Raw genomic sequence first — 54,707 nt, 5'->3', positions numbered from 1 at the left:
CAAGAACCGCGCCAAGAAGGCGGCGCAGCGGGCCGAGGCCACGGAGCGGGAGCCGGTCCCGGCGGCGGACTGAGCACGGACCGTACGCGTACGGAGCGGAGGGCGGCACCCGGGAACGGGAGCCGCCCTCCTTCGCGTGCAAGCCCGTACGGCTTACTCCTCGAAGGCCTCGGCGTGGCCCTTGGCGAGCAGCAGGTACATCTCGGCGTTCAGCTGGATGCCCGCCTTCTCCTCCTCGGTCAGCGGGCGGCGCACCTTGGCGGGGACGCCGGCGACCAGGGAGCCCGGCGGGACCTCCATGCCCTGCGGGACGAGTGCCTGGGCGGCGACGAGCGAGCCAGCGCCGATCCGGGCCCCGTTGAGCACCGTCGCGCCCATGCCGACGAGGACGTCGTCCTCGATGACGCAGCCGTGCACGGTCGCGTTGTGGCCGACGGTCACCCGGTCGCCGATGGAGACGGGGAAGCCGGGGTCGACGTGGACGGTGCAGTTGTCCTGGATGTTGGAGTCCTCGCCGATCGCGATCGGACCGCAGTCCGCCCGCAGCACCGCGTGGTACCAGACGCTGGCGCGGGCGCCGAGCGTGACCTCGCCGAGCACCACGGAGGTCGGGGCGGTGAAGGCGGTCGGGTCGATCCGCGGCTCCTTGCCGCCCACTGCCTTGATCAACGCCTCTGTCATGGTTCGCTCCTGATGGTCGGATCCTGGGATCGTCAGCCGTCGTGCCACGCCCGGGGGTGCCCCCGGGCGCAGCCTATGCCGTGCCCATGACGGACATCACAGCGCACCGCACTGATCAGGCACGACGGCGCCGACTACGGTGGCCGGGTGCCCAGGAACAGAAACACGTTCTCATCCCTCGCCGCCTGGCGGCGCCGGGTCCTCGCCCGTGCCGTGCAGGGCGGCTGGCGCTGGGTGCAGCAGGCCGGCTCCGTCACCGCCGAGCACCCGGGGAAGCTGCGGTTCCGCCGCCTCGGCGCGGGCACCCGGCTCGCCTTCCCGCAGGGCACGGTCTTCGGCGAGCCGTGGATCGAGATCGGCGAGTGCTGCATCATCGCCGAGCAGGTCACGCTGACGGCGGGGATGCTGCCGGACCTCGACCTCGGCACGGACACGATCCTGACCCTCGGCGACGGCGTCGTCCTCGGCCGGGGCAGCCACGTCATCGCCGACGCGAAGGTGACGATCGGCTCGGACACGTACTGCGGCCCGTACGTCTACATCACCTCGACCAACCACAGTTACGACGACCCCGACGAACCCGTCGGCCGCCAGTGGCCCCGCTCCGAACCGGTCTCCATCGGCCCCGGCTGCTGGCTGGGCACGGGCGCGGTGGTCCTCCCCGGCGCCCGCCTCGGCCGGAACGTGGTCGTCGCGGCGGGCGCGGTGGTGCGTGGCGAGGTGCCGGACCACTCGGTGGTGGCGGGCGCCCCGGCGAAGGTCGTCCGCAGCTGGACCCCGGAGACCGGCTGGCAGCCCCCGCTCCGCACCCCCGCCCCCGTCCCGATCCCGGAACACGTCACCCCGGAGCAGCTGGCGGCGCTCGCGGTGTGGGAGGCGCAGCGGGCGGGCAGCTCGGAGTCCGTCCCGTCGTGACCCGGGCGGCCGGCCCGTGCCACGGCCGTCCCGTGGCGCGGTCAGCCCGTCGCGAGGAGGACCGTGCCCACCAGGGCCAGGCCCGCGCCCGCCGCCTGGACGGCGCGGAGGCGCTCCTTGAGGACGCCGCGCGCGGCCAGGGCCGTGACGACCGGGTAGAGGCTGGCGAGGACGGCGGCGACCGTGACCGGGCCCTGCTGGGCGGCGATCGCGTACGTGCCGTTGGCGGCGACGTCCGCGAGGCCCACGAAGGCGAGGGCCGGGAGCGCGGCGCGGACGACCGGGGGGCCGTCCTCGGGGAGCGCGCGGCCGCCGCGCCGCACCGAGGCGTACAGGGCTCCGCCGCCCACCAGGACATTGGTGACGCGCTGCACGAACAGGGCGAGGAACAGGCCCGTGACGGTCGTGGACGCCTCGGCGATGAGCGTCATCACCGAGCCGAACCCGAAGGCCGCGACCAGGGTCAGGAGGACCGCCTGGCGCTGGACCGGCGCCCCGCGCAGCTCCGGTCCGCCCGCCAGCACCACGCCGAGGACCGCCACCGCGATCCCGGTGAACTGGAGCAGTCCCGGCCGGTCGCCGACGAGGAGGCCGACGGAGACGGGGACGACGACCCCGAGGGAGCCGAGTGGGGAGACGACGCCCATCGGACCGAGCGCGAGCGCCTTGTAGAAGGCGAGCATGGCGGCCGGGCCGACGACGCCCGCGCCGACCGCGTACCAGAGCTGGGGCCCCGCCTCGGTCCAGGCGCCCGTCGCGAGGACGATCGTGCCGAGCACGAGGACCGCGAGGGTCTGGGAGACCACCACGACGGTGAGGGCTGGGATCCGCCGGGTGAGGAGCCCGCCCCCGAAGTCGGCGAGGCCCCACAGAAGGCTGGTGGCCAGGGCGAACAGGGCGGTCATGGATCCTCGCAGGGGCGTGCGGCAGTACAGTGCAGTGAACCATCGGGTGCACCCCACCGTAGTTCAGTTCATTGAACTCTGTCATCCAGAATATTGGACGGAATGTGTCGGACCTCGACCAGCTCACGCAGTCGCTCGCCCGGAACCTGAAGCGCTGGCGCAAGGAGCGGGGATTCACCCTGGACGCCCTCGCCGCACGGGCGGGCGTCAGCCGCGGAATGATCATCCAGATCGAGCAGGCCCGGACCAACCCCAGCGTCGGCACCACCGTGAAGCTGGCCGACGCCCTCGGCGTCTCCATCACCACCCTCCTCGACTACGAGCAGGGCCCCCAGGTCCGGCTCGTCCCACCCGGCCAGGCCGTCCGCATGTGGTCCACCTCCACCGGCAGCAACACCACCCTCCTGGTCGGCACCGAGGCCCGCGGCCCGCTGGAGCTCTGGTCCTGGACCCTGATGCCGGGCGACGGCAGCGCCTCCGACCCGCACCCGGACGGCACGGTCGAGCTGCTGCACGTCACCGCCGGGACGCTCACCCTGGTCGTGGACGACGCGGAGCACCTGCTGCCCGCCGGCACCTCCGCCGTCTTCGAGGCCAACGTCGCGCACACCTACCGCAACGACGGCGACGAACCGGCCGAGATGACGATGGCCGTCTCCATCCCGCCCGTCCGCTGACGCGGGCCTGCTGACCCGTCCGCCGGCGCCCGCACGCTGAGACGGGCCCCTGTCCGTCCTCCCGCGGTTGTTAGCGTGAGGCCCATGCGCGCACCCATCGGAGACTTCGACGACGCCCGGCCCGCCCCCGACTGCCTCGACCTGCTGACCGGCCCCGTCGCGGCGGCCGTCCGCGCCTGGACGGGCCCCGTCCCGGCCGACCGGCTGCTGTACGTGGACACGGACCCGGCCATCGCCGACACGGCCGTCTTCGTGGAGCACCACGGGCCCGAGCTCCTCGACGCGTCCGCCAACTGCGTGGTCGTCGCGGGCAGGCGCGGCGAGACGACGACCCTCGCCGCGTGCCTCGTGAAGTCGGCGACCCGCGTCGACGTCAACGGCGTCGTCCGCAAGCACCTCGGCGCCCGCAAGGCCTCGTTCGCCCCGATGGACACCGCGACCGGCGAGACCGGCATGGAGTACGGCGGGATCACCCCCATCGGCCTCCCGGCCGACTGGGCCCTCCTCGTCGACGCCGCCGTCGTCGACACCGAGTGGGTCCTCGTCGGCAGCGGCCGTCGCCGCGGCAAGCCCATCGTCCCCGGCAAGGCCTTCGCCCAACTCCCCGGCGCCGTCGTCCTGGAGGGCCTCGGCGTCCCCGCCGGCTGAACCTCCCGGGCGCTCAGCCCAGGCGCGGTATCTCGATCGCGGGGCAGCGGTCCATGACCATGTCGAGGCCCGCCGCGCGCGTACGGGCGAACGCCTCGTCGTCGATCACGTCCAGCTGGAACCAGACCGCCTTGGCGCCGATCGCGACGGCCTCGTCGGCGACGGCGCCCGCCAGCTCGCTGTTCACGAAGACGTCGACGACGTCGACCGGGAACGGGATGTCGGCCAGCGACGCGTACCCCTGCTCCCCGTGCACCGTCTCCGCCTTCGGGTGCACCGGCACGATCCGCTTGCCGAAGCGCTGCAGGACCGCCGCCACCCCGTACGCGGCGCGGGCCCGGTTCGAGGAGAGGCCGACCACCGCCCAGGTGTCGCCCGTGGACGTCAGGATCCGCCGCACCGTCTCCGACGCGGAGTACGCGGCGGGGTCCGTGGTCGTCGTGTCTGCGCTCATCGCTTCTGCTGCCTCTCCTCGGCGCGGCCCGGTCTACGAGAGGAACGAGCCGCGCCGGGCCGTGATTCCCGTACGTCCGGCGAAGCGCCCCTGAGATGTCCCCTACGGGCCGACGGACCGGGCGGGGCCGGACGGCCCGTAGGCTGGTCGGATGCAGGAGCAGTACCGCACATTGGCCCGCGAGGGCGTGCACGAGACCGAGATCAACCGCTCGCGCTTCCTCTGCGCGCTCGCGCCCGTCGCCGACGAGCGGGAGGCGCAGGAGTTCGTCGCCCGGATCCGCAGGGAGCACCCGACCGCCACGCACAACTGCTTCGCGTACGTCCTCGGCGCCGACGCCTCCGTGCAGAAGGCGAGCGACGACGGCGAACCCGGCGGCACCGCCGGCGTCCCCATGCTCCAGATGCTGCTGCGCCGCGAGATGCGGTACGTCGCCGCCGTCGTGACCCGCTACTACGGCGGGGTGAAGCTCGGCGCGGGCGGTCTGATCCGCGCGTACGGAGGGGTGGTCGGCGAGGCGCTCGACGCGCTCGGCACCGTCACCCGGCAGCGCTTCCGGCTCGCCACCGTCACCGTCGACCACCAGCGCGCGGGCAAGCTGGAGAACGACCTGCGGGCCACCGGCCGCGCCGTCCGCGACGTGCGGTACGCCGACGCCGTCACGATCGAGATCGGCCTCCCGGACGCGGACGTCCCCGCCTTCCGCGGCTGGCTCGCCGACGCCACGGCGGGCACGGCCTCCTTCGAACTCGGCGGCGAGGCGTACGGGGACGCGTGACGCGTCACACGTGACGTGCGCACCGGGCCGGCCCCCGTGCGCACACGCGGACCGGCCCCGCCCACCCTCCCGCTCGGGATAGCGTGGTGCGCGCACACGAACGGCAACCAGCGGCGAGGAGCGGGTCACATGCGGGGTGGGACGGCGGCATGAGGCTCCTGCACACCTCGGACTGGCATCTCGGCCGGTCCTTCCACCGCGTCGGCCTCCTCGACGCCCAGGCCGCCTTCCTCGACCACCTCGTGGCGACCGTCCACGCGCACGACGTCGACGCCGTCCTCGTCGCCGGGGACGTCTACGACCGGGCCGTGCCCCCGCTGCCCGCCGTCGAGCTCTTCGACGCCGCGCTGCACCGCCTCGCCGAGGCCGGGGTGCCCACCGTCATGATCTCCGGCAACCACGACTCGGCCCGCCGGCTCGGCGTCGGCGCCGGACTCATCGAGCGGGCCGGCATCCACCTCCGTACCGACCCCGACGGCATCGGCACCCCCGTCGTCCTCTCCGACGCCCACGGCGAGGTCGCCCTCTACGGCCTTCCCTACCTCGAACCCGCGCTCGTCCGCGAGCGCCTCGGCGCCGAGAGGACCGGCCACGAGGCCGTCCTCGCCGCCGCCATGGACCGGGTCCGCGCCGACCTCGCCCGGCGGCCCGCCGGCACCCGCTCCGTCGTCCTCGCCCACGCCTTCGTCGCGGGCGGCGCGCCCAGCGACAGCGAGCGGGACATCACCGTCGGCGGCGTCGCCGCCGTCCCCACCGGCGTCTTCGACGGCGTCGACTACGTCGCCCTCGGCCACCTCCACGGCAGCCAGACCCTCACCCCGCGCGTCCGCTACTCCGGCTCCCCCCTCGCGTACTCCTTCTCCGAGACCGACCACCGCAAGACGATGTGGCTGATCGACCTCGGCGCGGACGGGGAGATCACCGGCGACGTGCGCCTCGACTGCCCCGTCCCGCGCCCCCTCGCCCGCATCCGGGGACGCCTCGACGACCTCCTCGCCGACCCGGCGCTCACCCCGCACGAGCAGTCCTGGGTGGAGGCCACCCTCACCGACCCCGTGCGGCCCGCCGAGCCCATGGCCCGGCTCACCGCACGCTTCCCGGGCACCCTCAACCTGGTCTTCGACCCCGAGCGGACCGGGGACGACCCCGGTGCCTCCTATGCCCAGCGGCTGCGGGACCGCAGCGACCAGCAGATCGCGGAGGACTTCGTGGCCCACGTACGCGGCGGCGCCGCCCTCGACGGCGCCGAACGGGCCGTCCTGTACGGCGCCTTCGACGACGTCCGCGTCGACACGGCCGAGCGCGAGGTGGGCCGGTGAGGCTGCACCGCCTGGAGATCACCGCGTTCGGGCCGTTCGGCGCCACGCAGAAGGTCGACTTCGACGCCCTGTCCGCCGCCGGGCTCTTCCTCCTCCACGGGCCGACCGGCGCCGGCAAGACCTCCGTCCTCGACGCCGTCTGCTTCGCCCTGTACGGAAGCGTGCCCGGCGTCCGCCAGAACCCGGGCACCTCCCTGCGCAGCGACCACGCCCCCGCCGGCACGTACACCGAGGTCCTCCTCGAACTGACCGTGGGCGACCGGCGGTTGGAGATCACCCGCCGCCCCGCCCAGCAGCGGCCCAAGAAACGCGGCGGCGGCTTCACCACCGAGAAGGCCCAGACCTGGCTGCGCGAGTACGACCCCACCACCGGCGAGTGGGCCGGCCTCAGCCGCTCCCACCAGGAGATCGGGGAGGAGATCACCCAGCTCGTCGGCATGAGCCGCGAGCAGTTCTGCCAGGTCGTCCTCCTCCCGCAGGGCGACTTCGCCGCGTTCCTGCGCGCCGACGCCGAGAAGCGGGCCAGGCTCCTCGGCCGCCTCTTCGACACCCGCCGCTTCGCCGCCGTCGAGGAACGCCTCGCCGAACTGCGCAAGGCCGCCAGGGAGCAGGTCGAGGACGGGGACGCCCGGCTGCTCGCCCTCGCCCACCGCATGACCCAGGCCGCCGGCGGCCTCGCCGCCGCCCGCACGCCCGTCGAGGGCAGGCCCGGCGACCCCGGGCTCGCCGAGGCCGTCCTCACCTGGGCCGCCGTCGCCCGCACCGAGGCCCGCGAGGCCCTCGACATCGCGGGCGTGCGCCTCGCCGCCGCCGAGGAGGGGCAGGCCGCCGCGCGCGCCGCCCTCGACGCCGAGAACGACCTCGCCGCCCGGCAGGCCCGGCACGCCGACGCCCTCCGGCGCCGCGAGCGGCTCACCGAGCAGGCCCCCGAGCGCGAGCGCCACCAGGAGTCCCTGGACCGGAGCCTCAGGGCGGACCGGGTGGCCCCCGCGCTCGGACTGCGCCGGGACGCCGACCGCGAGCACGCCGCCGCGCACACCGCCCGGGAACGGGCCCGCGCCCAGCTGCCCCCCGACCTCGCCGAGGCCGGCGCCGAACAGCTCTCCGCCCTCGAACACCGGCTGCGCGAGGAACTCGGCGGACTCGACGCGGCCCGCCGCGCCGAGCGCCGCGCGGCCGCCGTCACCGAGGAGCGCGCCGTACTCGCCCGGGAGGCGCGCGCCGACGAGGACGCCCTCCGGGACGCGGCCGACTGGCTCGCCGGCTGGGAACCGCGCCGCGCGGCCCTCGCCGAGCGCGTCGAGGCCGCCCGCGACGCCGCCGCCCGCGCCGAGCACCTCGCCGGTCGCCTGGAGCCCGCCCGCCGCCGGCTCGCCGCGGCCCGCCGCCGCGACGCGCTCGCCGAGGGCACCAGGGCGGCCGAGGCACGGCTCGCCGAGGCCCGCGAGCGGCGCAACAGCGCCCACGAGAGCTGGCTCGACGTCAAGTCCCGCCGCCTGGAGGGCATCGCCGCCGAACTCGCCGTCACCCTCGCCCCGGGCGACCCCTGCCAGGTCTGCGGCTCCACCGCCCACCCGGCCCCCGCCCGCACCACCGCCGACCACGTCGACCGCGCGACGGAGGACGCCGCCTACGCCTCCTACACCCGCGCCGAGGAGACCCGCACGGCCGCCGATCGCGACCTCGCCGTCACCCGCGAGGCCTGGTCCGCCGCGCGCGAGGAGGTTCAGGCAGGGCCCGGTTCCCCGGAGCCCACCGTCGCCGAACTCGCCGACGAAGCAGACGGGTTGGCCCGCCTCCACGCCGAGGCGCATGCCCTCGCCGGGCAGACCCACAGCGCGCGGGAGGCGCTCGCGCGGGCCGAGCGGGAGCACGAGGAGCGGGTCGCCGCGCAGCGGGAGGCCGAGCGGCGGGTCGCCGCCCGGACCTCGCGCCGGGAGGCCCTGGAGCGGGAGCAGGCCGCGCTCGACGAGGAACTCGCCCGGGGACGCGGCGCGTTCGCCACCGTGGCCGAACACGCCACCCTCCTGGAGCGGCGCATCGCCCTCCTCGTCGACGCCGCCGGCACCGTACGCGCCGCCGAACTCGCCGCCCAGCGCCTCAAGGAGGCAGACGACCGGCTCGCCGACGCCGCCTACCGGGCGGGCTTCGCCACCCCGGCCGAGGCCGCCGGCGCACTCCTCGACGAGGGCGAACGCCGCGCCCTCCAGCAGCGCGTGGACGCCTGGCAGGCGGAGGCCGCCGCCGTCGCGGACCGGCTCGCCGAGCCCGGCACGGCCGAGGCCGCCGCCCTGCCGCCCGCCGACCCCGCCGGGGCCGGGGCCGCGCACACGGCGGCGGAACGCGCGCTCCGCGAGGCCGACTCCGCCCTGGCCGCCGCCCGCGAGCGGGCCACGGAGCTCGCCGGACTCTCCCGGCAGGCCGCCGCCGAGGTCCGCCGCCTCGGGCCGCTGCGCGAGGAGTACGACCGGGTGGCCCGCCTCGCCGCCCTCACCGCCGGCACCTCCGCCGAGAACGAGCGCCGGATGCGCCTGGAGTCGTACGTCCTCGCCGCCCGCCTCGAACAGGTCGCCGCCGCGGCGAGCGCCCGCCTCCAGCGCATGTCCTCGGGCCGCTACACCCTCGTCCACTCCGACGCCCGCTCCGGCGGCAAGCGGTCCGGGCTCGGCCTGCACGTCGTCGACGCCTGGACCGGCAGCGAGCGCGACACGGCCACGCTCTCCGGCGGGGAGACCTTCTTCGCCTCGCTCGCCCTCGCCCTCGGCCTCGCCGACGTCGTCACCGACGAGGCCGGCGGGGTCCGGCTCGACACCCTCTTCATCGACGAGGGCTTCGGCAGCCTCGACGAGCAGACCCTCGACGAGGTCCTCGACGTCCTCGACTCGCTGCGCGAGCGGGACCGCAGCGTCGGCATCGTCAGCCACGTCGGCGACCTCCGCCGCCGGATCCCGGCCCAGCTGGAGGTCGTCAAGGCACGGCAGGGCTCGGCGGTCCGGCTGCGCACCGGAGGGGACGCGCTCAGCGGCTGAGGGACCGGCGGGGGAGGGGCGAGGAGTAGACGATGCTGGTGGTCACGGCCCCGAGCGTGCCGATCTTCCCGGTGATCCCCTCCAGGTGCTTCATGGAACGGGCGGCGACCTTGAGGACGAAGCAGTCGTCGCCCGTGACGTGGTGGGCTTCGAGGACCTCGGGCGTGGTGTCGAGGAGGTCGTGGAACGGCTTGTAGTTGCCGTGCGGATAGCGCAGTCGCACGAAGGCGAGGATCGGCAGGCCGAGCCGGTCCTGGTCGACGATCGCCGCGTACCCGGTGATCACCCCGGCGTCCTCCAGGCGCCGCACCCGCTCGGTCACCGCGGACGGCGACATCGACACCGTGCGGGCGAGCTCGGCGAAGCTGGCGCGGCCCTCGGACTGGAGGGCTTCGAGGATCCGCCAGTCGGTGGCGTCGGGCGTGTAATCGGTACTCATGGGGGAGAGCTTGCAGCGGGAATCCCCGGTCGATCAAGCGAACGACCGGGGATTCCCGTGGTGAGGGCCCTCAGAGGCGGGAGATCTCGTCCACCAGGTCGTCCAGACCCAGCGGGCCCAGGGAGAGCGCCGCCATGTGCCAGGCCTTCGCGTCGAAGGCCTCGCCGTGCGCGGCCCGCGCGTTGGCGCGGCCGAGCAGCCAGGCGCGCTCGCCCAGCTTGTAGCCGATCGCCTGGCCCGGCATCGACAGGTAGCGGGTCATCTCGCTCTCCACGAACGACGGCGGGCGGCTGCTGTGCAGCTGGAAGAACTCCTGCGCGAGCTCCGGCGTCCACCGCTCGCCCGGGTGGAAGGGGGACTCCGCGGGGATCTCCAGACCGAGGTGCATGCCGATGTCCACGATCACCCGGCACGCGCGCATCATCTGGCCGTCGAGGTAGCCGAGGCGGCGCTCCGCGTCGGGCAGGAAGCCGAGTTCGTCCATGAGGCGCTCCGCGTACAGCGCCCAGCCCTCCGAGTTCGCGCTGACCTTGCCGATGGTCGCCTGGTAGCGCGAGAGCCGGTCCGCGACGTGCACCCACTGCGCGAGCTGGAGGTGGTGGCCGGGCACGCCCTCGTGGTACCAGGTCGACACCAGGTCGTACACCGGGAAGCGGGTCGTGCCGTCCACCGGCAGCCAGGTGCGGCCGGGGCGCGAGAAGTCCTCGGACGGGCCGGTGTAGTACGGGGCCGCGGCGCCGCCCGGCGGGGCGATGCGGGACTCCACCCGCCGTACGCGCTCGGCGAGTTCGAAGTGGTGGCCGTCGAGCGCCTCGATGGCCTCGTCCATGAGGTCCTGGAGCCAGACCCGGACCTCCTCGACGCCCTCGATGTGGGTGCCGTGCTCGTCGAGGTGGGCGAGCGCCTCCCAGGGGCCCGCTCCCGGCAGGATCCGCTCGGCCTCGGTCCGCATCTCGCCGAGGAGCCGGTGGTACTCGGTCCAGCCGTACGCGTACGCCTGGTCGAGGTCCAGGTCGGTGCCGTTGAAGAAGCGGGTCCAGCGCTGGTAGCGCTCGCGGCCCACGGTGTTCGGCGCGTCGGCGACTGCGGGGGCGTACACGTCCCGCATCCAGTCCCGCAGGACCACGACGGCCGCGGTGGCGCCCCGCGCGGCCGCCGCGAGTTCGGCCCTCAGCTCCGCGGGGAGCGTGGCGGGGCCGGCGGCGGCGAACTCCTCGAACCAGCCCGGCCTGCCGCTGTCGCCGCCCGCCCACTCCGTGAGCTGCTCGACGAAGGTGGCGGTGGGACGCGGCCCGGCGAAGAGCTTGCGCTCCAGGCCGAGCGCGAGCGAGGTGCGGTAGCCGTCGAACGCGGCGGGGACCGCGCGCAGCCGGGCGGCGACCGCCGTCCAGTCCTCCTCGGTCCCCGTCGGCATCACGGTGAAGACCATGCGGACGCTGTGCGCGGGCGAGCGCATGTTGCTGACCGCGCAGAGGCTCTCCTCGGCCTCGTAGATGGCGAGTTCCGCCGTCAGCCGCTCCCGCAGCAGCCGGGCGCAGCGCCGCTCGGCGTCGGTGTCCGCGCCCGGGGCCCGCTCGGCCTCGTCGAGTCGGGCGAGGGTGCGGCGGGCGAGGTCGGCCGTCGCCCGCTGCCAGGCGGGCGAGAAGTCCGGCAGCCGTCCGGCGCTCTCCTTGACTCCCAGGAACGTACCGGTGATCGGGTCGAGGGCGATGAGTGCGTCGACGTAGTCGTCGGCGACCTGGCGGGGCAGCAGGCTGCTGGAAGTGTCTGGCATGGGGGTCATCCTGGCGCCTCCGGCGGGCCCGCGTCACCCTCGTCCGGCCTCAGTCGGCTGACAAGGAAGGGCCGGAGGAATACGGCAGGAGGGGGCCGCACTCCCACTGCTGGAAGATCAGCCGGGTCTCGACGCGGGCCACCTCGCGGCGCGAGGTGAACTCGTCGAGGACGAGACGCTGCAGGTCGGCGGGGTCCGCGACGGCCACGTGCACCAGGTAGTCGTCGGGCCCGGTGAGGTGGAACAGCGCCCGGGACTCCGGCAGGGCCCGGATCCGTTCGACGAACGGACCGATCAGTTCACGCCGATGGGGCCGGACCTGGACGAGAAGCAGCGCTTCGAGCCCGCGCCCGAGTTTGGCCGGATCCAGTCGTAGCTGGTGTCCGAGGATCACTCCGGTGCGGCGCAGCCGCGCCACCCGGTCCAGGCAGGTGGAAGGTGCGACTCCGACCTCGGCGGCGAGTTCGCGGTAGGTGGTCCGGGCGTCGTTCTGCAGGAGGCGAAGAATGTGCAGATCGACCGTGTCCAGTACGACGGAATCGGCCATCTGGCGAACGTAGCACGGCGAATTCCCGCTACTTCCCGGTATCCGTTCACAGTGCACGCCATGGACGCCATGGATCGCGGCCTCTCGGTCACCCCGAGGGCCCTCGCCACCGAAGCCGTGCACGCCGGCCGCGAAGACCTCGCCGGACTCGGGCTGCATGCCCCGCCGCTCGACCTGTCCACCACCTACCCCTCGTACGACGCCCGGGCCGAGGCCGCCCGGATCGACGAGTTCGCCACCACGGGCGCCCGGCTCGACGGCCCGCCCGTCTACGCCCGGCTCGACAACCCGACCGTGGCCCGCTTCGAGGAGGCCCTCGCCCGCCTGGAGGGCACCGAGGCCGCCGTCGCCTTCGCCAGCGGCATGGCCGCCCTCACCGCCGTGCTCCTCGCCCGGGCGAGCCGGGGCCTGCGGCACGTCGTCGCGGTCCGCCCGCTGTACGGGTGCAGCGACCACCTCCTGGACACCGGGCTGCTCGGCACCGAGGTGACCTGGACCGACCCGGCGGGCATCGCCGACGCGCTACGGCCCGACACCGGCCTCGTCATGGTCGAGTCGCCCGCCAACCCCACCCTCGCCGAGGCCGACATCCGGGCCGTCGCCCACTCCTGCGGCTCCGTCCCGCTGCTCGTCGACAACACCTTCGCCACGCCGGTGCTCCAGCGCCCCGCCGGGCAGGGCGCCCGCGTCGTGCTGCACAGCGCCACCAAGTACCTGGGCGGCCACGGCGACGTCATGGGCGGGGCCGTCGCCTGCGACGAGGAGTTCGCCCGTACGCTCCGCCAGGTCCGCTTCGCCACCGGCGGGGTGCTCCACCCGCTCGCCGGATACCTGCTGCTCCGCGGTCTCTCCACCCTCCCGGTACGGGTCAGGGCGGCGTCCTCCTCGGCGGCGGAGCTCGTCCGGCGGCTCGCCACCGACCCCCGGATCGCCCGCGTCCACTACCCGCGGATCGGCGGCGCGATGATCGCCTTCGAGGTGTACGGGGACCCGCACGACGTCATCGCCGGGGTGCGCCTGATCACCCCGGCGGTCAGCCTCGGCAGCGTCGACACCCTCATCCAGCACCCGGCCTCCATCAGCCACCGGATCGTGGCCGAGGGAGACCGGCGCTCGGCCGGTGTCAGCGACCGGCTCCTGCGGATGTCGGTCGGCCTGGAGGACGTCGAGGACCTGTGGCGCGACCTGAGCCGGGCGCTCAGCGCTCCGCCCGCCACGCCCCTTCGTGCGGCTGCGCCTGCTGCGTCCGGGCGGCCGGCCGCGGTGCCGGGGCCAGGCGGGCGGTGATCACCAGGGTGCCCTCCTCGATCTGGTAGTCGAGGGGGAGGTTCAGTGCCCGCATCGCGGCCACCATCCCCGTGTTGGAGGACTGCGTCACGGCGTACACGCTGTCGCAGCCGGTCTCCTCGGCCATCGCCACCAGGCGGCCGAGGAGCTCGGAGCCGATGCCGCGCCGCTGCCAGTCGTCCTCGACGAGGAGGGCGACCTCCGTCTCGTCGCCGTCCCACAGCAGGTGGCCGAGGGCGACGAGGCGGCCGGAGGCGGTCTGGACGGCGAGGGTGCGGCCGAAGCGGGGGCTGAGCAGGTGGTCGAGGTAGCGGTCGGCGTCACCGATCGGGCCGTGGTAGCGCAGGCCCAGGGTGCGGGCGGAGCAGCGGTCGTGCATGGCGCGCGCGGCGGCCAGGTCGCGCTGGTCGGCGCGGCGGACGGTGATCTCGTTGCCCTCGGGGAGGGTCAGCACGTCCTGGCTGCGCGGGACGCGCGGGCCGAGCCGGGCGTCGAGCTCGACGAGGGCGCGGGCCCGGGCGAACTCGGTCGGGGTGAAGGGCAGATGGGGCCGCTCGATGATGAGGGTGCCGCCGTGCGGGTCGCGGAGCCGCATCACGGTCCGCTCCAGGACGCCTTCGACCGGGGCCTGTTCGCCGGTCGGGCGGCCGGTGAGCGAGACGGCCGGCACGGAGTGGATCGTGCAGCGGCCCAGCAGCTGGCGCAGCGCGAGCGGCAGTTCGGCCGCGTCGAGCGCGGTACGGGTGGCGAGGCCGAGGACCCGGGTGGGGGTGTCCACCAGGTCGTGCGCGTCGGCCCGCTCGGTCCAGGTGTCGCGGCCGCCGGCGGCCGCCGTCTCGTGGGCGAGGGTCCGCGCGGAGAGGCCGGCGGGAGCGCGCAGCAGGAACTCGTCGACCGTGCCGTCGGCGAGCGGGTGGGTCTGGAGGGTGAGGATGTCCACGCCCAGGCGGGCGAGGGCCGTGCACAGCGCGGCGAGGGTGCCCGGGGTGTCCGCGACGGTGGTCCGCATACGCCACAGCGTCGTCTCGGCGGGAGCCCCGGACTCCTCCTCCCTCCGCTCGGGGGTGGGGTGCCCGCCGGTGTCGTCGGCGGGCGGGGCATGGCTGTGCCGCCGCGCCCACCAGGTGTGGAACGTGGCGGTGGCGACCAGCGCGATCGCCGAGAAGACCAGGAGGTAGGGTCCGTCGGGACCCTTGGCGATGGTCTTGGCGATCGTGTCGGCCACCACCACGGCGGTGAACATGGCGGCGAGCTCGATCAGGTCGTGCCGCCAGTGGTGCGGGCGGCGGGTGCTCTTCGAAGACGTCACATCGGTCATGGCTTCACTGTGACCCAGTGGTGTTGCGTGATCACGAACGCTTTGTGACTGACGGGTTAAAGCGCCGATCTGGTGCCTTAAAGGTCGATTCAGCCCGTTTCTGTCAGAACCTGATCGGCCCCCTGGCGGAGTGCGTCCAGGAGCCGTCTGGCCTGCGCCAGCAGCTGCGAGGAGCCCCGCCCCGAGGCGAGCGCTTCGAGCCCGGCGAGCTCGCCGCCGGCCCCGCACCGCTCCACGCAGTCGGCGGCGACCGCGAGGACCTCGCCGAGCCCGTGGACCGGCTTCGCCGTTGTCGCCTGCTCCAGCAGCCCGGGAAGCATCGCCGCGAGGACCGCCCAGACCGTCCCGTACGCCCCCGTGGCCGCCGCCGTCCGGGCCGCGTCCGCCAGCCGGTTCGGCTTGACCGAGCCCTCCGCGACCAGCCACGCCAGCTCCGAGCCGAGCCCCCGGGCGTCCAGGTCGCCGCGCGAGGCCAGGACGAGCACGGCGTCCACCGCGCGCAGCCGGTCGTCCGCGTCCACACAGCCGAGACCGAACGCCAGCGCCAGCAGGACCGCCCGGCCCACCGGGCCGTCGGCCTCGGCCAGCGCGGTCAGCGGCTCGGTCGCGCCGCGCGCGTCCGCCTCGGCGGATTGCGCGATCGCCGGCAGGAGACAGGCGGCGAGCAGCTCGCGGTCGGCCGGCAGCACCGGGGCCCACTGCGCCCGGCCCTCCTCCCGGTGGGAGCAGCGGCGGGGGGCCGCCTCCAGGGTGCCCCCGAGCCACTGGAAAGCGGGCGGGAACTCCGCCCGCACCGCCGGGTGCTCGCCGAGGTCCACCACGGCCCGGTCGAACGGGTGGTACCTCCGCAGGGCCCTGTCCTCGTCCCGCCGGAGGAACCGCACGGTCGCCCCGACGGGTGCGTCCTCCCGCAGCCAGGCGGCGAGCCGCCGGCCGGCCGGGGTGCCGAGCGCCGCCGCCTCCTCGGCCGCACGCCCCGCCGAAGGGTCGGCCCGCTCCACCCGGAGCAGGGCCTGCGCGAGATCGGCCGGAGCGGGCTCGACGCCCGCCTCCCCGTACTCCCGCAGCCGCTCGACCAGGACCAGCGGATCGATCGCCCCGGTGTGCCGGGTCGGCGCGGCCAGGAGGAACGGCAGCGCGTCCGTGCCGACCAGGGCGGCGGCCTCCCACAGCCGGGCGTCGAGGACCCCCGACAGGGCCTGGTGGAGGCAGATGTCCGAGCCGTGCCCCTTGCCGCGGCGGAAGTCGACGAGCGCCGGGTCCAGCAGGCCGAGCAGCCCCGCGAGCACCACGTGGACGCCATGGGTCTCATGGGCGAAGCAGTGGGCCTCCTGCCCCCACGGGGGCGAGGGGAAGGCCTCCCGGACCGCCTCCGCGACAGCCGCCCGGTCCCGGTGCGCATGCCGCACCAGGCCGTCGAGCGCCCGCTCGAACGCCACGGGGTCCTCCGGGAGCCGCTTCACCACCAGCTCCGCGACCAGCGCCTCGACGGTCGTCGCCGGGGGCGCGACCAGCTGCGCCTCGGGCACCGGCGGCAGGATCTCCTCGTACGGAAGGGCCGCCTCCCGCCCCAGGTCCGCGCCGAACAGCGCCTCGGCGGCCCGCCGGTGCGTCGGGCTCAGCAGCCCGGCGGCCCCGGCCAGCTCGCGCCGCGTCCGCGCGTCCACGTCCGGCAGATGACGGCCGACCAACTTGAGGGCCCGCTCCTGGATCTCGGTGTCCTCGTTCCCGAAGGCCTCCGTCACCACGGGCAGCAGCTCCCCGGCCGCTTCCGGTTCCCGCGCCAGCACCTTGCCGACCAGCGCCAACTGGGCCCGTACGAGCTTCTTCTCGGTACGGAGGAGAACCCCGGCCGTCATCTCGGCCAGCGCGCCGACCGGCAGCGCCCCCGCCGAGGCCGCTTCCACCAGGACGTCCTGGGCGTACCCGGCGGCCGGCGACGGCGCGTCCGCCGCGATCCCGATCCAGTCCGGGATGCGGGCCCGCAGCTCCTCCGCGTCCGGCGCGAGCAGCCGCACCACCTCCAGCGGGAGGCGCAGGCTCCGGATCGGGCCGCCGCGCAGCAGCCGCGAGACGCACACGTCCAGGACCCGCGCCCGGTCCAGGACCCCTTCCCCGACGAGGGTCCGCAGCGCCGAGGGCCAGTGCCCCTCCGGCCGGCGGCCGAGCGGCCGGGTCAGCCGCTCGGGGGCCTCGGCCATCGCGAGCGCGTGCGCCACCAGGACCGGCGTCCGCGGGTCCTCCCGGAGCCGCTCCACGAGCCGGTCGCCGGTGAGGTGCCGGGCCCAGCCGGTGACATAGCCGTCGGTCGGGGGAACGGTGTGCCCGGCGCGGACGATCAGCCCGTGGAGCAGCGGGTAACTGTTCTCCGCCACGGTCCGGCGCCCGGCCAGGCGCCCCGCCAGGTCCGCCGCCCACTCCGGGTCCCGGTCGCCGATCGCCGCGAGGGCCAGGGACTTGTCCTCCTCCCGCACCTGGAGGTCGCGCGCGCCGAGCCAGCTCGCGGCCGCCGCGGGCGTCGGGAGGCAGCCCGCGCCCGCCACGTACAGCGCGCTGCGGATGCGGTCCGGCACGTACGGAGGCGTCGCCCACTTCCCGGCGCGCACCTCGGCGCGCAGCGCCTTCAGCCGGACGAGCGCGAGCTCGCGCGCGGCGGAGTCCAGCGGCTCCAGGAGCGCCGGCACACGACCGGACTCACCGGCACGCACCGCCGCGAGCAGCTTCCCGACGCCGGACTCCTCCTCGCCGCCGTCACCGGCACCGGCCGCCACGTCGTCACCCCTCACGGTCCCCACACCCTTCCCCGCCCCGCTCTCCATGGGAAACGACGTTAGGTCCCGCCACTGACAATCCGCCGGGCCCGCCCTCCCGCCAGGGGTTACTGCCCGACCAGCCCCGGCTGGAGGACCTTGCTGAACAGCACCGTCCCGCCCTCGGCGCGCAGCCGTACCGTCAGCTCTCCGCTCCCGCCGTCGATGTCGACCTCGCCGAAGTACTGCGGGCTCTCCATCGGCGACAGGTTCGCCCGCTCCGGTGCCCGCACGAACACCCGCTCCGGACCGAAGGTCGCGTCCAGGGCGTTCGCCGGGAAGCCGCCCGCCGCCAGCGGGCCGGACACGAACTCCCAGAAGGGGGCGAAGTCCTGGAAGGCCGCGCGCTCCGGCGCGTAGTGCTGCGCCGAGGTGTGGTGGACGTCCGCCGTCAGCCACACCGTGCCGGTGATCCGCCGGTGCTTCACGAACCGCAGCAGCTCCGCGATCTGGAGCTCCCGGCCCAGCGGCGCGCCCGGGTCGCCCTGCGCGATCGCCTCGAAGTTCGCGGGGCCGTCCGTGACGACCAGGCCGATCGGCATGTCGGCCGCGAGCACCTTCCACACCGCCCGGGACGCGGCCAGCTCCCGCTTCAGCCAGGCCAGCTGCTCGGCGCCGAGGATGCCGGTGGTGTCGTCGGCCTGGCGGCCGGGCGAGTTGGCGTTCCGGTACGAGCGCATGTCGAGCACGAACACGTCGAGCAGCGGCCCGTACCGCACCACCCGGTGCACCCGCCGCTCGCGCCCCTCACCGCGCGCGTGGAGCGTGGAGACCGGGAAGTACTCGCCGAACGCGCGCGAGGCCCGGGCCGCGAGGACGTCCACGTCCTTCTCCGTGTAGCGGGCGTCGTCCAGGATCTGCCCCGGGTACCAGTTGTTCCGCACCTCGTGGTCGTCCCACTGCACCACCGACGGCACCTGCGCGTTGAAGGCCCGGACGTTGTGGTCGAGGAGGTTGTAGCGGAAGTTGCCCCGGTACTCGTCGAGGGTCTCGGCGACCTTCGTCTTCTCCGGCGTCGTGACGTTCCGCCAGATCCGCCCGTCCGGCAGGGTCACGCTCGGCTGGATGACCCCGTCGGCGTAGATCGTGTCGCCGCTGCACAGGAAGAAGTCCGGGTCGAGCCGGCGCATCTCCTCGTACGCCCGGAAACCCCCGATGTCCGGGTTGATGCCCCAGCCCTGCCCCGCGACGTCCCCGGACCACAGGAAGCGGACCCCGTCGCGGCGCCGGTCCGGAGCCGTGCGGAAGGTGCCGAGGACCGGCTCGCCCGCCCGGCGCGGATCGTCCGGGTCGACGAGGGTGACCCGGTAGTGGACCTGCTCGCCCGCCGGAAGACCGCGCAGGGCGGTCGTCCCGGTGAAGTCCGTGTCCGCGCCGACCAGCGGCCCGAGGTGCCGGCGCGCATGCCGGAAGGACTCGGTCGCCGAGGTCTCCACGAGCATCCGCGCCGGCCGGTCCGCACGCACCCACACCAGACCGGAGGAGGTCGTGACGTCACCCGCCTGCACGCCCCACTCGGCCCGGGGCCGGCCCGACAGCGCGAACGCCGGGGCGGCGAAGCCGGTGCCGCCGAGGGCGAGCGCCGCCGACGCGGCGAGCGAACCGCGCAGGACGCCGCGGCGGGCGGGGGAGGGGGAAGAGGCGGACGGGGGAAGGGACATGAAGGACCTCCGGGTCGGTCGTTCCGGTCACGGACGGCGTGCCGTCCCATGCCTAGCGACCGGGTGCGGCGCCCACACGAACCCCGCGTGAACAGTCACCCGCGCCCCAACGCCTCTGCCACCAGTCGGATCCCCGTGGCGACGGCCGAAGGCGTCAGGTGCGCGTACCCGATGACGAGCCGTACGTCCCCGTCGGCCGGCCGGGCGGTGCCGTACTCCTCCAGCGGCCGCAGCGCCACCCCGGCCTCCGCGGCCCGCCCGAGGAACCGCTCCGGAGGCCCGAACCGCGCCGGTACGCGCGCGATGACGTGGAGTCCGGCCGCGATGCCGCTCACCCCGGTCCCGGGCAGGTGCTCGGCGAGGGCGGCGAGCAGGGCGTCCCGCCGTTCCCGGTAGGCGCGTTGGCAGCGGCGCAGCTGCCGGTCGTACCCGCCCCGCGTCACGAACTCCGCGAGGACGGCCTGGTCGAGCACGGGATTGCCGAGGTCCATCGTCCGCTTGCGTTCGACGACCTCGCCGAGCAGGGCCTCCGGGACGAGCATCCAGCCGAGCCGCATCCCGGGAGCCAGCGACTTGCTGACGGAACCCGCGTAGGCGACCCGCTCGGGGTCGAGGCCCTGGAGCGCGCCGACGGGGGCGCGGTCGTAGCGGAAGTCGCCGTCGTAGTCGTCCTCCAGGACGTAGCCGTCCACCGCGCGCGCCCAGTCGAGGAGCGCGGCCCGGCGCTCCGCCGACCAGCTGATGCCGGACGGGAACTGGTGCGAGGGCGTGACGACCACTGCCCGCACCCCGGAGGCGGCGAGCGGCCCCGGACGCAGCCCCTCCCCGTCCAGCGGCAGCCACACCGTCTCCATGCCGGTCGAGGCGAACAGGCGACCGTGCTCGGGGCTTCCGGGATCCTCGATCCCGATCCGGCGCATCCCGCGCGCGTGGAGGACGAAACCCATCAGCGTCGATGCCTGCGCCACGCCCGAACAGACCACGAGCCGCTCCGGATCGGCCACCACGCCCCGCCGCCGCGCCAGCATCGCGGCCAGCGCCTCGCGCAGCTCGGGCAGTCCGCGCGGGTCCGGATAGCCGAGCGCCGGGTGGGGGAGCCGCGTCAGCACGGACCGCTGCGCCGCCGCCCACGCGCTCCTCGGGAACAGCGACAGGTCGGGGGTCCCGGGGCGGAAGTCGACCCGGACGCCGGGCGTCCGGCCGGCCGGGTCGGGGGCCCCGCGCACGGCCGCCCTGGCCGCCCCGCCGACCCAGGTCCCCGCGCCCCGGTCGCTGCGCAGGTACCCCTCGGCCGTCAGCTGCTCGTACGCCTCGGTCACCAGGCCCCGCGAGACGCCGAGGTCGGCCGCGAGCGCCCGGGTCGACGGCAGCCGCGTCCCGGCCGCGAGCCGCCCCGAACGCACGGCCTCCCGCAGCGCCTCCTGCAGCGCCCGCCCCCGCCGCCGCGCCGGCGCGGCGGCGGCCGGCAGCAGCAACTCCCAGGCCGCCCGCCCCTGACTCCCCATGCCACATGGCCCTTCTCGCCGTCCCGGCCCGGGAGTTCACCGATCCGTCCCGGTCGGACCCATGATGCCGAGGTCGCCTGCGGCTCAGTGCCGCACCTCCAGGGAAAGGTGGGCGGACAGCGCGCGGAGGAAGTCGGGCGCGTCGAACATCTCGCCGGCCGAGGCGACGCCGGTCGTCCGGGTGCGGCCGGTGAGGACGCGGTGGACGGCCTCCACGGCGAGCGGCGCGGTGACCGCGTAGATGTCCTGCCCGGCGGCGACGGCCCGGCGTTCCGCGTTCCCGGAGCGGACGACGACGTCCACGAGGAAGGTCTGCGCGGACCGGCCGCGCCCGTCGACCGGGGCCGGTGCCGACGGGTCCGGCGCCGACAGGTCCCGGGCCGCGTCGACCGTCATGTACGTGCGCACCTCGGGCACCCGCAGGTGGCTGGGGACGGTCACGACGTCGGCCATCGTGAACTCTCCGATGACGGGCCGGGTGCCCAGGGGAGCCGGGAAGGGCCACTCCAGGACCGGGAGCGCGTCGTCGTGGTACTGGAGGCGGCCGCCGGTGTGGCGGACGTGCCGGCCGCCCCGGCGCTCCCGGGAGACCCTGCCCGCCGCGAGGGTGCCCGCCGTGGGGTGCCAGCTGCTCAGCCCGTACGCGACGTGCACCTCGTCGGCCGTCGTCCAGTCGCCCATCGCGGTGGTGGCGAGGAGGTCGCCGAGGCCGCCGTAGAAGGCCATCGCGGGGACGACGGCCGTGCCGGCCGCGCGGGCCCGGTCCGCGAAGCGGGCGAAGGTGTCGGCGTTGGCCTCGATCTCGGCCGCCACGTCCACGTACGGGATCCCGGCTCGCAGCGCGGCCTCGACGACCGGGGAGCCGGTCAGGGCGAACGGTCCGGCGCAGTTGACGACGGCCGCCGCGCCGGCCAGGGCGCGGTCGAGCGAGCCCGGGTCGTCGACCGACGCCGGGCGGGCGTCGAGCCCCCCATGGGCGGCGGCGAGCGTCCGCAGCCTGCCGGCGTCGCGGCCGGAGGGCACCGGGACGTAGCCCCGTCCGAGGAGTTCCGCCACCACGAAGCGCCCGGTGTGACCGTAGGCGCCGAACACCGCGACCCGCTGACCCGATCCCATGACTTCTCCCGCCATTCCCAGTCGTCGAACCTTCAACTACTGCCATCCTGGCGGTCGTTCCGGACGGCCGCGAGTGTCCGGAACGACCTGCCCCGTACAGTTCCGGACATGGGCACCCTCGCGCTGGCCGTCACCGACGGCATGTTGCACTTCGAACTCTCCCTCGCGTACGAGGTGTTCGCCTCCGCCCCGGACGCGGTGGACGTCCCCTGGTACGACGTCGCCCTCTGCGGGCCGGGCCCCGCGCGGGTCGAGCGGTTCCGCATGGAACCCGACCACGGGCTCGACCGGCTCCCGCACGCGGACACGGTGGTCGTCCCCGGCTGGGCCGACGTCGACGAGGAACCGCCCGCCGAGCTGGTCGACGCGGTCCGCGCGGCCCACGAGGCGGGCGCGCGCGTGGCCTCCCTGTGCACGGGCGCGTTCGTCCTGGCCGCCGCCGGCCTCCTCGACGGCCGCCGCGCCACCACCCACTGGGCGCACACCGAGGCCCTGGCCGCGCGCTACCCGCGCGTGGACGTCGATCCGGACGTGCTCTACGTGGACAACGGCACCGTGCTCACCTCCGCCGGCAAGGCCGCCGCGATGGACCTCTGCCTGCACCTCGTCCGCCTCGACCACGGCTCGGCCGTAGCCAACGCCGTCGCCCGCCGCCTGGTCGTGCCCCCGCACCGGGACGGCGGCCAGGCCCAGTTCGTCACCGCCCCCGTGCCCGCCCGGGACGACCACCCGCTCACCGAACTGCTGCCCTGGGCGGCCGCCCGGCTCGACCAGCCGCTGACCGTGGAGGACCTGGCGCGCCGGGCCCGGATGAGCTCGCGCCACCTGGCCCGCCACTTCCGGGCCGCGACCGGCACCACCCCGCTGCGGTGGCTGCTCACCCAGCGCGTCCGCCGCGCCCAGGAGCTCCTGGAGGCCACCGACGCCAGCGTCGACGCCATCGCGGAGGCCACCGGCATGGGCACCGCCACCACGCTCCGCCGCCACTTCAACCGCACCGTCGGCGTCCCCCCGGACACCTACCGCCGCACCTTCCGCGCCCGGACCCGCCCCGCACCCGGCGAGAAGTGGTCCCCGATGGCGTGAGGAAAGTGGACCCCGACCGGGACCGCCGGGCCTCCTAGCGTCGGAGGCATGAACGCGAACGCCCTGCGCGGGGTCCTCCTGGTGACCCTCGCCTACGCCCTCGTCGGCGCCTCCTTCACCGCCAACAGCCTGCTCGGCGCCTACCCGTACGCGGGCGGGCAGGCGCTCCGCTACGCCGCCGCCTGCCTGCTCCTCCTCCCGCTGCTCGGCCGTGGCGGGCTCGCCCCGCTGCGGCTCCTGACCGCCCGTCACTGGCTCCGGCTCGCCGCTCTCGCTGCCGTCGGCATGGTCGGCTTCAACCTCGCCGTCCTCGCCGCCGAGCGGACCGCCGAGCCCGCCGTCCCCGGCGTCCTGGTCGGCTGCGCCCCGGTCGTCGTCGCCGTCCTCGTCCCGCTGACCGAGGGCCGCAGGCCCGCCCCCGCCGTCCTTTACGGGGCGCTGCTCGTCGCCGCCGGCGCCTTCGCCGTGCAGGGCTGGGGGCGGACGGACCTGGCCGGGATCGGCTGGTCGGTGGCGGCGCTCGCGGGCGAGGTGGGGTTCACCGTCCTCGCCGTCCCCGTGCTGCGGCTGCTCGGACCGAAGCTGCTGACGGCCGCCGTGTGCGGGATCGGCGCGGTCGAGGCGGCGCTCGTCGGCCTGGTCGTGGACGGTGCCGGGTTCGTACGGATGCCGACGGCCGTGGAGACGGGGGCGCTGGTCTGGCAGGCGGCCCTGGCCACGGTCGTCGGATTCGTCCTCTTCTACATGGGCGTCCAGCGCGTCGGAATGGAGCGGGCCACTCTCTATACCGGGGCCATCCCGATCGCCGCCGCCCTGAGCGCCGCACTGGTCGGAGGCGGCGCCTTCGGTCTGCCGCAGGCGGCCGGCAGCCTCCTCGTGGGCGCCGGCGCCGCCCTGGGCACCGGCCTGTTCACACGGAAGCCCCGGCCGGACTCAGCGGCTGCCGTCCAGGATCACGCGCGCGACCAGGGCCGGGTCGTCGTTCATCGGCACGTGCCCGCAGCCGGGCAGCCGCACCAGGCGCGCGCCGGGCAGCATGTGCTTGGCGCGGACGCCCTGACGGCGCAGCAGCAGCCGGTCGCGGCTGCCCCAGGCGACGGTGACGGGCACCGAGGGGACGTCGTCGCGGAAGAGGGCGCCCCGGCCCGCCGCCAGGGTCTGGTGGAAGCCGGTGGCCCCGCGCAGCGCGAGCGTCTCGGCGACGACGGCCTCGGGTGACCGGCGGCCGGGCCGGGCGTAGATGGTGCTGGTGAGCACGGTGCGCCCGGCGGCCGTGCGGGAGAGGCGCTCGATCACCGGCACGGGCAGCGACAGGGCGGCCCCGCGCATGGCCCGCAGCGTCCCGAAGGCGTACCGCCGCTCGCCCTCGGACCAGAAGCCGGCGGGGGAGAGGGCGGTGACCGAGCGCACCCGCTTCTCCCGGCCGAGCTCCAGGGCGAGCAGCCCGCCCAGCGAGTTCCCCGCCACGTGCGGCCGCTCGAAGCCGACGGCCTCGCAGAAGGCGCCGAGCACGGGGACGACGGTGGACAGGTCGTAGGGGACGCCCTCCGGCAGCCCGTCGGAGGAACCGAAACCGGGCAGGTCGACGGCGATCACCTCGCGCTCGGTGGCGAGGACGTCCAGGACGGGCTCCCAGGCCTGCCAGTGGTGCCCGATGCCGTGGAGCAGCAGCAGGGGATCGCCCGCGCCCCGCCGCTCGTACGCCAGGGACGTGCTGCGGGGACCCGCCGGGGTCTCGATCGTGAACGCGATCCGTGCGGGCATTGCGGGCTCCTCGGTTCGTCGTGGACAGCTGCGCGGACACCGGCAGGCGCCACCTTCCCGACGTCCCGTCAGTGAGAAGAATTACCGTTCGGTAGCCAGGAGTTCAAGACAGGGGCAGGAAACTGGACAGGGCCGGTGGCGTGGGCTGGGATGGACGCGTGCCCACCGACATCCCGGCCGTCGCCGACGAAACCGACACCCTCACCGCACTCTTCGTGGAGCACCGCCCGACGCTCCTCGGCGTCGCCTACCGGATGCTCGGCCGCGCCGCCGACGCCGAGGACGTCGTCCAGGAGGCCTGGCTGCGCTGGACCGCCGCGGACCGGGCCGCCGTCCGCGAGCCGCGCGCCTTCCTCGTACGCGTCACCACGCGGCTCGCCATCGACCGGCTCCGCCAGGCGCAGGCCCGCCACGAGTCCTACGTCGGCCCCTGGCTCCCCGAACCCCTCGTCACCGACTTCGGCCCCGCCGCCCCCGACACCGCCGAGCGCGCGGTGCTCGCCGACTCCGTCTCGCTCGCGGTCCTCGTGGTGCTCGAATCCCTCTCCCCGCTGGAGCGGGCCGTGTTCGTGCTCCGCGAGGCCTTCGGCTTCCCGTACGGGGAGATCGCCACCGCCCTCGACCGCTCCGAGGCGGCCGTGCGCCAGCTCGCCGGACGAGCCCGCCGCCACGTCGACGAGGGCAGGCCCCGCTACGACGTCGACCCGGCCGAGCGCCGCGACCTCACCGAGCGCTTCCTGACCGCCGCGGCCGGCGGCGACCTCGGCGAACTCCTCGCGCTCCTCGCCCCGGACGCGCGGCTCGTCGGCGACAGCGGCGGCAAGTCCAAGGCGCCGCTGCGGATCATCGAGAGCGCCGACAAGGTCGGCCGCTTCCTCTTCGCCGTCGCCCGGGACTACGCGGCCGGGTACGAGATCCGCTTCCCGGAGCTCAACGGCGCCCCCGCCGTCCTCGTCCTCGCCGACGGGAAGCCCGACACCGTCGTCCAGATCGAGGCGCGCGACGGACTCGTCCAGTGCGTCCACCTCATCCGCAACCCCGACAAGCTCCGGCACCTCGCCGGCCTCTGACCGCACCGACCCACGCCCCGCCCCCCCACCAGGGAGGCGGGGCCTTTTGCTGCGCGGGGCTCACGGGGGCGCGAACGTCCTGTGAACGATCTAGGTCAGAGGGTCACATTCGGGGGCGTTCGACGGAGGATTGGTCTTGACCAAGGGGGTACCTCGCCTTATGGTCGCAGAGTTAGTGCAGGAACCTTTAATAAACAAGGGCGCGGAAAAAACGCCGCGGGACACGGCGAATGTGCGGAGGATCAGGGTGGGGACCACGCAGCTCACATCGGTACCGGAGCCGAAGTACCAGCACCTCAAGACGGTGATCGGCGAAGCGCTCGACTCGGACTTCGCCGTCGGGGAGATCCTCCCCAACGAGCGCGAGCTCGCGGCCCGCTTCGGCGTCGCCCGCGCCACGCTCCGTCAGGCCCTGGAGCAGCTGGAGCTGGAAGGCCGCCTCCAGCGCCGCCGCGGCGTCGGCACCACGGTCGCCCCGCCGCGCGTCGGCGTCGACGTCTCCACCACCCAGCAGGTCTGGCCCGGCGTCGCCGACGAGGTCTGGCAGCCCCAGGACTCCGCCGCCGACGTGGCCCCGGCCGCCGTCGCCCGCGTCCTGGAGACTGAGGCCGGCGAGCAGGTGCACATCGTCCGCCGCCTCCGGATCAGCCAGGGCCAGCCCGTCGCCGCCGAGCTGCTGTACGTGCCGGCCGGCTCCGTCCCGGGCCTCAGCGCCATCGACGCGCCCGCCGGACCCGCCCGCGCCCGCGCCGTGCTCCGCGAACTCCAGCACCTCGCCCTCGACGGCCAGGACCGCTCCGTGGAGCTCGGCTCCGCCCGCGCCGACGACGCCAAGGAGCTCGACCGGCTGCCGGGCGCGCCCGTCCTCGTCGTGACGACCCGCTACCTCTCGGCCGGGCGCACCGCCGCCGTCTCCGTGGCCACGTACCGCGCCGACACCTGCCGCCTCACCTTCGGCGACTCGGTCGACCTGGTCATGGCCTCGTAACACCGCGCCCCACCGGCACCGGCCCGTCACCCGGGAGGCAACTCCTAGCGGCGGGCCGTCACCGTGCGCTCGACGGCGAACAACTGCTCCTCGACGTGGTCGAGGGCGAGCCGCAGGGCGCCCGTGCCCACCGCGGCCTCGCCGAGGAGGGACAGCACCACGCGCGGCGGCCGCAGACAGAACCGGGCCAGTTCCTCGCGGAGCGGCTGGAGCACCCCGTCGAGACCGGCCGCCCAGCCGCCCACGACCACCAGCTCGGGGTCGATGGCGAGGACCAGCGCCGCCACGTCGTGCACGAGCCGCTGGATGAACCGCTCCACCGCCGCCTGGGCGCGCGCGTCGCCCTCGCGGGCCAGCGCGAAGACCTCCGCGACCGCCTGCTCGTCGAGCGGGTGCAGCGGTTCGTCCGTGGTCGACAGCAGGTGCTCGGGGGTGACGCCCCGGCCGAGCAGGTGCAGGGCGCCGATCTCCCCGGCCGCCCCGCCGAAGCCGCGGTGCAGCCGGCCGCCGATCAGCGAACCGGCGCCGGGGCTGAGCCCGGCCAGCACGAAGACGATGTCGTCGGAGTCGGTCGCCGCACCCTTCCAGTGCTCGGCGACCGCCGCCGCGTTGGCGTCGTTCTCCACGATCACCGGGCAGCGGAAGGAGCGCCGCAGCCGCTCGCCGAGCGCGAGACCCGTCCAGCCGGGCAGCGCCGTGCCGAGGCGCACGGTGCCGTCGGCCTCCACGATGCCGGGCGTGCCGACGCCCACGGCCCGCAGGTTGGACCGGGGGACCCCGGCCCTGCGCAGCACGTCCGCGACGACCGTACGGACCCGGTCCAGGCGCTCGTCCTCGGGCGCCGTCTCCGACACCTCGCGCGACCCGGCGCCGATGATGCGCCCGTCCAGACCGGAGAGCAGGGCGGCCACGCGGTGCGGGCCGATCTCGATGCCGAGCAGATAACCGGCCTCCGCGCGGAAGCGGAACCTCCGCGCCGGACGCCCCTGCCGCCGGGTCTCGCCCTCCTCGGGCGCCGACTCGACGACGAGCCCGCTCTCCATGAGGCCCTCGACGACCCCTTCGACCGTGGGCCGCGACAGACCCGTGATCCGGGTCAGATCCGTGAGCGTGGGCGCGTCGGCGCCGCGCAGGGCATGGAGCACCACCGCGGAGTTGATCCGCCGCAGCAGAGACGGATCCCCGCCGGTCAGCCGCCCCACAGTGTTTCCTCCCAGCTCGTGCGCCTCTCCGGCGGATGGTACTCAATGGCCCCGGACGCGGCGAGTGCCGCCCCCGGAGGGGACCCGTCGGGGGCTCCCCGCCCTAGGGCGCCTCCGCGGCCTCCCGCAGCCGGGCGAACTCCTCGGCCATCGTCGCCGTCGTCCAGTGGGCGTTGAGACCGCTCGGGTTGGGCAGCGCCCAGATCCGGGTGGATCCGATCGTCCGCTCCTGCGGCCCGATCACGGCCTTCGGCTCCCCGAAGGCCGTGCGGTACGCCGTGACGCCGACGACCGCGAGCCAGCGCGGCGCGAGGCGCTCCACCTTCTCGACGAGAAGGCGCCCGCCCTCCACGTACTCCTCGCGGCTCAGCTCGTCGGCCCGCGCGGTCGCCCGCGCCACCACGTTCGTGATCCCGAGCCCGTACGCCAGGAGTTCCTCCTGCTCGTCCGGCCGCAGCTGCCTCGGGGTGAACCCGGACAGGTGCAGCACCGGCCAGAACCTGTTGCCCGGCCGGGCGAAGTGATGGCCCGTCGCCGCCGTCATCAGACCCGGGTTGATCCCGCAGAAGAGCACGGAAAGGCCGCCCGCGACCACGTCGGGGACGACGCGGTCGCGAGCGGCCTCCAGCTCCTGCTGGGTGAACCGGGGGTTCCGGCTCAGAGGATCGCGCCGGGGGTGTAGGCGGCGGCCTCCGGGTGCTGCTTGAGGATCTCCTCGATGCGGGAGACCACGACCGCGACCTGGTCGGCGGCGGCGCCCGTGAAGGACAGCTTGTCGGCCATCAGCTCGTCGAGCTGCGCGCGGTCCAGCGGGATCCGCTCGTCGGCGGCCAGCTTGTCGAGGAGCTCGTTCTCCACGGTGCCCTGCTCGCGCATGGCGAGGGCGGAGGCGACGGCGTTCTCCTTGATGGCCTCGTGGGCGACCTCGCGGCCCACGCCGGCGCGCACCGCGCCCATGAGGACCTTCGTGGTCGCCAGGAAGGGCAGGTAGCGGTCGAGCTCGCGGGCGACGACGGCCGGGAAGGCGCCGAACTCGTCGAGCACCGTGAGGAAGGTCTCCAGGAGGCCGTCGAGCGCGAAGAAGGCGTCCGGCAGCGCGACCCGGCGGACCACGGAGCAGGACACGTCGCCCTCGTTCCACTGGTCGCCCGCCAGCTCGCCGGTCATCGAGGCGTAGCCGCGCAGGATGACCATGAGGCCGTTGACGCGCTCGCAGGAGCGGGTGTTCATCTTGTGCGGCATCGCCGAGGAGCCGACCTGGCCGGGCTTGAAGCCCTCGGTGACCAGCTCGTGGCCCGCCATCAGACGGATCGTCTTGGCGATCGAGGACGGCGCGGCGGCCAGCTGCACCAGCGAGGTGACCACGTCGTAGTCGAGCGAGCGCGGGTAGACCTGGCCGACCGAGGTGAAGGCGTGCGCGAAGCCGAGGTGACCGGCGATCCGCTGCTCCAGGTCGGCGAGCTTGCCGGCGTCGCCGCCGAGCAGGTCCAGCATGTCCTGCGCGGTGCCGACCGGGCCCTTGATGCCGCGCAGCGGGTAGCGGCCGAGCAGCTCCTCCAGGCGGGCGTAGGCCACGAGCAGCTCGTCCGCCGCCGTCGCGAAACGCTTGCCGAGGGTGGTCGCCTGGGCGGCGACGTTGTGCGAGCGGCCGGCCATGACCAGCTCCGCGTACTCGGCGGACAGCTTGCCGAGACGGGCGAGGACGGCGACCGTGCGGTCCCGCATCAGCTCCAGGGAGAGCCGGATCTGCAGCTGCTCGACGTTCTCGGTGAGGTCGCGCGAGGTCATGCCCTTGTGGACGTGCTCGTGGCCGGCGAGGGCGTTGAACTCCTCGATCCGGGCCTTCACGTCGTGCCGGGTGACCTTCTCGCGCTCGGCGATGGAGCCGAGGTCGACCTGGTCGAGAACGCGCTCGTAGTCGGCGATGGCGGCGTCCGGAACCTCGATCCCGAGGTCCTTCTGCGCACGCAGCACGGCGAGCCACAGCTGACGCTCCAGCTTCACCTTCTGCTCGGGGGACCAGAGGACGGCGAGCTCCGCGGAGGCGTAGCGGCCGGCCAGAACGTTGGGGATGCGGGGCTTCGCAGTCACAGCAGTCACGTGGACAGAGTTTACTGGTGGTTTCTGCAGGCCAGCGCCACGGTCCGGTGTGGAGCTTGCTACGAGACCCAGGTCACGTCCGCCCCCTGGTGACCGGCCGGGGGCTCGTACGGCAGCAGCTCCGGGCGCTTGGGAGCGCGGCCGTCGCCCGAGGAGCGGCCGGTCAGACGCCGTCCGATCCACGGGCCCAGGTGCTCCCTGGCGAAGCGGGCGTCCGCGATCCGGCGGCTCGCCCAACCGGGCCGCACGGCCGGGGGCAGCGGCACGCGCCAGTCCTCCTCGGGCGCCAGGCCGAGCGTCTGCCACACGGCCTCGGCGACCCGCCTGTGCCCGTCGGCCGTCAGGTGGAGCCGGTCCACGTCCCACAGCCGGGGGTCGCCGAGCGACGGCGCCCCGTACAGGTCGACGACCAGCGCGCCGTGCCGGGCGGCGAGCGCGTCGACGTGGGCGAACAGCTCCTCCATCCGGGGGCGGAAGCGCTCCATCACCGGGCCGTTGCGGCCGGGGCTGCGCATCAGGACCAGCTGCCCGCAGGAGGGTGTGAGGCGTTCCACTGCCTCGGTGAGCAGGTCCCGCACCCGGACCATGTCGACCTTCGGCCGGAGGGTGTCGTTGAGCCCGCCGACCAGGGTCACCACATCGGCCTCCATCCCTGCGGCCAGGTCGACTTGCTCGTCGACGATCTGGCCGATCAGCTTGCCGCGCACGGCCAGGTTGGCGTAGCGGAAGCCGGGGGAGCGGGCCGCGAGCCGGCCCGCGAGGACGTCGGCCCAGCCCCGGTAGGAACCGTCGGGCTTCAGGTCCGACATACCCTCGGTGAAGCTGTCCCCGACGGCGACGAGACTGTTGTACGTGGCATTGATCTCCATGGCGGAGCGATCATACCGTGCGGTATGCGCGGGGTGCCGTGGAGAACCCGGGAGGGGAAACCCGATGAGCGACACGCTCCTGAGCACGCTGGCCGAGGCGCTGGCGGAGCTGGTGACGGCGGTCGGAACCGCCACCGACGAGGACTTCGACCCGGACACGGCCCTGAAGTGGCTGGAGAGCACCGCGTACACCCTGGGAGAGCTCGGCCCCGCCGACCGCCGCACCCTCGACGGGCTCTTCCGCGAGGCCGCGCTGCGGCAGCCGGCGGGCCCCTGGCAGGACGAGCTGCTCAAGGTCTCCGAGGGCTTCGGCCTCACCGAGGACACCCACGCCGCCACCTGCGACGCCGTCCTGGAGGCCACCCGGCGCTTCGCCGCGACCGTCCGCGACGCCGACCCCGCGACCCCCGTCCCGACCTGTCCCGGCTGGACCCTCGCGGACCTGACCCGGCACCTCGGTGCGGTCCACCGATGGGCCGAGCACCTCGTGCGCACCCGGGCCGCCGTCCGCGTCCGGGTGCGGGACATCCCGCTGGACCTGCCGACGGACCCGGCCGGGTACGCCGAGTGGCTGACCGCCGGTGCCGGAAGCGCGCTCACGGTGCTGCGTACCGCCGCTCCCGGACTCCCGGTCTGGTCGCCGGGGGCGGATCCGCATGCCGGGTACTACCCGCGGCGGCTGCTCGCCGAGGCGGTCGTCCACCTCGCCGACGCGGAGCTCGCGCTCGGGGGCGTCGCCGGGGCGATCGACCCCCGTACGGCCGCCGACGTGATCGACCACTTCCTGACCGACGCGCCGTACATCCCCTGGATCGCCGAACCCCTCGCCCACCTCGACCGCGACGGCGCCGTCCTCCGCCTCACCGCCCGTGACACCGGCGCCGTGTGGACCCTGACGCTCGGCGGGGGCGGGTTCGGCTGGAGCCGCGACGCCGGAGGCGCGGAGCCGACCGCCGGTGTCACGGCGGACGCCGGGGAGCTGCTGCTCCTGCTGCACCGCCGGTACGCCGCCGACGACCCGCGCTTCGCGCACACCGGCGACCGGGGCCTGCTCGACGACTGGCTCGCCGCCACCGCGCTCTGAGACGCCGGAGGGCCCCGGGATCACACCCGGGGCCCTCCGTTCGCAGGGTGTCACGCCCCCGCCGGGCGCCCCACCAGCTCGCGCAGCACGTCCTCCATCGTCACGAGACCGGCCGGCTTGCCGTCCTCGTCGAGCACGGCCGCCAGGTGCGTCCGGCTGCGGCGCATCGCGGTGAGGACGTCGTCGAGCGGCGTCGCCGCCCGGACCCGGGCGATCGGCCGCAGCGCCGACACCGGGAACGGCAGATCGCGCGGCGTGGCGTCCAGGGCGTCCTTGACGTGCAGATAGCCCAGGATGCGGCGCTGGGCGTCCAGCACCGGGAAGCGGGAGAACCCGGTCCGCGCCGCCAGCGCCTCCAGCTCCTCCGGAGTGGTGCCGACCTCCGCGTACACCACCTTCTCCGCCGGCATCACGACGTCCCGCACCGGGCGCCGGCCCAGCTCCAGGGCGTCGTGCAGCCGCTCGGCGGCCCGGTCGTCCAGGAGGCCCGCGTCACCCGCGTCGGTGACCATCCGGGCCAGCTCGTCGTCCGAGAAGGTCGCCGCGACCTCGTCCTTGACCTCCACCCGCAACAGCCTGAGCAGGGTGTTGGCGAAGGCGTTGATCGCGAAGATCACCGGCCGCAGCGCCCGCGCGAGCGTCACCAGGGGCGGCCCGAGGAGCAGCGCGGAGCGCGCCGGCTCGGCGAGCGCGATGTTCTTCGGCACCATCTCGCCGAGCAGCATGTGCAGATACGTCGCCAGGGCCAGCGCGATCGCGAACGAGATCGTGGCGGCCACGCCGTGCGGCACGCCGACCGCGTCGAAGACCGGTTCGAGCAGGTGCTCGATGGCCGGCTCGGCGACGATGCCGAGCACCAGGGTGCAGAGCGTGATGCCGAGCTGCGCCGCCGCGAGCATCGCGGAGACGTGCTCCAGGCCCCAGATGACGCTGCGCGCCCGCCGGTTCCCGGCCTCGGCCAGGGGTTCGATCTGACTGCGGCGGACCGAGATCAGGGCGAACTCGGCGCCGACGAAGAAGGCGTTGACGACCAGCGTCAGCAGACCGATCAACAGCTGGATCGCGATCATCGGCCGGCCTCCCCGTCCTCGTCCTCGCTGTGGTGGTGCGCCGGGGCGTGCAGCAGCACGCGCGCGGCGCGCCGGCCCGAGGCGTCGACGACGTCGAGCCGCCAGCCGGCCAGCTCCACGCTGTCACCGGCGGCGGGGATGCGGCCGAGCTCCGTCGCGAGGACGCCCGCGAGCGTCTCGTACGGGCCGTCCGGCACCCGCAGGCCGATCGCGGCCAGCTGGTCCGTACGGGCGGCGCCGTCGGCGGACCACAGCTCGCGCCCGTCCGCGTCCTCGCCCGCCCGCGCCAGGTCCGACGTCTCGTGCGGGTCGTGCTCGTCGCGCACCTCGCCGACGACCTCCTCGACGATGTCCTCCAGGGTGACGACGCCGGCCGTGCCGCCGTACTCGTCGATGACGACGGCCATCGTCTGCCTGCCGGACAGCCGGTCGAGCAGCCGGTCCACGGTGAGCGTCTCGGGGACGAGCAGCGGCTCGCGGAGCATCTCGCCGATCCGGCGGCGGGGCCGCTCCTCGGCCGGTATCGCCAGCACGTCCTTGATGTGGGCGATGCCGACGACGGCGTCGAGGCTGCCCCGGTAGACGGGGAAGCGGGACAGCCCGGTCGCGCGGGTCGCGTTGGCGACGTCCTCGGCGGTGGCCTGCACCTCCAGGGCGGTCACCTGCACGCGGGGCGTCATCACGTTCTCCGCGGTCAGCTCCGCCAGGTTGAGGGTACGGACGAACAGCTCGGCCGTGTCCGCCTCCAGGGCGCCCTCCTTCGCGGAGTGCCGGGCGAGCGCCACCAGCTCCTGCGGGGAGCGGGCGGAGGCCAGCTCCTCGGTCGGCTCCAGGCCGAGACGGCGCAGGATCCGGTTCGCGGTGTTGTTGAGATGGCTGATGAACGGCTTGAAGGCGGCCGTGAACACCCGCTGCGGGGTGCCCACCACCTTCGCGACGGCGAGCGGCGAGGAGATCGCCCAGTTCTTGGGGACCAGCTCGCCGACGACCATCAGGACGACGGTCGACAGGGCGGTGCCCAGGACGAGGGCGACCGAGGAGGCCGTCGAGGCCGAGAGCCCGATCGACTCCAGGGGGCCGCTGATCAGCTTGGCGATCGAGGGCTCGGAGAGCATGCCGACGACCAGGTTGGTCACCGTGATGCCCAACTGGGCGCCGGAGAGCTGGAAGGTGAGCGAGCGGACGGCCTTGAGCGCGCCCGCGGCCCCCCGCTCGCCGCGCTCGGCGGCGGCTTCGAGCTCGCCGCGCTCGACCGTGGTCAGGGAGAACTCGGCCGCGACGAACGCACCGCACGCGAGAGCGAGCAGCAGCGCCACCACGAGCAGAAGCACTTCGGTCATCGGTTCACCTCCGTCCCATGATCAGTCAGCGGGAGAGGGATCGCTCGATGTCGACGGTCGGAACCAGTGCTACTGGGGGGCTCGCCCATGGGCGGACGTTCACACCTTTCGGTCGTGGGGATGAGACACCAGGGTAAAGGATCGGCAAAACGGCGTGATGATCGCCCCGCTCTCAGTCGCTGAAGGGCTTCACCCAGCGGCGCCACTGCTCCTGCCGCTCGTACCCCGCGGCCCCCCACGCGGCGTGCGCCGTCTCGTTCGCCACCAGGACCATCGCGTCCGCACGGCGCCCGCCGAGCGCGGCGAAACGATCCTCCGCCGCGCGCAGGAGCGCGGTCGAGATGCCCTGCCGGCGGTGCGAGGGCAGCACCGCGAGCCGGTAGAGCGAGGCCCGCCAACCGTCCCAGCCCGCGATCACGGACCCCACGATCCGCCCGTCGGGCAGCGTGGCCAGGAGCAGCGCCTCGGGGTCGCGTTCCAGGAGCCGGGTCACCCCGCGCACGTCGTCCGAGATGGACGTTCCCTCGGCCGACTCCTGCCAGAAGGCCAGGACGGCCTCCGCCTCGTCGGTCACCGCGGCGCGAATCTTCACATCGATCATGGCCGGATCACACCATGCGGCGCGGCCGCGCCGCCAGGCATTACCGCCGGGCCGCGCCCAGGACGCAGGGGGAGGACGGCAGCCGGGGGCCCCGCTCCGGGACGTCGAAGAAGCGGTACGAGACGAGGCCGAAACCGGCCTCCTCGATCGCCGCCAGCGGTTCACGGGAGGTGTGGCAGCCACCGAACAGCAGCGGCCAGACCGTGCGGTCCAGACCCCGCTGCACCCGCGCGAGCCCCGGCGTGTCCGCCGCCCCGTGCTCGAAGAACCGCAGCTCGCCGCCGGGACGCAGCACCCGCCGCAGCTCGGCGAGGGCCGCCGGCACGTCCCGTACGGTGCACAGCACCAGCGAGGCCACCGCCGCGTCGAAGGCACCGTCCGGCCCCGGCAGCGCCTCGGCGGTCCCCGGCAGCACGGTCACCGGGACGGGGGCCCGGCGCGCGGCCTCCTCCGCGAGCCCGCGCAGATGGGCCTCCGGCTCGACGGCCACGACCTCGGTGACCCCGGCCGGGTAGTACGCGAAGTTCAGGCCGTTCCCGGCGCCGATCTCGACGACCCGGCCGGAGAGCCCGGCGAGCAGCTCCGTCCGCAGGGCACCGAGCCCGCCCCGCGTGTCGGCCGAGGCGCTCAACCGGGCGTAGAAGCGGGCGAACAGGGGGTGGTGGACACGAGGAGACGAGCCGGGGCGCGTCATCGTCGGTCACCTCATCCCGTCACGAAGCAGAACTCGTTGCCCTCCGGGTCCCGCATGACCTGGAAGGAGCCCTGCTCGTCGGTGACGAGCCCGCCGACCGTGACCGCCCCGAGCGGCAGCGCCTCCTCGGCCGCCCGCGCCGGATCCGCCACCTCCACGTCGAGGTGCAGCCGGTTCTTCACGGCCTTGCCCTCCGGCACCCGCTGGAAGGCGATCCGTACGAACTCCGGCGGATCCACGTACGACCAGTCGGCGCTCCGGTCGACGGGCTCGCCGCCGAGGAGCCCGGCCCAGAAGCGGACGAGCGCCGCCGGGGCGGCGCAGTCGAAGACGATCTCCTGAACTCGTGCGCGCATACGGTCAGCGTACGGAGAGCGGTGCGGGTCGTGCATGCGGGCGTGCCGCCTCCCGCGCGCCGTCAGCCTGCGGGGAGCGGTGCCGCCTGCGCCGCCGAGAAGGCCCCGGCGTCCCAGCTGCCGCCGAGCTCCGGCGCCAGCCAGCCGCCCGCCGCCGCCCGGAACGCCGCCGGGTCCAGCGCCCCCGAACCCTCCGGTACGGCCCCGAGCAGCGGGGCGCCCGCCTCCTTCGGCAGGTCCGCGAGGTTGCAGCGCGCCGCCAGGTCCGGCGCGTCCGGCCAGCTGCCCACGACCACGCCGAGCTGCTCGATCCCGCGCGCCCGCAGTGCCTCGGCCGTCAGGGCCGTCGGGTTGAGCGTCCCCAGACCGGCCGGGACCACCACCAGGACCGGCGCGCCGAGCAACGCGGCCGCGTCGGCGAGGGTGCCGCCCTCCTCGTCGAAGCGGACGAGCAGGCCGCCCGCGCCCTCCACGAGCACCAGGTCGTGCTCCTCGGCGAGCTTCCGGGCGGCCTCGGCGACCTCCCGGGGCCCGATCGGCGCGAGCCCGGCCCGCCGGGCGGCCGTCCCCGGGGCCAGGGGCTCCGGGAAACGGCCGAGCTCGGCCGAGGTCGTGGCGCCGGAGAGGCGTACGACCTCGTCGGCGTCGCCCTGCTCGTCGGGGGTGACGCCGGTCTGGGCGGGCTTGAGCACGGCCACCGACCGTCCCGCGGCCGTGGCGACGGCCGCCACGGCCGCGGTGACGATGGTCTTGCCGATCTCCGTGCCGGTGCCGGTCACGACGATGATGCCCATGGGGCGTCCTTCCTTGTTCGGTGCGGGTTGCACAGGATGCGGGTTCGGGCGCGGAAGCCTCTGGCGCCGGCAGGGGCGCCGTTCCGTTGTGCCCACCCGTTCCGCCCCGCGGAACGATTGCCCACAACGGAAAGCGCCCCGCCGCAACGGCGTCAGCCCGCCTGCGCCGCCGCCCTCACCGCCGCGCAGATGCGGGCCAGGTCCTCGTCGCCCGTCACGTACGGCGGCATCGTGTAGATCAGGTCGCGGAACGGGCGCAGCCACACGCCCGCCCGGACCGCCGCCTCCGTGGCCGCGGCCATGTCGACGTCGTGGTCGAGCTGGACGACGCCGATGGCGCCGAGGACGCGGACGTCGCGGACGCCGGGGAGGTCCGCGGCGGGGGCGAGCCCGTCGCGGAGTCCCGTCTCGATGCGCTTGACCTCCAGCGCCCAGTCCTGGGACATCAGCAGGTCGATCGACGCGCAGGCCACCGCCGAGGCCAGCGGATTGCCCATGAAGGTCGGCCCGTGCGCCAGGACGGGAACCTCGCCGCGCGAGATGCCCTCGGCGATCTCCGTCGTGCAGAGCGTGGCCGCCATCGACAGGTAACCGCCGGTCAGCGCCTTGCCCACGCACATCACGTCGGGCGAGACGCCGGCCTGGTCGGCGCCGAACAGCGTGCCCGTACGGCCGAAGCCGGTCGCGATCTCGTCGAAGACCAGGAGCACACCGTGCTCGTCGCACGCCTCGCGGAGGACGCGCAGGTACTCGGGCGGGTGGAACCGCATCCCGCCCGCGTTCTGCACCACCGGCTCCACGATCACCGCGGCGACCTCGTCCGCGTGGAGAGCGATCTGCTCCCGCAGCATCCGGGCGTACGACTCCTCGTACGTGACCGGCGGCGCGTCGACGAAGACCTGGCGCTGGAGCACGCCCGACCACAGCTCGTGCATCCCGCCCTCGGGGTCGCACAGGGACATCGGCTGCCAGGTGTCGCCGTGGTAGCCGCCGCGCCAGGTCATCAGGAGCTGCTTGCCCGGCCTGCCCACCGAGCGCCAGTACTGCAGGCACATCTTGGCCGCGACCTCGACGGAGACCGAGCCGGAGTCGCTGAGGAAGACGTGCTGGAGCGGTTCGGGGGTGATCTCGACCAGCCGGGTGGCGAGCCGGACGGCCGGCTCGTGGGTGAGCCCGCCGAACATGACGTGGCTCATCCGGCCCAACTGGTCGTGCGCCGCCTCGTTGAGCACGGGGTGGTTGTAGCCGTGCAGCGCCGACCACCACGAGGACATGCCGTCGATCAACTCGGCCTGGCCGTGCACGGGTTCGGCCAGCCGGAGACGTACACCGGAGGCGGACTCGATGACCAGCGGCTCCGTACGGCCCGGCATGGGGCCGTACGGATGCCAGACGTGCGCCCGGTCCAGGGCGAGGAGTTCGTCGTTACGCATTCGGCGCGAGGTCCGTCCCGGCGCCGCGGCGGCGCACGGCCACCAGGTCGGTGCGGGCCTCGTCCGAGGTGCGCACGGGCGCCGCGTGGCCGCCGCAGGGGCCGCAGCCGCCGCCCTCCGCGTGCGAGCCGCAGCCCGCGCCTTCCGCGGAGGCCTCAGAGCCGCAGCCCGCCGAGGCCGCCGAGCCGCAGCCGCCCGTCGCGCCCGCCGCCGCGAGCGCGTCCGCGCGGTGCTTCGGCAGCGTGGTCGTGCCGGCGCCCTCCACCTCGAAGCCCGCGTCCGCGATCATGTCCAGGTCGGCCTGGCCGGCCTGGCCCTCGCTGGTCAGGTAGTCGCCGAGGAAGATCGAGTTCGCGATGTTCAGCGCCAGCGGCTGCATCGAGCGCAGGTGCACCTCGCGGCCGCCCGCGATCCGCACCTCGACGTCGGGGCAGACGAACCGGACCATCGCGAGGATCCGCAGGCAGCGCTGCGGGGTGAGGTTCCACTCCTTGGCGAGCGGGGTGCCCTCGAAGGGGATCAGGAAGTTGACCGGCACCGAGTCGGAGTCGAGCTCGCGCAGCGCGTACACGACGTCGACGAGGTCCTCGTCGGTCTCGCCCATGCCCGCGATCAGACCCGAGCAGGCCGACAGACCGGCGGCGTGCGCCTTCTGCACGGTGTCCACGCGGTCCGCGTACGTGTGGGTCTTGGTGATGTCCCCGTACGTGGCCTCGGAGGTGTTCAGGTTGTGGTTGTACGCGTCGGCGCCGGCCTCCCGCAGCCGCTCCGCCTGGCCGTCGGAGAGCAGACCGAGGCAGGCGCACACCTCGATGCCCTCGTTCTGCTCCTTGATCGCCTCGATCGTCTTCCCGACGCGCTCCACGTCCCGGTCCGTCGGACCGCGGCCGCTGGCCACCAGGCAGACCCGCTTGGCGCCGCCCGCGACACCCGCCGCCGCGGCCTGCGAGGCCTCGTCCGGCTTCAGCCAGGTGTACTTGAGGATCTCGGCCTTCGAGCCGAGCCGCTGCGAGCAGTACGAGCAGTCCTCGGGACAGAGACCGGACTTCAGGTTGACCAGGTAGTTGAGCTTCACCCGCCGCCCGAACCACTGACGGCGCACCTTGCCGGCGGCCGCCACCACATCGAGCAGTTCGTCGTCGGAGGTCGCCAGGACGGCGAGCGCTTCTTCACGGGTCGGCAGCTCGCGCCGCAGCCCCTTCTCCACCAGCGTGTTCAGCAGGTCCATAACCGCTGATCCTTGCCTACCGCCCGCCCCCGGGCCAAGGAGGATCCGAACAAACGGCCCCGATAGAGGTGTGTGGATGACCACACCCCGGCCTCCGCGTCCTGCGGTTAGGGTCTGTGCGCTGCCTACAAAAGGATCGCCGCATGCCACGGGACGAGGACGTACGCGCCGCGGGCGCCGAGGACGCGCGGGCCACGGGCCCGAGCGCCGACGACGTGGGGGCCGCGGGCCCGCGCCGCACCGCCTTCGACTGGACCGAGGCAGAGGCGCGCCGCCGGGCCGAGGCCGGGCTCGTCCGGACGCTGCGGCCCCGGGCGGCCGAGTCGGACCTCCTGGACCTGGCGGGCAACGACTACCTCGGCCTCACCCGCCGCCCCGAGGTCACCGAGGCGGCGGCGGACGCGGCCCGGCGCTGGGGCGCCGGCGCCACCGGCTCGCGGCTCGTCACCGGCACCACCCGGCTGCACACCCGCCTGGAGCGCGAACTCGCCGATTTCTGCGGTTTCGAGGCGGCCCTCGTCTTCTCCTCCGGCTACACCGCGAACCTCGCCGCGCTCACCGCGCTCGGCGGCCGGGACTCCCTGATCGTCTCCGACGCCGCCAACCACGCCTCGATCGTGGACGGTTGCCGCCTGGCGCGCGCCGAGGCCGTCGTCGTCCCGCACGGCGACGCCGAGGCCGTCGCCAAGACCCTGGACGCGCACCCGGGGCGGCGGGCCCTGGTCGTCAGCGACTCCGTCTTCTCCGTCGACGGCGACAAGGCCCCGCTCCCGGAGCTCGCCGAGGCCTGCCGCGCGCACGGCGCCGGGCTCGTCGTCGACGACGCCCACGGCTTCGGCGTCCTGGGCGAGGGCGGCCGGGGCGCCCTGCACGGGGCCGGGCTCGCGGGCGACGAGGACGTCGTCGCCACCCTCACGCTCTCCAAGTCCCTGGGCAGCCAGGGCGGCGCCGTCCTCGGCCCGGCCCGGGTGATCGAACACCTGGTGAACGCGGCCCGCACCTTCATCTTCGACACCGGCCTCGCCCCGGCCGCCGCGGGCGGCGCGCTCGCCAGCCTGCGCCTGATCGCCGCCGAACCGGGCCTCGCCGAGCGGGCCCGTACGGTCGCCACCACCCTGCACCGGCTGCTCACGGACGCCGGACTCACCGCGGCCCGGCCCGACGCGGCCGTCGTCTCGGTGCACGCGCCCTCCCCGGAGGCGGCGCTGCGCTGGGCGGCGGACTGCCGCGAACAGGGACTGGCGGTCGGCTGCTTCCGGCCCCCGTCCGTCCCCGACGGCATCTCGCGGCTGCGGCTCACCGCGCGGGCCGATCTGACGGACGCGGAGATCGCATGCGCGGTCGAAACGATCCTGCGGACCGCGCCGAAGGCCTGACGGACCGTCCGGAGCCCCAAGGGCGGCCACGGACCGCAGAGTTCACCGCTTCGGGCGACAGATGGGGACATATCTTGGTGGAACGCCTGCCGGGGCGGCACGATCGATGGCACTCTGACGCGAAGCGCGATCCGGGGCCGGAGCCCCGGCGGGAAAGGGACAGCGTCGCCATGGCAGACCACCAGGAAGCATCCGTCACGCTGCCGAGCGATCCCGCGTCGGTCCCCACGGCCCGGCGGTACGTCGCGGAGGTCCTCGACGGATGGGGCCTCGACGACGCCGGGGACCTGGCGGACGCGATCCGCCTGATGGTCTCGGAACTCGCCACCAACGCCGTCCTGCACACCTTCGGGCAGTCGCCCACCTTCACGGTCGACATCCGTCTGGAGCGCGAGGAGCGCCTCCACATCGGCGTCACCGACAGCCATCCGCGCTGGCCCCGACGGCTCCCGGCGGCGGTCCAGCAGGACAACGGCCGGGGCATGGTCATCATCCGCTCCCTGGCGGCGGAGGCGGGCGGCCGCCTCTCGGTCACACCGACCGAGGAGGGAGGCAAGACGGTCTGGATCACCCTCCCGTGGGCCCCCGCGGCGGCCTCGTACGCATAGAAGACCCGACGCAGGGGTGCGGCGGCGCCACCGCACCCCTGGGGCGGGCTCAGTGCCCGGTGGGCGTCAGCGGACGCGTCCGTAGTAGACCTTCGACGTCCAGATCCTGTCGAGCTTCACCCAGGATCCCGTCTTGGGCGAGTGCCAGATCTTGCCGCTTCCGGCGTAGATGCCCACGTGGTAGACGCTCCCGCCGGAGTGGAAGAAGACCAGGTCCCCCTTCTGTCTGCTGGACGCGGAGATGTGCCGGGTCTTGTTGTACTGCTGCTGCGCGGTGCGGGGCAGCGACTTGCCCGCCTGCTTGTACGCGTAGAGCGTCAGACCGGAGCAGTCGAACCTGGTGGGTCCGGCGCTCCCGTACCGGTACGGGGCTCCCTTCTTGGACGCGGCGACGCTCAGTGCCTTGTTCGCGTATGTGGTGGCTGCCTGGGCCTCGGGTGCCGCACCTGGTGCGAGCAACGTGCCGCCGACGGCGGCGAGGGTGAGAGCCGAGACGGCTCCGGCCCGGGACAGCAGGGACGGGACGTGCATCTGCGCAGTCATGCGCAACCCTTCGTCAGCCGCCTGCGAAGGATGACCTGTCGGGTTCGGGCTGGCGAAGATGCCCGGCCGCGGTTGCGGCTTCACCCCAAGGGACGGCCCCGCTGCGAGAAACAGCGCGTACGTCCCGTACTGCTCGGGTCCTCCACTCCTGCCGATCCACTCCTGTCGACCAGACGTCCGGGACAGCGGCAGGACTCGGCGTCCGCCCGGACCGCCCCGCCTCGGATGGCGGGGGCTTGTCGTCGACAGGGATCTTGACCCACACCCGGGGCGAAATCCGAGCTGAAACGGCGATATGTGAGGCTCCTCACGACTGATCCAATCGGGTGGACAGGGTGCTTTCGTGATCACTTGAGGTGGGGCCGACGAGCCCCGCACCAGGGGTGGAACGCCCCATTCCGCCAAATGCGTACACCTGTTGCGCAACTCACCCGGCACATATGTCGACTCGTCGACTACGCCGAACGAGGGAGCGATTCTGCGATCCGTGTCGGCCGACCGGACCTCGACACGACATGCCGGAATGTCAACTCGCCCGTGCCCGGGGAACGGTGACGCGATCGGCGCGCCGCTCCCCGTCCAACACCCGCAGGGCGCGCGCCAGGGTCTCCGCATGCACCTCGCTCTCACCCCGCATATGCATGAGCGTCAGAGCCTCGCGCAAGGCCTCCGCACGTCCCACCAGGGCCTGCGCCGCGCGCAGCGCCCCATAGGTATGCGTACCCCTGGATGGGTTGATCTTCCCAAGGAGGTCGACGACTTCGAGGTAGGCGTCGATCAGCTCGCCCTCGGCCCGCGTCAGCGCGGGCAGCGGCGGCAGCTCGGGCACCACGGCCGGCTCACCGGGCCGCGCCGGCGTCGCGCCGGCTCGTGATCACGTGGTCCACGAGCCCGTACGCGACGGCCGCCGGCGCGTCCAGGACGGTGAGGCGGTCGATGTCGGAGTCGATCCGCTCGCGCTCCTGCCCGGTGTACTCGGTGAGCATCCCGGCCACCAGGGCGCGCAGCCGGAGGAGTTCGCGCGCGTGGATGTCGAGGTCGCTCGGCTGCCCCTGGAGGGGTTCGTCCATGGCGGGCTGCCGGAGGGTGATCCGGGCGCCGGGCAGGACGAGCCGCTTGCCGGGGGCTCCGGCGGCGAGCAGCACGGCGGCGGTGGACCCGGCCTGGCCGAGACAGGTGGTCTCCACGTCGCAGGAGAGCGTCCGCATCGTGTCGTGGATCGCGGTCATGGCGCTGATCGAGCCGCCGGGGGAGTTGATGTAGAGCGCGATGTCCTGTCCGGGGGAGGCGTGGTCGAGGTGCAGGAACTGGGCGATGACGTCGTTGGCCGAGGTCTCGTCGATCGGTGTGCCGAGGAAGACGATCCGGGATTCGAGGAGCTTCGCGTACGGGTCGAGGGTCCGGGTTCCGAAGCTGGTCCGCTCCGTGAACTCGGGCAGAACGTAGCGGGCGTCCATGGCTGAGCACCTCCAGCAGCTGTCTGTAGAAAATGTACAGGACGTACAGACCGTAAGATGGGCAGCATGACCTACGAGATCCCGGTGACGCAAGCGCGGGCTGAGCTCGCCGACCTCATCAACCGCGTCGTGTACGGCGGTGAGCGCGTCGTCGTCACCCGCCACGGGAAGCCGCTCGTCGCCCTGGTCTCCGCCGCCGACCTGGAACGATTGGAGGAGGCGGAGAAGCCCGCCGGCGAGCAGGTGGTCAGCTCCCTCTCCGGCCTTCACCCGGTCGACTCCGCTCCCGGCGAACAGCGCCGCTTCGGCATCGCCGCCCACCACCGCGAGCCCGGCGCCTCCTGACGGGCGCGTGTGAGCGAAAAGCCGCGCACCCCCGTCCGCTACGGCGGGGGTGCGCGGCCGTCTTCGGGTACGGGCCTCAGCCCACCGGCACCGGGGCCGGCGCGGGAGCCGCTTCGGCCCGGGGCCGCCGCGCGCCCAGCGCGGTCGCGGTCAGGCCCGCCGCCGCCCAGAGGGCGAGGACGAGGAGCGGGCCGCCCGCCGCGGCGCCGTCGAAGGCGGAGACCGAGCGGAGGGCCGAGCCCGCGGCGCCCGGCGGCAGCCACTGGCCGAGCGCGCCCACTCCGGTGGGCAGCAGCTCCGGCGCGCTCGACATCCCCGAGAACGCGTTGCCGAGCAGGATCGTCAGGGCGGCGCCGAGCCCGAAGCCGGGCTTGCCGAGGAGCGTGGCGAGCCCCGCGAAGGCGGAGCCGATCGCCAGGACGGCCAGCCCGAGGACCCCGGCCTCGGCCCACCAGTCGCCGGTCAGGGCGCCGAGCCAGCTGTCGGCGAGCGCCGTGGCCACGAGCCCCGCGAGCGCCGACGCGCCCACCAGGGCCGCGACCGCCCGGGCTCCGCGCAGGCCGAGCAGGACGGTGACGACCCCCGCGGCCGCACCGACGAGGGCCAGGGGGAGCAGGCTCGCGCCGAGCACCGCGCCGCGCGGGTCGCCGGCGGGCGCGGCGACGACGTCCGTGACCGTGACGGGCGCCCCCGCCGGGGCCCCCGCGGTCACCGCCTCGCGCAGCAGCCCGGCCACGACGGGGCTCCCGGCGGAGGCGGTGAGGAGTTCCGTACCGCTCGGGCCGGCGACCACGGCTCCGTACACCTCGCGCTCCTCGATCGCGGCCCGGGCGGCGCCGGCGTCCGCGTAGCGGTGGATCTCGAAGGCCCCCTCGTGCCGTCCGAGCCCCCGCTCGACCGCGTCGGCCGCGGCGGCGGGCCCGGCCACGCCGATCGGCAGCTCGCGCGGCGCGATCCGCGCGGCGGGCCAGGCGAAGACCGCGAGGGCGAGGGCGGCGACGACCGGTATCAGGAGGAGCACCGCGAGGATGCTGCGCCCCGCGGCGGCCGAGGGGGCGGCCGAGGGGCCGGTGGCGGCGGGCATGGCGGCCTCGATTCAAAGAGAAGGATCGTTCGTTTTGCGTTCGGCCCCAGCGTGCGCCGCCCTCCCGAAGTTGTCAAGAATGAATATTCGTTTTAGGTTCTGGTCATGGCACGCGTCTCCCAGGAACACCTCGACGCCCGCCGCCGCCAGATCCTGGACGGCGCCGCGCGCTGCTTCGCCCGCAACGGCTTCCACGCCACCTCCATGCAGGACGTGCTCGCCGAGGCGGGGCTGTCCGCGGGTGCGGTCTACCGCTACTTCCGCGGCAAGGAGGAGCTGATCGGGGCCATCGCGACCGAGGCCTTCACCTCGATCCGGGGCGCCTTCGAGGAGGCCGCCCGCACCACTCCGCCGCCCGCCCCCGACGTCCTCCTCGGCGCGGTGCTCCGACTCTTCCTGGAGGAGCGGATCGAAGGCGCCGACCGGCAGGCCTTCGCGCGTCTGATCATCCAGGTCTGGACGGAGACGCTCCGCAACGAGCGGCTCGCCGAGACCCTCGAAGAGGGCTACCAGGGGATGCGGGCCGTCTGGACGGAACTGGTCACCGCCTACCGCGAGAACGGCCTCCTGCGCGCCGACGTCCCTTCCGACCATGTGGCACGCACCCTCATCGCCACCGCCCAGGGCTTCATCGCCCAGCAGGCGCTCTTCGGGGACGTGTCCGCCGAGGTCCTGGAGGACGGTCTGCGTGGCTTGATGTCGATGTCCGCGTCCGGAAACACCGACCCGATCCGATGATCATGAGATCGCAAAGCCGTAGTTAACGAGCCGGAAAAACTTCCGCCCTAACGTGCAATGTCTGGCCGCTCGACACATTTCCGCAGTTCAACAGAGTGTTGACGGTCGGTAGGGTCCGCAGCTGTCCGGGTCCCGTCCCGGTCGACGACTGTGAGGTGGAAGAGTGCAACTGAGCCCGCACGAGCAGGAGCGCCTGCTCATCCATGTGGCGGCCGACGTGGCCGAGAAGCGCCGGGCCCGCGGTGTGCGGCTCAACCACCCCGAGGCCGTCGCGCTCATCACGTCCCACATCCTGGAAGGCGCCCGGGACGGCCGTACCGTCGCCGAGCTGATGGCCTCCGGGCGCAAGGTGCTCACCCGCGAGGAGGTCATGGACGGCATCCCGGAGATGATCCACGACGTCCAGGTCGAGGCCACCTTCCCGGACGGCACCAAGCTCGTCACCGTCCACGACCCCATCATCTGACGGGCGGCCGCCGATGATTCCCGGAGAGATCCTGTACGCGGACGGCCCCGTCGCCCTCAACGAGGGGCGCCCCGTCACCCGCCTGACCGTCCTCAACGCCGCCGACCGGCCCGTCCAGGTCGGCTCCCACTACCACTTCGCCGAGGTCAACCCCGGCCTGGACTTCGACCGTGCCGCCGCGCGCGGCAAGCGGCTGCACATCGCCGCCGGCACCGCCGTCCGCTTCGAGCCCGGCATCCCCGTCGAGGTCGAACTCGTGCCGATCGCCGGCCGCCGCGTCGTGCCCGGCCTGCGCGGCGAGACCGCCGGCCCCCTCGACACCGCAGAGACGAAGGACGGCGACCGTGCCTGACCTCCACCGCGCCGTCTACGCCGACCTCTTCGGCCCGACCACCGGCGACCGCATCCGCCTCGCCGACACCGACCTCCTCGTCGAGATCGAGGAGGACCGCTGCGGCGGCCCCGGCCGCGCCGGCGAGGAAGCCGTCTTCGGCGGCGGCAAGGTCGTCCGCGAGTCCATGGGGCAGGCCCGCACCACCCGCGCCGAGGGCGCCCCCGACACCGTCATCACCGGCGCCGTCGTCATCGACCACTGGGGCGTCGTCAAGGCCGACATCGGCATCCGGGACGGCCGCATCACCGCCCTCGGCAAGGCCGGCAACCCCGACACCATGGACGGCGTCCACCCCGACCTCGTCATCGGCCCCGAGACCGAGATCATCGTCGGCAACGGCCGCATCGTCACCGCCGGCGCCGTCGACACCCACGTCCACTTCATCTCGCCGACCGTCGTCGAGCAGGCCCTCGCCACCGGCGTCACCACCCTCGTCGGCGGCGGCACCGGGCCGGCCGAGGGCACCAAGGCGACCACGATCACGCCCGGCCCCTGGCACATGGCCCGGATGTTCGAGGCCCTGGACACCTTCCCGGTCAACATCGGCCTGCTCGGCAAGGGCAACACGATGTCCCGGGAGGCGATGCACTCCCAGCTGCGCGGCGGCGCGCTCGGCTTCAAGATCCACGAGGACTGGGGAGCCACCCCCGCCGTCATCGACGCCTGCCTGAGCGTGTGCGAGGAGACGGGCGCCCAGCTCGCCATCCACACCGACACCCTGAACGAGGCGGGCTTCGTCGGCGACACCCTCGCCGCCATCGCCGGACGCACCATCCACGCGTACCACACGGAAGGCGCCGGAGGCGGGCACGCCCCCGACATCATCACGGTGGTCTCCGAGCCGTACGTCCTGCCCAGCTCCACCAACCCGACCCGGCCGCACACCGTCAACACCATCGAGGAACACCTCGACATGCTGATGGTCTGCCACCACCTCAACCCGGCCGTCCCCGAGGACCTCGCCTTCGCGGAGTCCCGCATCCGGCCCTCCACCATCGCCGCCGAGGACGTCCTCCACGACCTGGGCGCCATCTCGATCATCTCCTCCGACTCCCAGGCCATGGGCCGCATCGGCGAGGTGATCATGCGGACCTGGCAGACCGCCCACGTCATGAAGAAGCGACGCGGCGCCCTGCCCGGCGACGGGGCCGCCGACAACCACCGGGCCCGCCGCTACGTCGCCAAGTACACGATCAACCCGGCCGTCGCCCAGGGCATGGGCCACCTCATCGGCTCGGTCGAGCCCGGCAAGCTCGCCGACCTGGTCCTCTGGGAGCCCGCCTTCTTCGGCGTGAAGCCGCTCGTCGTCGTCAAGGGCGGCCAGATCGCGTACGCGCAGATGGGCGACGCCAACGCCTCCATCCCCACGCCCCAGCCGGTACTGCCCCGCCCGATGTTCGGCGCGCTCGGCCGTGCCGCCGCGGCCGGTTCGGTCAACTTCGTCGCCCAGGCGGCGATCGAGGACGACCTGCCCCGGAAGCTCGGCCTGCACAAGGAGTTCGCCGCCATCGGCTCCACCCGGCGGGTCACCAAGGCCGACATGCGCGAGAACGACGCCCTGCCCCGGGTCGAGGTCGACGCCGACACCTTCTCGGTGACCATCGACGGCGAGACGGTCGAACCGGCCCCCGCCGCCGAACTGCCCATGGCCCAGCGCTACTTCCTCTTCTGATGTCGCGCTCAGCCCTCCTCGTGCTCGCCGACGGGCGCTTCCCCGCCGGCGGGCACGCCCACTCCGGCGGCGCCGAGGCCGCCGTCAAGGCCGGCCGCATCAAGGACGCCGCCGGCCTGGAGGCCTTCTGCCGGGGCCGCCTGCACACCACGGGCCTCACCTCGGCGGCGCTCGCCGCCGGGGCCGCGCACGGACTCGACCCGTACGAGCTCGACGCGGCGGCCGACGCCCGCACCCCCTCCGAGGCCCTGCGCGCCGCCGCCCGCAAGCTCGGCCGCCAGCTGATGCGGGCCGCCCGCGCCACCTGGCCGAGCCCCGAACTCGACGCGCTCGCCGCCGCGTTCCCGCGCGGCGCCCACCAGCCCGTCGTCCTCGGCACCGCCGCCCGCGCCGCCGGACTCGGCCCCGAGGACGCGGCGCACTGCGTCGCGTACGAGACGGTCGGCGGCCCGGCGACCGCGGCCGTACGCCTCCTCAGCCTCGACCCCTACCAGGCCACCGCCGTCCTCGCCCGCCTCGCCCCCGAGATGGACCGGGTCGCCGAGCGTGCCGCCGAGGCCGCCCGGCAGGGCGTCGACGCCCTGCCCGCCGCCTCCGCCCCGCTGCTCGACCTCACCGCCGAGCAGCACGCGGCCTGGCCCGTCCGCCTCTTCGCCTCCTGAACAACGTGGAGTCCCCCATGCACCTCGACCACGCCCACACCCACCACGGCGCCGTCTCCGCCGACGCCCACCGCCCCGACGGCACCCGCCGCGCCCTGCGCATCGGACTCGGCGGACCGGTCGGCTCCGGCAAGACCGCCACCGTCGCCGCCCTCTGCCGCGAGCTGCGCGACACCCTCTCCCTCGCCGTCGTCACCAACGACATCTACACCCGTGAGGACGCCGAGTTCCTCCTCCGCAACGCCGTCCTGCCGCCCGAGCGCATCCAGGCCGTGGAGACCGGCGCCTGCCCGCACACCGCCATCCGCGACGACATCTCCGCCAACCTCGAAGCCGTCGAAGAGCTCGAGGACAGCGTCGGGCCGCTCGACCTGATCCTCGTCGAGTCCGGCGGCGACAACCTCACCGCCACCTTCTCCAAGGGGCTCGTCGACGCCCAGATCTTCGTCATCGACGTCGCCGGCGGCGACGACATCCCCCGCAAGGGCGGCCCCGGCGTCACCACCGCCGACCTCCTCGTCGTCAACAAGACCGACCTCGCCCCGCACGTCGGCTCCGACCTGGAGCGGATGGCCCGCGACGCCAAGGAGCAGCGCGGCGAACTGCCCGTCGCCTTCACCTCCCTGCGCGGCGAGAACGGCGTCGCGCCCGTCGCCGACTGGGTCCGGGCGCAGCTCGCGGCGTGGACCGCGTGAGCCTGCGCGCCACCGCCCGGATCGCGGCCGACGCCGACGGCGGACTGCCGCTCCTGGTGAGCGACGGCCCCCTCGCCCTGCGCCGCACCCGGGCCGCCGGACCGTACACCCGGGTCACCGTCGTCGGGGCGATGAGCGCCCCGCTCGGCGGCGACCGGCTCGCGATCGAGACCGAGGTACGGGACGGGGCCCGGCTCCTGGTCGACTCGGCCGCCGCCACCCTGGCCCTCCCCGGCCGGAGCGCCGAACCCGCCGCGTACGACGTGCGGATCTCCGTCGGCGAGGACGGGGTGCTCCACTGGCTGCCCGAGCAGCTCGTCTCCGCCGCCGGCTCGCACCTGCGGATGCGCACCACCGTCGACCTCGCGCCCACGGCACGGCTCGTCCTCCGCGAGGAGCAGGTGCTCGGCCGGCACGGCGAGGGGCCCGGCACCCTCACCACCCGCCTCACCGTCCGCCGCGCCGGCCGCCCCCTGCTCGACCAGGAGCTGGCCCTCGGACCCGGCGCGCCCGGCGGCTGGGACGGCGGCGCGGTCCTCGGCGGTCACCGGGCCACCGGGCAACTCCTCGTCGTCGACCCGGCCTTCGGGAAGGAGCCGGTGGAAGCGCGGCTGTACGGGGAGAACGCCGTGGTGAGTCCGCTCGCCGGGCCCGCCGCCCTCGTCACCGCCGTCGCCCCCGACGCGCTCGCGCTGCGCCGGCTCCTCGACGAAGCCCTGTCCGCATTCGCCCTGTTCTGACCGTCTCCGATCGTTCACCGCTCAGCGGTACACCTGTCACCGGTTATTGGTTAGGTAAAGAAACACGTGTACGACCTTTCGTTCTGAGCTCCGGAAACGAAAGGATCCCCCGGACACACAGACTCCTTCTGGGGGAGGACCATTGAGACGCACAGCAGTGCTCGGCTCGGCCGGCACTCTGATAGCGGGCACGCTCATGGCGACCGCGCTCGCGGCGCCTACGGCCGGTGCCGTCACCGGTCAGGACCGTGACGACGAGGCGCGCGGCGCGACCATCGCCGCCGCCGAGGCCGCGAAGGCCGGCATCGACTGGCAGGACTGCCCGGCCGACTGGGGCTTCGCCAAGCCCATCCAGTGCGGCTGGGTCACCGTCCCGGTCGACTACGCCAAGCCCTACGGCAAGAAGATCAAGCTCGCGGTGGACCGCGCCGTGTCCACCGGCACGCCCGCCGAGCGCCAGGGCGCGCTGCTCTACAACCCGGGCGGCCCCGGCGGCTCCGGCCTGCGCTTCCCGCGCCGGGTCACCACCAAGAACCCGCTCTGGGTGAACACCGCGAAGGCGTACGACTTCGTGGGCTTCGACCCGCGCGGTGTCGGCCACTCGGCGCCCATCTCCTGCGTCGACCCGACCGACTTCGTCAAGGGCCCGAAGCTCGACCCGGTCCCGGACACCGAGGCGGACAAGCTCGCCCAGCGCAAGCTGGCGGCCGACTACGCCAAGGGCTGCGCCGAGAAGAGCGGCGACATGCTGCCCTACATGACGACGCGCAACACCGCCCGTGACCTCGACGTCATCCGGGCCGCCCTCGGCGAGAAGAAGCTCAACTTCATCGGCGTCTCCTACGGCACCTACCTGGGCGCCGTCTACGGCACGCTGTACCCGAACCACGTGCGCCGCATGATCGTCGACAGCGTGGTCAACCCGGCGAAGAGCAACATCTGGTACCAGGCCAACCTGGAGCAGGACATCGCCTTCGAGGGTCGCCTCAAGGACTGGATGAACTGGGTCGCCCAGAACGACGCCACCTACCACCTTGGCGACACCCTGGAGAAGGTCCAGCAGCAGTGGGTGACCCTGCGCGCCGCGGCCAAGAAGGCGCCCCTGGGCGGCAAGGTCGGTCCGGCCGAGCTCATCGGCTTCTTCCAGAGCGCGCCGTACTACGACTCCTCGTGGGCCCCGGTCGCCCAGGCCTGGAGCGCCTACGCCGCGGGTGACCCGCAGCCGCTGATCGACGGTGCCGCCGCGGACCTCACGGACACCGCCGGCAACATCGCGTCGGAGAACGGCAACGCCGTCTACACCGCCGTCGAGTGCGCCGACTCGGCGTGGCCGACGAACTGGAACCGGTGGGACCGGGACAACTCGGCCCTGCACGAGAAGTACCCGTTCATGACCTGGTCGAACGCCTGGATGAACCTGCCGTGCGCCACCTGGTCCGCGCCGCAGCAGAAGCCGACCCAGGTCAAGACCGGCAAGGGCCTGCCGCCGGTGCTCATCGTCCAGTCCGAGCGTGACGCGGCGACGCCGTACGCCGGCGCGGTCGAGCTGCACAAGCGCTTCAAGGGCTCGCGTCTCATCACCGAGAAGAACGCGGGTTCGCACGGCGTCACCGGTCTGGTGAACCCCTGCATCAACCCGAAGGTCGAGACGTACCTGCTCACCGGTGAGGTGGACAGCCAGGACGTGACGTGCGAGCCGCACGCCACGCCCAAGCCGTAACACCCGCACCACGTCGAAGAGGGGCGGTCGCCATCGGGCGGCCGCCCCTCCGTGCGTCAGCGCGAGGCGAGCCAGGCGTCCTCGGCCGCGTAGTCGAACCAGTCCTGCCCGTACTTGGCGAGGTTCGGGAACGCCTCCAGCCATCCCCGGCCCGCGAGCCGCCCCGCCAGCCACTCCACCGTCGCCGGCAGCGACTCCGCGTACCGCACCACCGGCCGGTAGCCCAACTCCCGCTCCGCCGCCGTCATGTCGTACACGATCGGCGCGTCCAGGCCCCACGGCGTCTCGCCCACGACGCCCACCGGCGGCGGCCCGTCCACGAGCACCAGCTCGCTCTCCACGCCCACGACCGCGTCCACCGCCGCGGAGATCTCCGCGACCGTCGGCACCTCGGGATCGGCGGCGTTCAGCACCCGCGTGCCCGGATTCGCCGCCGCCAGCCGGATCAGCTCGGCCAGGTTGTCCACGTGCGACGGATGGAACTGCGACAGGCCGCCGTACGCGAGCACCCGCACCGGCCGCCGGTCGAGCGCCCGCTTCACGAAGAACAGCTCGCGCGGCGACCGGCAGTGCGGGCCGTGGATCGCGCCCGCGCGCAGCAGCGTCGTCGGCAGCGGCTCCCCGGCCGCCGTCAGCGCCCGCTCCAGGGCGACCTTCCGGGTGCCGTACGTCTCCGGGCCCGGGGCCACCGTCGCCAGCGACTCCGGGATCGGCACCGGATAGCGCGGGAAGCCGTCCGGCCGGTCCTGGGTGTCGAAGCTGCGGCCCTGCTCGTCCTCGTACACCGCACCGCTGGAGATCACCACCGCCGAGCCGATCCGGTCCGCGAGCCCGGTCAGCTGGGCGGCGTGCCCGGCGTCGTACGCCGCCATGTCCACCAGGACGTCGGTGCCCTCGCCGAGCGCCGAGGCCAGCGCGCCCTCCTCGTTCCGGTCGAGCCCCACCGACCGGACCTCCTCCGGCCACTCCTCGTCCCTGGCACCGCCCCGCGAGGCGGCCGTCACCTCCCAGCCGTCCGCGACGAGCGCCCGCACGGCCGCCCGCCCCACCTGTCCCGTCGCACCCAGCACGAACGCGTTTCCCTTGGTCATGTGGGCGACGCTAGAGGCGAGTTGAGTGGCGGCCCAGGGGATTGCGCCCTGCGCGGATCCGCTCTCGGCGCACTCTCCCGCGCCCGGGCCGGGCACGCGTGATCATGAACGGCATGGACGCCCGATTCCTCGCCATCAGCGAACTGACCGAGACCCCGTCCGTGGCCGTCGTCGTCGACGTCATGCGCGCGTACACCGTGGCCGCCTGGGCCTTCGCCCGGGGGGCCGAGAAGATCGTCCTCGCCGAGTCGCTCGACGAGGCCCTGGAGCTCAAGGCCCGCCACCCGGACTGGGCGGCCCTCAAGGACGGCCCGCCCGCGCCCGGGTTCGACCTGGTCAACTCGCCGGGCATGCTCCGCTCCGCCGACCTCGCCGGACGGACCGTCGTGCAGAAGACCACGGCGGGCACGGTCGGCGCCCTCGCGGTCAAGGACGCGTCGCTGGTGCTGTGCGCCGGCTTCGTGGTGGCGGAGGCCACGGCCCGGCTCCTGCGGACCCGCGGGAGCGACGCCGTCACGTTCGTGGTCACCGGCGAGGACGGGCGGGCCGACGAGGACCTGGCATGCGCCCAGTACATCGCCGGGAGGGCCGGCGGGGCCGGGACGGACGCCGCCGGGTTCCTCCGCCGCGCCGCCGGTTCGCGCGCCGCCGCCGAGCTGGCGCAGGGGGTGCGCGAGGGAGTCCACCCCGACGACGTCGCGCTCTGCCTGGAGGTCGACCGCTTCCCCTTCGCCATGGTGGCGACCCCGGAGGGCCCGCTCATGGTCCTGCGTCCGCACCCGCTGCCTTGACCACCGCCGCGTACTCGTCCACGTACTCCTGGCCCGACAGGCGCAGGATCTCGTACATGATCTCGTCCGTCACCGCGCGGACCACGGCCCTCTCGCCCGCCGCCCCCGCGAACCGGGAGAAGTCCAGCGGCTCCCCGAAGCGGATGGTGACCCGGCGGATCCTCGGTACGACCTTCCCCGGCGGCTGGATCTCGAAGGTCCCCACCATCGCGCACGGCACCACCGGGACCCCGGCGGTCAGCGCCATCACCGCCACCCCCACCTTGCCCTTGTACAGCCGCCCGTCGTGCGAACGCGTCCCCTCGGGATAGATCCCCAGGAGCTCCCCGCGGCCGAGGACACCGAGCCCCTCCCGGATCGCCGCCTGCCCGGCCTCCTTCCCCGACCGGTCCACCGGGATCTGCCCGGCGGCCCGGAAGAAGGCGGCCGTGAGCCGGCCCTTGAGACCCGGGCCCGTGAAGTACTCCTGCTTCGCGAGGAAGGTGATGCGCCGGTCCAGGACCGCCGGCATCAGGAAATGGTCGGAGAAGGAGAGGTGATTGCCCGCGACGATCGCGGCCCCCTCCTCCGGGACGTGCTCCAGCCCCTCGATCCGCGGCCGGAACAGCAGCCTGAGGAGCGGTCCTATCAGGACGTACTTCATCAGCCGGTAGAACACCCTGACCCCCGTTCTTCGTCCGTCACGCCCCGTTGTATCCCCGCGCGGGCCCGTGGTCCACTGGTGGGGGAGCGTCACATGACGGGCGAGCACGGGGTCAAGGCATCCTCCAGGCGCCCCGGCCG

55 protein-coding genes, 1 pseudogene and 1 riboswitch (2 of these 57 running past the window's edge) are annotated in these 54,707 nt (G+C 74.2%); of the genes and pseudogenes, 26 read left to right on the top strand and 30 right to left on the bottom strand.

Annotated features, from left to right (window positions below; genetic code table 11):
* On the top strand, window positions 1-73 hold the end of the coding sequence (locus ACH4TP_RS22495) for a DedA family protein (RefSeq protein WP_398438917.1). It extends 578 nt beyond the left edge of the window; only the last 73 of its 651 coding nucleotides appear in the window; the start codon falls outside the window, past its left edge; the stop codon is at window positions 71-73.
* 80 nt (window positions 74-153) lie between these two features.
* On the opposite strand, the gene ACH4TP_RS22490 is transcribed toward ACH4TP_RS22495, so the two are convergent.
* Window positions 154-681: a gamma carbonic anhydrase family protein gene (locus tag ACH4TP_RS22490; protein WP_389229481.1), complete on the bottom strand. Its 528-nt coding sequence runs from the start codon at window positions 679-681 to the stop codon at window positions 154-156.
* A gap of 147 nt (window positions 682-828) precedes the next feature.
* Between ACH4TP_RS22490 and ACH4TP_RS22485 the strand changes: the two genes are divergently transcribed.
* Window positions 829-1,596 carry an acyltransferase gene (locus ACH4TP_RS22485; protein ID WP_398181904.1) on the top strand — a complete coding sequence of 256 codons (768 nt, stop codon included), beginning with the start codon at window positions 829-831 and terminating at the stop codon, window positions 1,594-1,596.
* A gap of 41 nt (window positions 1,597-1,637) precedes the next feature.
* Here the strand turns inward: ACH4TP_RS22485 and ACH4TP_RS22480 are convergent, their stop codons facing one another.
* Entirely contained in the window at window positions 1,638-2,501 is an 864-nt protein-coding gene (locus ACH4TP_RS22480; protein ID WP_398438916.1) for an EamA family transporter, read from the bottom strand.
* Between the two features lie 104 nt (window positions 2,502-2,605).
* On the opposite strand from ACH4TP_RS22480, the gene ACH4TP_RS22475 reads away from it, so the two are divergent.
* Together ACH4TP_RS22475 and ACH4TP_RS22470 are read left to right on the top strand one after the other, a co-directional pair.
* A complete protein-coding gene (locus tag ACH4TP_RS22475; RefSeq protein ID WP_389229473.1) occupies window positions 2,606-3,178 on the top strand; it encodes a helix-turn-helix domain-containing protein in 573 nt (190 codons plus the stop codon).
* A gap of 84 nt (window positions 3,179-3,262) precedes the next feature.
* Window positions 3,263-3,826, top strand: a complete 564-nt coding sequence (locus tag ACH4TP_RS22470) for a YbaK/EbsC family protein (protein ID WP_398438915.1) — start codon at window positions 3,263-3,265, stop codon at window positions 3,824-3,826.
* 13 nt (window positions 3,827-3,839) lie between these two features.
* Here ACH4TP_RS22470 and ACH4TP_RS22465 read toward each other — a convergent pair whose 3' ends face one another.
* The gene (locus ACH4TP_RS22465; RefSeq protein WP_398181913.1) at window positions 3,840-4,280 is read right to left on the bottom strand and encodes a CoA-binding protein; all 441 of its coding nucleotides are present in this window, start codon (window positions 4,278-4,280) and stop codon (window positions 3,840-3,842) included.
* Window positions 4,281-4,431: 151 nt separating this feature from the next.
* Between ACH4TP_RS22465 and ACH4TP_RS22460 the strand changes: the two genes are divergently transcribed.
* The 3 genes from ACH4TP_RS22460 to ACH4TP_RS22450 all read left to right on the top strand — a co-directional run bounded on the left by ACH4TP_RS22460 (window position 4,432) and on the right by ACH4TP_RS22450 (window position 9,406).
* Window positions 4,432-5,058 carry a YigZ family protein gene (locus tag ACH4TP_RS22460; protein ID WP_389229465.1) on the top strand — a complete coding sequence of 209 codons (627 nt, stop codon included), beginning with the start codon at window positions 4,432-4,434 and terminating at the stop codon, window positions 5,056-5,058.
* 149 nt (window positions 5,059-5,207) lie between these two features.
* Window positions 5,208-6,377, top strand: coding sequence for an exonuclease SbcCD subunit D (locus tag ACH4TP_RS22455; RefSeq protein ID WP_398438914.1), 1,170 nt, complete (start codon window positions 5,208-5,210; stop codon window positions 6,375-6,377).
* Entirely contained in the window at window positions 6,374-9,406 is a 3,033-nt protein-coding gene (locus ACH4TP_RS22450; protein ID WP_398438913.1) for an AAA family ATPase, read from the top strand. The genes ACH4TP_RS22455 and ACH4TP_RS22450 overlap by 4 nt, the downstream gene beginning before the upstream one ends.
* Here ACH4TP_RS22450 and ACH4TP_RS22445 read toward each other — a convergent pair.
* From ACH4TP_RS22445 to ACH4TP_RS22435, 3 genes are all read right to left on the bottom strand, one after another.
* Window positions 9,396-9,845: an Lrp/AsnC family transcriptional regulator gene (locus tag ACH4TP_RS22445; protein WP_389229456.1), complete on the bottom strand. Its 450-nt coding sequence runs from the start codon at window positions 9,843-9,845 to the stop codon at window positions 9,396-9,398. The two genes, ACH4TP_RS22450 and ACH4TP_RS22445, sit on opposite strands and share 11 nt — an antisense overlap.
* A gap of 70 nt (window positions 9,846-9,915) precedes the next feature.
* Window positions 9,916-11,619, bottom strand: a complete 1,704-nt coding sequence (locus tag ACH4TP_RS22440) for a DUF885 domain-containing protein (RefSeq protein WP_389229452.1) — start codon at window positions 11,617-11,619, stop codon at window positions 9,916-9,918.
* A 49-nt stretch (window positions 11,620-11,668) separates the two neighbouring features.
* Window positions 11,669-12,166, bottom strand: coding sequence for an Lrp/AsnC family transcriptional regulator (locus ACH4TP_RS22435; protein WP_398438911.1), 498 nt, complete (start codon window positions 12,164-12,166; stop codon window positions 11,669-11,671).
* A 60-nt stretch (window positions 12,167-12,226) separates the two neighbouring features.
* Here ACH4TP_RS22435 and ACH4TP_RS22430 point away from each other — a divergent pair, with 60 nt between their 5' ends.
* Window positions 12,227-13,453 (top strand): trans-sulfuration enzyme family protein, encoded by a 1,227-nt coding sequence (locus tag ACH4TP_RS22430; RefSeq protein WP_398438910.1) that lies wholly within the window; start codon window positions 12,227-12,229, stop codon window positions 13,451-13,453.
* Here the strand turns inward: ACH4TP_RS22430 and ACH4TP_RS22425 are convergent.
* The 5 genes from ACH4TP_RS22425 to ACH4TP_RS22405 form a co-directional block, all read right to left on the bottom strand.
* The gene (locus tag ACH4TP_RS22425; protein ID WP_389229443.1) at window positions 13,365-14,771 is read right to left on the bottom strand and encodes a GNAT family N-acetyltransferase; all 1,407 of its coding nucleotides are present in this window, start codon (window positions 14,769-14,771) and stop codon (window positions 13,365-13,367) included. The two genes, ACH4TP_RS22430 and ACH4TP_RS22425, sit on opposite strands and share 89 nt — an antisense overlap.
* Before the next feature lie 89 nt (window positions 14,772-14,860).
* Window positions 14,861-17,557 carry a DUF6493 family protein gene (locus ACH4TP_RS22420; RefSeq protein ID WP_398438908.1) on the bottom strand — a complete coding sequence of 899 codons (2,697 nt, stop codon included), beginning with the start codon at window positions 17,555-17,557 and terminating at the stop codon, window positions 14,861-14,863.
* Window positions 17,558-17,649: 92 nt separating this feature from the next.
* Window positions 17,650-19,242 carry an alkaline phosphatase D family protein gene (locus tag ACH4TP_RS22415; protein ID WP_398438906.1) on the bottom strand — a complete coding sequence of 531 codons (1,593 nt, stop codon included), beginning with the start codon at window positions 19,240-19,242 and terminating at the stop codon, window positions 17,650-17,652.
* Between the two features lie 95 nt (window positions 19,243-19,337).
* Window positions 19,338-20,747, bottom strand: coding sequence for a PLP-dependent aminotransferase family protein (locus tag ACH4TP_RS22410; protein WP_398438904.1), 1,410 nt, complete (start codon window positions 20,745-20,747; stop codon window positions 19,338-19,340).
* 84 nt (window positions 20,748-20,831) lie between these two features.
* The gene (locus ACH4TP_RS22405) at window positions 20,832-21,863 is read right to left on the bottom strand and encodes a saccharopine dehydrogenase family protein (protein WP_398438903.1); all 1,032 of its coding nucleotides are present in this window, start codon (window positions 21,861-21,863) and stop codon (window positions 20,832-20,834) included.
* Between the two features lie 108 nt (window positions 21,864-21,971).
* On the opposite strand from ACH4TP_RS22405, the gene ACH4TP_RS22400 reads away from it, so the two are divergent.
* Together ACH4TP_RS22400 and ACH4TP_RS22395 are read left to right on the top strand one after the other, a co-directional pair.
* Window positions 21,972-22,949, top strand: coding sequence for a helix-turn-helix domain-containing protein (locus tag ACH4TP_RS22400; protein WP_398438902.1), 978 nt, complete (start codon window positions 21,972-21,974; stop codon window positions 22,947-22,949).
* A gap of 48 nt (window positions 22,950-22,997) precedes the next feature.
* Window positions 22,998-23,402, top strand: a pseudogene (locus ACH4TP_RS22395) (EamA family transporter); the annotation flags it as partial.
* A 480-nt stretch (window positions 23,403-23,882) separates the two neighbouring features.
* Here ACH4TP_RS22395 and ACH4TP_RS22390 read toward each other — a convergent pair.
* Window positions 23,883-24,713, bottom strand: coding sequence for an alpha/beta fold hydrolase (locus ACH4TP_RS22390; protein WP_389229425.1), 831 nt, complete (start codon window positions 24,711-24,713; stop codon window positions 23,883-23,885).
* A gap of 158 nt (window positions 24,714-24,871) precedes the next feature.
* Between ACH4TP_RS22390 and ACH4TP_RS22385 the strand changes: the two genes are divergently transcribed.
* Window positions 24,872-25,783, top strand: coding sequence for an RNA polymerase sigma-70 factor (locus tag ACH4TP_RS22385; RefSeq protein ID WP_398438901.1), 912 nt, complete (start codon window positions 24,872-24,874; stop codon window positions 25,781-25,783).
* Between the two features lie 247 nt (window positions 25,784-26,030).
* On the top strand, window positions 26,031-26,771 hold the full coding sequence (locus ACH4TP_RS22380; RefSeq protein ID WP_389229706.1) for a GntR family transcriptional regulator: 741 nt from the start codon (window positions 26,031-26,033) through the stop codon (window positions 26,769-26,771).
* A 44-nt stretch (window positions 26,772-26,815) separates the two neighbouring features.
* Here ACH4TP_RS22380 and ACH4TP_RS22375 read toward each other — a convergent pair whose 3' ends face one another.
* The 4 genes from ACH4TP_RS22375 to ACH4TP_RS22360 all read right to left on the bottom strand — a co-directional run bounded on the left by ACH4TP_RS22375 (window position 26,816) and on the right by ACH4TP_RS22360 (window position 30,942).
* Window positions 26,816-27,973, bottom strand: coding sequence for an ROK family transcriptional regulator (locus ACH4TP_RS22375; protein ID WP_398438900.1), 1,158 nt, complete (start codon window positions 27,971-27,973; stop codon window positions 26,816-26,818).
* Window positions 27,974-28,076: 103 nt separating this feature from the next.
* Window positions 28,077-28,568 carry a G/U mismatch-specific DNA glycosylase gene (mug, locus tag ACH4TP_RS22370; protein WP_389229416.1) on the bottom strand — a complete coding sequence of 164 codons (492 nt, stop codon included), beginning with the start codon at window positions 28,566-28,568 and terminating at the stop codon, window positions 28,077-28,079.
* Between the two features lie 62 nt (window positions 28,569-28,630).
* Window positions 28,631-30,073, bottom strand: coding sequence for an adenylosuccinate lyase (gene purB, locus ACH4TP_RS22365; RefSeq protein ID WP_389229413.1), 1,443 nt, complete (start codon window positions 30,071-30,073; stop codon window positions 28,631-28,633).
* A 59-nt stretch (window positions 30,074-30,132) separates the two neighbouring features.
* Window positions 30,133-30,942 (bottom strand): SGNH/GDSL hydrolase family protein, encoded by an 810-nt coding sequence (locus ACH4TP_RS22360; protein WP_398438899.1) that lies wholly within the window; start codon window positions 30,940-30,942, stop codon window positions 30,133-30,135.
* A 64-nt stretch (window positions 30,943-31,006) separates the two neighbouring features.
* On the opposite strand from ACH4TP_RS22360, the gene ACH4TP_RS22355 reads away from it, so the two are divergent.
* Window positions 31,007-32,026 (top strand): maleylpyruvate isomerase family mycothiol-dependent enzyme, encoded by a 1,020-nt coding sequence (locus ACH4TP_RS22355; RefSeq protein ID WP_398181951.1) that lies wholly within the window; start codon window positions 31,007-31,009, stop codon window positions 32,024-32,026.
* A gap of 50 nt (window positions 32,027-32,076) precedes the next feature.
* Here the strand turns inward: ACH4TP_RS22355 and ACH4TP_RS22350 are convergent, their stop codons facing one another.
* The 8 genes from ACH4TP_RS22350 to bioB all read right to left on the bottom strand — a co-directional run bounded on the left by ACH4TP_RS22350 (window position 32,077) and on the right by bioB (window position 39,542).
* Window positions 32,077-33,096, bottom strand: coding sequence for a hemolysin family protein (locus ACH4TP_RS22350; RefSeq protein WP_389229404.1), 1,020 nt, complete (start codon window positions 33,094-33,096; stop codon window positions 32,077-32,079).
* A complete protein-coding gene (locus tag ACH4TP_RS22345) occupies window positions 33,093-34,436 on the bottom strand; it encodes a hemolysin family protein (RefSeq protein WP_389229401.1) in 1,344 nt (447 codons plus the stop codon). Before ACH4TP_RS22345 ends, ACH4TP_RS22350 begins: the two co-directional genes overlap by 4 nt.
* Window positions 34,437-34,608: 172 nt before the next feature.
* Entirely contained in the window at window positions 34,609-35,037 is a 429-nt protein-coding gene (locus ACH4TP_RS22340) for a GNAT family N-acetyltransferase (RefSeq protein WP_398181954.1), read from the bottom strand.
* A 40-nt stretch (window positions 35,038-35,077) separates the two neighbouring features.
* Window positions 35,078-35,731 (bottom strand): class I SAM-dependent methyltransferase, encoded by a 654-nt coding sequence (locus ACH4TP_RS22335; RefSeq protein ID WP_398438898.1) that lies wholly within the window; start codon window positions 35,729-35,731, stop codon window positions 35,078-35,080.
* 11 nt (window positions 35,732-35,742) lie between these two features.
* A complete protein-coding gene (locus tag ACH4TP_RS22330; RefSeq protein WP_389229392.1) occupies window positions 35,743-36,087 on the bottom strand; it encodes a VOC family protein in 345 nt (114 codons plus the stop codon).
* A gap of 62 nt (window positions 36,088-36,149) precedes the next feature.
* The gene (gene bioD / locus ACH4TP_RS22325) at window positions 36,150-36,881 is read right to left on the bottom strand and encodes a dethiobiotin synthase (RefSeq protein ID WP_398438897.1); all 732 of its coding nucleotides are present in this window, start codon (window positions 36,879-36,881) and stop codon (window positions 36,150-36,152) included.
* Window positions 36,882-37,033: 152 nt separating this feature from the next.
* On the bottom strand, window positions 37,034-38,314 hold the full coding sequence (locus ACH4TP_RS22320; RefSeq protein WP_389229386.1) for an adenosylmethionine--8-amino-7-oxononanoate transaminase: 1,281 nt from the start codon (window positions 38,312-38,314) through the stop codon (window positions 37,034-37,036).
* A complete protein-coding gene (gene bioB / locus ACH4TP_RS22315; RefSeq protein WP_389229383.1) occupies window positions 38,307-39,542 on the bottom strand; it encodes a biotin synthase BioB in 1,236 nt (411 codons plus the stop codon). The genes ACH4TP_RS22320 and bioB overlap by 8 nt, the downstream gene beginning before the upstream one ends.
* A 143-nt stretch (window positions 39,543-39,685) precedes the next feature.
* On the opposite strand from bioB, the gene ACH4TP_RS22310 reads away from it, so the two are divergent.
* Both ACH4TP_RS22310 and ACH4TP_RS22305 read left to right on the top strand, forming a co-directional pair.
* The gene (locus ACH4TP_RS22310; RefSeq protein ID WP_398181961.1) at window positions 39,686-40,918 is read left to right on the top strand and encodes an 8-amino-7-oxononanoate synthase; all 1,233 of its coding nucleotides are present in this window, start codon (window positions 39,686-39,688) and stop codon (window positions 40,916-40,918) included.
* A gap of 170 nt (window positions 40,919-41,088) precedes the next feature.
* Window positions 41,089-41,526 carry an ATP-binding protein gene (locus ACH4TP_RS22305; protein ID WP_389229377.1) on the top strand — a complete coding sequence of 146 codons (438 nt, stop codon included), beginning with the start codon at window positions 41,089-41,091 and terminating at the stop codon, window positions 41,524-41,526.
* A gap of 66 nt (window positions 41,527-41,592) precedes the next feature.
* Here ACH4TP_RS22305 and ACH4TP_RS22300 read toward each other — a convergent pair whose 3' ends face one another.
* From ACH4TP_RS22300 to ACH4TP_RS22290, 3 genes are all read right to left on the bottom strand, one after another.
* A complete protein-coding gene (locus ACH4TP_RS22300) occupies window positions 41,593-42,069 on the bottom strand; it encodes a C40 family peptidase (RefSeq protein ID WP_389229374.1) in 477 nt (158 codons plus the stop codon).
* Between the two features lie 2 nt (window positions 42,070-42,071).
* A riboswitch (cyclic di-AMP (ydaO/yuaA leader) is annotated at window positions 42,072-42,195 on the bottom strand.
* Window positions 42,196-42,595: 400 nt separating this feature from the next.
* Window positions 42,596-42,901, bottom strand: coding sequence for a hypothetical protein (locus tag ACH4TP_RS22295; protein ID WP_398181965.1), 306 nt, complete (start codon window positions 42,899-42,901; stop codon window positions 42,596-42,598).
* A gap of 7 nt (window positions 42,902-42,908) precedes the next feature.
* Entirely contained in the window at window positions 42,909-43,526 is a 618-nt protein-coding gene (locus ACH4TP_RS22290; protein WP_389229368.1) for an ATP-dependent Clp protease proteolytic subunit, read from the bottom strand.
* 66 nt (window positions 43,527-43,592) lie between these two features.
* Between ACH4TP_RS22290 and ACH4TP_RS22285 the strand changes: the two genes are divergently transcribed.
* A complete protein-coding gene (locus tag ACH4TP_RS22285; RefSeq protein ID WP_389229365.1) occupies window positions 43,593-43,871 on the top strand; it encodes a type II toxin-antitoxin system Phd/YefM family antitoxin in 279 nt (92 codons plus the stop codon).
* A 76-nt stretch (window positions 43,872-43,947) separates the two neighbouring features.
* On the opposite strand, the gene ACH4TP_RS22280 is transcribed toward ACH4TP_RS22285, so the two are convergent.
* The gene (locus tag ACH4TP_RS22280) at window positions 43,948-44,955 is read right to left on the bottom strand and encodes an ABC transporter permease (protein WP_398438895.1); all 1,008 of its coding nucleotides are present in this window, start codon (window positions 44,953-44,955) and stop codon (window positions 43,948-43,950) included.
* 105 nt (window positions 44,956-45,060) lie between these two features.
* Between ACH4TP_RS22280 and ACH4TP_RS22275 the strand changes: the two genes are divergently transcribed.
* The 8 genes from ACH4TP_RS22275 to ACH4TP_RS22240 all read left to right on the top strand — a co-directional run bounded on the left by ACH4TP_RS22275 (window position 45,061) and on the right by ACH4TP_RS22240 (window position 52,042).
* Window positions 45,061-45,693, top strand: coding sequence for a TetR/AcrR family transcriptional regulator (locus tag ACH4TP_RS22275; RefSeq protein ID WP_398438894.1), 633 nt, complete (start codon window positions 45,061-45,063; stop codon window positions 45,691-45,693).
* Window positions 45,694-45,856: 163 nt separating this feature from the next.
* Window positions 45,857-46,159, top strand: coding sequence for an urease subunit gamma (locus tag ACH4TP_RS22270; protein ID WP_362658833.1), 303 nt, complete (start codon window positions 45,857-45,859; stop codon window positions 46,157-46,159).
* A 13-nt stretch (window positions 46,160-46,172) separates the two neighbouring features.
* Window positions 46,173-46,511, top strand: coding sequence for an urease subunit beta (locus ACH4TP_RS22265; RefSeq protein ID WP_389229356.1), 339 nt, complete (start codon window positions 46,173-46,175; stop codon window positions 46,509-46,511).
* The gene (locus ACH4TP_RS22260; protein ID WP_389229353.1) at window positions 46,504-48,225 is read left to right on the top strand and encodes an urease subunit alpha; all 1,722 of its coding nucleotides are present in this window, start codon (window positions 46,504-46,506) and stop codon (window positions 48,223-48,225) included. The genes ACH4TP_RS22265 and ACH4TP_RS22260 overlap by 8 nt, the downstream gene beginning before the upstream one ends.
* Entirely contained in the window at window positions 48,225-48,887 is a 663-nt protein-coding gene (locus ACH4TP_RS22255) for an urease accessory protein UreF (protein WP_389229350.1), read from the top strand. Before ACH4TP_RS22260 ends, ACH4TP_RS22255 begins: the two co-directional genes overlap by 1 nt.
* A gap of 17 nt (window positions 48,888-48,904) precedes the next feature.
* The gene (ureG, locus tag ACH4TP_RS22250; RefSeq protein ID WP_398181980.1) at window positions 48,905-49,582 is read left to right on the top strand and encodes an urease accessory protein UreG; all 678 of its coding nucleotides are present in this window, start codon (window positions 48,905-48,907) and stop codon (window positions 49,580-49,582) included.
* Window positions 49,579-50,322, top strand: coding sequence for an urease accessory protein UreD (locus tag ACH4TP_RS22245; protein WP_389229703.1), 744 nt, complete (start codon window positions 49,579-49,581; stop codon window positions 50,320-50,322). Before ureG ends, ACH4TP_RS22245 begins: the two co-directional genes overlap by 4 nt.
* Window positions 50,323-50,464: 142 nt before the next feature.
* The gene (locus ACH4TP_RS22240; RefSeq protein ID WP_389229344.1) at window positions 50,465-52,042 is read left to right on the top strand and encodes an alpha/beta hydrolase; all 1,578 of its coding nucleotides are present in this window, start codon (window positions 50,465-50,467) and stop codon (window positions 52,040-52,042) included.
* Between the two features lie 56 nt (window positions 52,043-52,098).
* On the opposite strand, the gene ACH4TP_RS22235 is transcribed toward ACH4TP_RS22240, so the two are convergent.
* Window positions 52,099-53,133 (bottom strand): NAD-dependent epimerase/dehydratase family protein, encoded by a 1,035-nt coding sequence (locus ACH4TP_RS22235; protein ID WP_398438893.1) that lies wholly within the window; start codon window positions 53,131-53,133, stop codon window positions 52,099-52,101.
* Window positions 53,134-53,246: 113 nt separating this feature from the next.
* On the opposite strand from ACH4TP_RS22235, the gene ACH4TP_RS22230 reads away from it, so the two are divergent.
* Window positions 53,247-53,924, top strand: coding sequence for a 2-phosphosulfolactate phosphatase (locus ACH4TP_RS22230; RefSeq protein WP_398181989.1), 678 nt, complete (start codon window positions 53,247-53,249; stop codon window positions 53,922-53,924).
* Here ACH4TP_RS22230 and ACH4TP_RS22225 read toward each other — a convergent pair.
* Window positions 53,893-54,582 (bottom strand): lysophospholipid acyltransferase family protein, encoded by a 690-nt coding sequence (locus tag ACH4TP_RS22225; protein ID WP_389229335.1) that lies wholly within the window; start codon window positions 54,580-54,582, stop codon window positions 53,893-53,895. The two genes, ACH4TP_RS22230 and ACH4TP_RS22225, sit on opposite strands and share 32 nt — an antisense overlap.
* A 78-nt stretch (window positions 54,583-54,660) precedes the next feature.
* On the opposite strand from ACH4TP_RS22225, the gene ACH4TP_RS22220 reads away from it, so the two are divergent.
* Window positions 54,661-54,707 carry the beginning of a DUF3048 domain-containing protein gene (locus tag ACH4TP_RS22220; RefSeq protein ID WP_398438892.1) on the top strand. It continues 982 nt past the right edge of the window, so only the first 47 of its 1,029 coding nucleotides appear in the window; the start codon lies at window positions 54,661-54,663; the stop codon falls past the right edge of the window.

This window comes from Streptomyces sp. NPDC021012 (assembly GCF_044333355.1).
GTDB lineage: Bacteria > Actinomycetota > Actinomycetes > Streptomycetales > Streptomycetaceae > Streptomyces.
Note: the sequence above shows the minus strand (reverse complement) of the source record. Positions and strands in the feature narration are given on the sequence as shown.

Bases quoted from the DNA above. Each gene is read 5' to 3' on its own strand.
- ACH4TP_RS22490 (WP_389229481.1), bottom strand. From the start codon at position 681: ATGACAGAGGCGTTGATCAAGGCAGTGGGCGGCAAGGAGCCGCGGATC.
- ACH4TP_RS22480 (WP_398438916.1), bottom strand. From the start codon at position 2,501: ATGACCGCCCTGTTCGCCCTGGCCACCAGCCTTCTGTGGGGCCTCGCC.
- ACH4TP_RS22470 (WP_398438915.1), top strand. From the start codon at position 3,263: ATGCGCGCACCCATCGGAGACTTCGACGACGCCCGGCCCGCCCCCGAC.
- ACH4TP_RS22465 (WP_398181913.1), bottom strand. From the start codon at position 4,280: ATGAGCGCAGACACGACGACCACGGACCCCGCCGCGTACTCCGCGTCG.
- ACH4TP_RS22460 (WP_389229465.1), top strand. From the start codon at position 4,432: ATGCAGGAGCAGTACCGCACATTGGCCCGCGAGGGCGTGCACGAGACC.
- ACH4TP_RS22455 (WP_398438914.1), top strand. From the start codon at position 5,208: ATGAGGCTCCTGCACACCTCGGACTGGCATCTCGGCCGGTCCTTCCAC.
- ACH4TP_RS22445 (WP_389229456.1), bottom strand. From the start codon at position 9,845: ATGAGTACCGATTACACGCCCGACGCCACCGACTGGCGGATCCTCGAA.
- ACH4TP_RS22440 (WP_389229452.1), bottom strand. From the start codon at position 11,619: ATGCCAGACACTTCCAGCAGCCTGCTGCCCCGCCAGGTCGCCGACGAC.
- ACH4TP_RS22435 (WP_398438911.1), bottom strand. From the start codon at position 12,166: ATGGCCGATTCCGTCGTACTGGACACGGTCGATCTGCACATTCTTCGC.
- ACH4TP_RS22430 (WP_398438910.1), top strand. From the start codon at position 12,227: ATGGACGCCATGGATCGCGGCCTCTCGGTCACCCCGAGGGCCCTCGCC.
- ACH4TP_RS22425 (WP_389229443.1), bottom strand. From the start codon at position 14,771: ATGACCGATGTGACGTCTTCGAAGAGCACCCGCCGCCCGCACCACTGG.
- ACH4TP_RS22415 (WP_398438906.1), bottom strand. From the start codon at position 19,242: ATGTCCCTTCCCCCGTCCGCCTCTTCCCCCTCCCCCGCCCGCCGCGGC.
- ACH4TP_RS22410 (WP_398438904.1), bottom strand. From the start codon at position 20,747: ATGGGGAGTCAGGGGCGGGCGGCCTGGGAGTTGCTGCTGCCGGCCGCC.
- ACH4TP_RS22405 (WP_398438903.1), bottom strand. From the start codon at position 21,863: ATGGGATCGGGTCAGCGGGTCGCGGTGTTCGGCGCCTACGGTCACACC.
- ACH4TP_RS22400 (WP_398438902.1), top strand. From the start codon at position 21,972: ATGGGCACCCTCGCGCTGGCCGTCACCGACGGCATGTTGCACTTCGAA.
- ACH4TP_RS22390 (WP_389229425.1), bottom strand. From the start codon at position 24,713: ATGCCCGCACGGATCGCGTTCACGATCGAGACCCCGGCGGGTCCCCGC.
- ACH4TP_RS22360 (WP_398438899.1), bottom strand. From the start codon at position 30,942: ATGGAGATCAATGCCACGTACAACAGTCTCGTCGCCGTCGGGGACAGC.
- ACH4TP_RS22355 (WP_398181951.1), top strand. From the start codon at position 31,007: ATGAGCGACACGCTCCTGAGCACGCTGGCCGAGGCGCTGGCGGAGCTG.
- ACH4TP_RS22350 (WP_389229404.1), bottom strand. From the start codon at position 33,096: ATGATCGCGATCCAGCTGTTGATCGGTCTGCTGACGCTGGTCGTCAAC.
- ACH4TP_RS22345 (WP_389229401.1), bottom strand. From the start codon at position 34,436: ATGACCGAAGTGCTTCTGCTCGTGGTGGCGCTGCTGCTCGCTCTCGCG.
- ACH4TP_RS22340 (WP_398181954.1), bottom strand. From the start codon at position 35,037: ATGATCGATGTGAAGATTCGCGCCGCGGTGACCGACGAGGCGGAGGCC.
- ACH4TP_RS22335 (WP_398438898.1), bottom strand. From the start codon at position 35,731: ATGACGCGCCCCGGCTCGTCTCCTCGTGTCCACCACCCCCTGTTCGCC.
- ACH4TP_RS22330 (WP_389229392.1), bottom strand. From the start codon at position 36,087: ATGCGCGCACGAGTTCAGGAGATCGTCTTCGACTGCGCCGCCCCGGCG.
- bioD (WP_398438897.1), bottom strand. From the start codon at position 36,881: ATGGGCATCATCGTCGTGACCGGCACCGGCACGGAGATCGGCAAGACC.
- ACH4TP_RS22320 (WP_389229386.1), bottom strand. From the start codon at position 38,314: ATGCGTAACGACGAACTCCTCGCCCTGGACCGGGCGCACGTCTGGCAT.
- bioB (WP_389229383.1), bottom strand. From the start codon at position 39,542: ATGGACCTGCTGAACACGCTGGTGGAGAAGGGGCTGCGGCGCGAGCTG.
- ACH4TP_RS22310 (WP_398181961.1), top strand. From the start codon at position 39,686: ATGCCACGGGACGAGGACGTACGCGCCGCGGGCGCCGAGGACGCGCGG.
- ACH4TP_RS22305 (WP_389229377.1), top strand. From the start codon at position 41,089: ATGGCAGACCACCAGGAAGCATCCGTCACGCTGCCGAGCGATCCCGCG.
- ACH4TP_RS22300 (WP_389229374.1), bottom strand. From the start codon at position 42,069: ATGACTGCGCAGATGCACGTCCCGTCCCTGCTGTCCCGGGCCGGAGCC.
- ACH4TP_RS22290 (WP_389229368.1), bottom strand. From the start codon at position 43,526: ATGGACGCCCGCTACGTTCTGCCCGAGTTCACGGAGCGGACCAGCTTC.
- ACH4TP_RS22285 (WP_389229365.1), top strand. From the start codon at position 43,593: ATGACCTACGAGATCCCGGTGACGCAAGCGCGGGCTGAGCTCGCCGAC.
- ACH4TP_RS22280 (WP_398438895.1), bottom strand. From the start codon at position 44,955: ATGCCCGCCGCCACCGGCCCCTCGGCCGCCCCCTCGGCCGCCGCGGGG.
- ACH4TP_RS22275 (WP_398438894.1), top strand. From the start codon at position 45,061: ATGGCACGCGTCTCCCAGGAACACCTCGACGCCCGCCGCCGCCAGATC.
- ACH4TP_RS22265 (WP_389229356.1), top strand. From the start codon at position 46,173: ATGATTCCCGGAGAGATCCTGTACGCGGACGGCCCCGTCGCCCTCAAC.
- ACH4TP_RS22255 (WP_389229350.1), top strand. From the start codon at position 48,225: ATGTCGCGCTCAGCCCTCCTCGTGCTCGCCGACGGGCGCTTCCCCGCC.
- ureG (WP_398181980.1), top strand. From the start codon at position 48,905: ATGCACCTCGACCACGCCCACACCCACCACGGCGCCGTCTCCGCCGAC.
- ACH4TP_RS22235 (WP_398438893.1), bottom strand. From the start codon at position 53,133: ATGACCAAGGGAAACGCGTTCGTGCTGGGTGCGACGGGACAGGTGGGG.
- ACH4TP_RS22230 (WP_398181989.1), top strand. From the start codon at position 53,247: ATGGACGCCCGATTCCTCGCCATCAGCGAACTGACCGAGACCCCGTCC.